Raw genomic sequence first — 57671 nt, 5'->3', positions numbered from 1 at the left:
TGCGGTGAACAGATGCAGGTTGTTTTGCAGGATGGCACGGTCGTACAGTTGAACTCGGATACTCGTTTGCGATATCCCAAACAATTTGGGCTGTTCAATCGTAGTGTTGAGCTGTGGGGAGAAGGTTATTTTGTGGTAGCCAAAGAAAAGAACCGTCCATTTATTGTTGATCTGAAGGGAATCGAGGTGAAGGTGACCGGAACCAAATTTAATGTGAAGGCATATCCTGCAGAGCAGAATGTATGGGTGACACTGGAAGAGGGCGGAGTTCTGCTAAAGGATTCGAAGCATAAGGAGTATCCTCTTGTACCCGGTCAAAGTGCGGAATATAACAGAAAGTCCGGACGTTACCAGATATCCGAACCGGAAGATATGAACCAGATCTCTTCCTGGCGTTCCAATAGTCTGAACTTTTATCTCACTCCGTTGAAAGAGATCATAAAAGTGATGGAACGGCAGTATGATGTTCATTTCATTGTGCGTGATTCTACTTTATTGAATAACAGGTTTACTCTGTCTACCAGCAAAGTGAACGTTGATGATGTATTGCGTGATTTGGAGGCGGTTTCATGGATACGTTTCTCACAAACAGAAGACGGGGTGTTCGAAGTCCTGAAGAAAGAATAGATGGATTGAATCATCATTCCTATATAGATAGATGCAGACCAGACAAAAGGGACTGCATCTATTTTTTTAGATGTACTCTAAAACAGAAGACTCATACTTTCTTTCGGGTGAGGTGTTAGCTTATGTATACTAAAAAGGCCTTTCGGAATATTTATTTTGAGTATGAACCAGATGTCTGTACATAAAGATATCACAATGATTATGTGTTTATATGAAGTATTTGTTTACTTTGTTGATGGCCTGTCTCCCGTTTTCCTTTACTCATGGGATTAAGAGCCATCCATCTTTTCTAAATTCGTCCGGACGATGGGTAGTTTGGTCCGAAAAACCTGCTGCATCCTGGCAGGATGCATTCGTTACCGGTAATGGAAGTCATGGAACAATGGTGATGGGACAGCCGGGAGAAGAAAGGATTATCTGTGTCCACGAAGAATTATTTATAAGGGGATGGGACCGCAATAAAGTGGCAGTTCCTTGCACCGCTTCTTTGCTCCCGCAAGTACGAAGTCTGATGGAATCAGGAAAAAGTGATGCCGCGGATGCGTTGATGACGAGCGAAGCGGACCGTCAGTTGGTTGCCATGGGAGCCCGCCAACGTTGGCCTTTGATTCCTCATCCGGCTTTCGACCTGTGTATCCGGCATACGGGTATACCTTTACAAACCGAAAAACAGTATAGAAGGCAGCTCGACCTGGAGACTGGAGAAGTGCTCACTTCCTGGTACGAAAACGGGAAGGTGACGGAATCTGTGTTCTCGTCCAGGGAGCATAATGTGAATGTGGTCCGCTTGAAAGCCGATGAGGGTAATAAGATGAATCTGGTGCTGAGTCTGAAAGAGACTCCTGGGCGTGAAGGTATGCACTTTGAACATAACTTGGACAGTGCTTTTTCATCGGTGAAAGCAGAAGCCGTGTCGGGTTGGTTATCCTATCGTGCCGGCTATAAATATGATGTCGGTGGCTATGAAGGGTTAGCCCGTGTGACGGTTAAGGGAGGAAGTATGACGGCTGAAGGAGATTCTTTACGGATAACGGACGCTGAAGAGGTGTTGGTGCTCATTAGGATCACTCCTCTGAAGGAGGCCCGTTTATCCGTGCGTTCGTCCGTACAAAAAGAACTGTCGGGTTTGCCGCTTGATTATGGTAAGTTGCTGAAACCTCATAGCCGGATACATGGGGAAATGTTCCGTCGCATGCAGTTAGATCTGGGATGTTCGTCCGACTGGAAGACCGTTCCGACTGAGAAAATGCTTTCGACGATTCACGAATGTGGGGTTACTCCTTTGTTTTTGGAGCAGATTCACGCAATGGGCCGTTATCTCTTGATTTCTTCGTCCGGCAAATATCCGCCTCCCTTACAAGGAATTTGGGGAGGAGGCTGGAAACCCGGATGGATTGGCGGATTTGTCTGGGATTCAAATATTAATTTAGCTATTTCGGCAGCATCTATGGGCAACTTGCACGAATGTGCGGAGTCTTATATTGGATATGTCGAAAATCTATTGCCGGGTTGGAGACTGAATGCGAAAAACTACTTGGGATGCCGGGGCTTTCTTGTAGCCCATTACAATGATCCGGAAAACGGATATCTGACCCATTTCGGAAGATCTTTCCCCTGGATGTTCTGGGCAGGTGGGGCTGGTTGGAATATACGGCCATTCTACGAGTATGCTATGCTGACCGGTAACGAGACCTTCCTAAAAGAACACGTATTCCCCCTTTATCAGGAGATGGCCGGTTTTTATGAAGATTATCTTATTATGGGCTGTGACAGCCTTTATCATATCTGTCCAAGTGTTTCACCGGAAAACGCACCTCCCGGAACTGATACCTGGCTGAGCAAAGATGCTACGATGGATGTTGCCATTGCCAGAGAAGTGTTTGATCTGCTTCTGGAGATGGGGCATAAGTTCCATGTGGATAAGAAAGAACTGGAACGGTGGAGTCACTACCTGCAACACTTGCCGGCTTATCGGATAAATAACGATGGAGCATTGGCCGAATGGATTGATCCCTGTTATCCGGATGTGTATAACCACAGACATCTTTCACACTTATATCCGGTGTTTCCCGGTTCCCGGTTGGGTAAGTCAAAAGGAGATCCCCGTCTTATTAAAGCAGCAGGTATAGCTTTGGACAAACGTTTTGCCTTCGATACCGGTTCGGCTCATGGACTAATCCATGTAGCACTACAGGCTGTACGGCTGGGCGATATAGAGAAAGTGAAGACCAATCTGGATCGCTTTTGCCGCCGCCATTATTTATATGACGGACTGGTTACCTCGCATGATCCCGAACATCAGGTTTACAATCTGGATGCGGTTCTGAGTTTTCCGCGTCTTTTGATGGAAATGCTGGTTTATACGGAAGAGGGGAAAATAGAACTACTGCCGGCTTGGCCCCATGAATATGCCGATGGCTGCATAAAAGGGATACAGGTGTACGGTGGACACACATTGGATATTACGTGGAAATCCGGACAGCTGGTGGAAGCCGTCCTGCATGCACGGCAAAACGAGTCCTATGAAGTAGCTTATGGGGATCGGAGAACACGATTACAGCTACGTGAAGGCAAGGCTTATCATTTCTCTGCACAATTTTTTGCAGAAAAATGAAAATGACACTCATACCTTCTTTGGGATGGTGTGTTAGCCTATATAGAAAGGCCTTTTTATAAATCATAAAAATAACTAATTTAATACTGTATGAAATGAAAACAAGAACCAGAACGAAAATGCTGTTGCTCTTAGGAGTTCTTTTATTTGGCTTCACTGTTTCGGCATGGTCACAAAAAGTTTCTTTAAATTTTAATAATGAGAAGGTAGAGAAGGTACTGTCTTCTATAAAAAGCCAGACAGGGTTAGGGCTGGTGTTCAGCGATCAGTTGATCGACGTAAACCGTAAAGTATCCATTCAGTTGAAAGATGCCACTCTGGAGGATGTGTTGACAAAACTATTGGCAGGAACGAAAGTTACTTTTGAGGTAAGAAATAATAAGATTTATTTTATTGAAAAGAAAACGGACCAACAACCCCGTTCCCGGAAGAAGAAGGTATCCGGAGTGGTGAAGGACGCTATGGGGGAACCTGTCATCGGAGCCAATGTTGTTGAAAAAGGAGCAGGCACCAATGGGGTGATAACAAATCTGGATGGGGAGTTTACGCTGGAAGTTCCGGAGAATGCTTCTTTGACTGTCAGTTACATCGGCTATCTGCAACAAGATGTTTCGACAAAAGGGAAGGATGCGTTTAACATCATTCTGAAGGAGGATACCAAAACCCTGGAAGAGGTGGTAGTTGTGGGATACGGTGTTCAGAAGAAAGTGAATCTGACGGGAGCAGTTGCTGCTGTCGATTCCAAATCATTGCAAAACCGTCCGGTGACTAACGTATCGAATGCCATCCAAGGGTTATTGCCCGGTGTGACTGTCATTTCCGGAACCGGACAGCCGGGAAGTGACAATACAACCATTCGTGTGCGTGGTGTCGGGACTTTAAATAACTCTAATCCGATGTATGTTGTGGATGGTTTACCCGTATCCAGTATCAATGAGGTAGATCCCAGCGATATCGAGAATATCTCAGTACTGAAAGATGCTTCTTCAGCAGCTATTTACGGTTCACGTGCGGCAAATGGAGTTATCCTGATTACTACTAAAAAGGGAGGTGATAAAGCACCTACTCTACGTTATGACGGCTATGTGGGCTGGCAGAAACCTACAGCTCTTCCCGAATATCTTCATTCATGGGAATACGCAAAGCTGTACAATAAAGCCATGGTTAATGAAGGTAAGAAACCTATTTATACGGACCAAGAGATTGAAAAGTTCAGAAACGGTTCAGATCCTGACAACTATCCCGATACGGATTGGCAGGGGCTATTCTACAAAACCGGTTTGCAACACAGCCACCGTGCCGAGATTTCGGGAGGTACGGATAAGATGACTTATATGTTCTCTGCCGGTTATCTGGGACAGGACGGCATTATCGATATTGCTAAATACGATCGCTATTCGGTACGGGGTAATATGAATGCCAAGATGGGAAAGTTTACAGCAGGAATGAACCTTTCCTTCACGTATGGTGAGGCACAGGAACCTGTGAGTGGTTTTACCGGTGAGATGTCTAATATCTTTTCACAAATCAACCAGATCGCCCCTTTTATTCCTTATAAATATTCAAACGGATATTATGGATATGCCAATGACGGTAACCCGTTGGCTTTTATCGAGGAAGGCAATTTGCGTACTACCAAGCAACACATCACCAGAGCCATCGGAAATGTGAGTTATGAACCGGTCAAGGGATTGAAGATTCAGGAAATCGTGGGTTATGAATATAAATCGATCTCCGACGAGAAGTTTATTAAGGATATCCAGTATTATAACTGGAAAACAGGAGAGCCTACAAAATATCAGGGACCTAACAGTCAGACTGATGAACGTAAGAATGGGCTGAAATTGAATTTACAGACACTGGTCAGTTATAACAATACGTTTGGTAAACATACTGTAGGTGCACTGGCGGGATACGAACAGGAATATTATCGTGAGGACTGGACTAAGGGATACCGGAAAAACTTCTTGAACAATGATCTTTGGGAATTGAATGCCGGTTCACCTGATGGACAGACAGCCAATGGCTCAGCCAATGAATACGCATTGCGTTCATTCTTCGGGCGTCTGACCTACGACTATGACAATCGCTATTTGGTAGAGGCAAATATCCGTCGTGACGGAACTTCACGCATCTTTAAAGACTCCCGTTGGGGTGTGTTCCCCTCTTTCTCGGGAGCATGGCGAATCATCAATGAACCGTTTATGGAAGGAACCCGCAATGTACTGTCCGATCTGAAGTTGCGTGGAGGTTGGGGCATTCTGGGCAATCAGGCTATTTCTTACTATTCTTATCAATCTGTACTTGATCAAGCCAACTATTCCTTCGGCGGAACAGTTGTACAGGGAGTGGCTCCGGTAGATGGTGCTAACCGTAACCTTGTTTGGGAGACCACAGAAACATTGAACTTCGGACTTGATATGGGATTCTTGGGCAATCAGTACACTTTGTCTATTGAAGGATACCGTAAACTGACTTATGACATTCTGATGAAATTGCCGGTGAGCACCTTGTACGGTCTGAATGCTCCTTACCAGAATGCAGGTAAAGTAAAAAATACCGGTTTTGAAATGACTGCAGGCTATAAACTGAATACTCATGGCTGGAACTTCCAGGTGTCGGCTAATGCTGCATATAACAAGAATGAAGTACTTGACCTGAAGAATGGCGGAGCACGCATCTGGAGCGGTAAGTATTTTAATCAGGAAGGTTATGCCATCAATTCTATCGGAGGATATATTGCGGAAGGACTTTTCAAAACTGAAGAAGAGGTTGCCAATAGCGCTACGATACCCGGTACCGAAACTGCACCCGGTGACATCAAATACCGTGATATCAATAATGATGGAAAAATTGACGGAGAGGATCGTGTTTATATCGGTAATACAATGCCTAAGTGGACTTTCGGGCTGAATCTGTTTGCCGAATGGAAAGGGTTTGATGCTACTTTCCTGTTCCAGGGAGCTGCTGATGTACAAGGGTATCTTGCAGGCCCCGGTGTAGTGGGCGAAATGATCGGAGCAAAAGGTAAGCCGTCTTATATGTACCGTGACTGTTGGGATGCCGAAACCAATCCGAATGGAAAATTCCCGAGAGCATTCTCATCTTATCGGCAGAACAATAGTATCTATAATCCTTCCTCCTTCTGGATTGTCAATTCTTCTTATTTGCGCCTGAAGAACTTCCAATTGGGATATACACTGCCCAAAGAATGGTGTAATGTGATGGGGATTTCGAGAATCAGGGTCTATTATAGTGGGCAGAATCTGCTGACTTTTACCAAGTTTGATAAAGGCTTCGATCCGGAATCACCTGAAGGAGGAAGTTCCTATCCACAGGTCAAGACAAATACTTTTGGTTTAAACATAACTTTTTGATAGATAATACGTATGAAAAAGATAATATATAGTTTGTTATTTGCCGCTTTGTTCTCGGCATGTAGTACCGATTTTCTGGATCGGAATCCTTTGGACAAACCCTCAAACGAAGCCTTTTGGAGAACTGAAAAAGATGCCATGGCCGCAGCTACAGGGTGTTATAATGGTTGGTTTTCTATGGATGAAGTGATTTATGCCGACTGTGCGTCGGATAATGCTTATAATCCTTTTACTTGGGAAGGCTGGGCGGTACAGGCCGCAGGAACAGCGACCCCTACCGATCCGGGTTATAGCTATATGGGATATGGAAACATGGTTCGCTATAATAATTTCCTGGAGAATATCCACCGCCCCGAAATGAATGAAGATTTACGCAAACGCTTGACAGCCGAAGTACGTTTTCTGCGTGCGTGGGATTATTTTCAGAAAGTGATACATTATGGTGATGTGCCGTTGGTAACTTCCGTACTTGAAATTAAAAATGCCAATTTACCACGTACCGAGAAAGCGAAAGTGGTTGAGTTTATCTTGAATGAACTGAAAGAGATCGCTCCGCAACTTCCCGAATCTTACTCCGGAAGTGATGTCGGACGTATTACTCGTGGCGCAGTTTTGACATTGAAAGCCCGTCTGGAACTGTTCGAACATCAGTATGATGATTGTATGGCTACTTGTAGCGAAGTAATGGGATTGGGCTACGAACTGTTTCCCGATTATAAAGGTTTGTTTAAGATTGCGAATGAAAATAATTCGGAAGTTATTCTGGATGTACAATATGTAGAAAGCCTGTATGGTAACTGGGTTTTAGGAGTATTGCCTCCGGCCAGTGTGGGTGGATGGTGTTCTATCAATCCTACTCAATCACTGGTAGATGCTTTTGAGTGTGAAGATGGAAAAACGATCGAAGAGTCTGAGGTATATGATCCGAAAGAACCTTACTTGCACAGAGACCCTCGTTTGGCTGTTACCGTATTAGCTCCGGGAAATCTATACGAAGGAAAACGTTACGACCCAATCGATGTGAAAGATCCGAATGGAGATTATTATGCTCCCTACGGACGTTCTAAAACAGGATATCTGGTTCGTAAATATGTGGACGATTTATCTGATTATGCGGATATGTGGGATTGTGGCATGAATGCCATTGTCATGCGTTATGCGGAAGTGCTGTTGATGTATGCCGAATGTAAAATAGAGCTGAATCAGATTGATAATTCCGTTTACGATATTTTGGACGACATACGTACACGTGCTAAAATGCCGGTTGTAGACAGAATCCGATATACCGGTCAGGAGAAGTTGCGCGAATTACTCAGAAGAGAAAGACGTGTGGAACTTGCTATGGAAGGACTTCGGTGGTTCGATATTTGCCGTTGGAAAATCGGTGAACAAGTGTTGAACGGTAAGGTATACGGTTGTTTACTTGGAACGGTCGATCCTGTAACCGGTGCCCTTTCATTGACAAATGAACGAATTTTTGTTGAGAACCGGAAATTTGATCCGGAAAAGCATTATCTGTGGCCTATTCCGCAGACAGTGATCGATGCCACTCCGGCAATTGTACAGAATCCCAATTATTGATTTGGATGGGGAACTTTGAATACTTATATACAAAGAGTGTAATATTATTGTTTGCACTCTTTGTTACTACAGATGTTTACTCGAATTGTGTTGAATCATGCCCGTCGGGTAGGGAAATTCATGTGTCTTCTTCGCGTGGTAATGATTCTTATGGAGGAGAGGAAGCCCGGCCTTTAAAGACCATACAGGCTGCTGCCAATATTGCGCGGCCGGGAGATGTCATTACTGTTCATGAGGGGGTCTATCGGGAATGGGTGAATCCTCCCGTCGGAGGGGAAACAGCGGATAAACCTATTATTTATCAGGCTGCCGGAGGAGAGTATGTGGAAATCAAAGGTTCGGAGAGAATTAAAAACTGGAAAAGGCTGAGTAATACTATCTGGAGTGTAGCAATCTCGAATAATATATTCGCTGCGTTCAATCCCTATGCTGATACTTTGAAAGGAGACTGGCTTGAAAAAGGTAAATGGGCACATACCGGAGAAGTTTATTTGAATGATCGGGCGCTTACGGAAGCTCCACGATTGGAAAATGTATTATTAAACAAGACAGATAGTGCCCTGTGGTTTTGTAAAGTTACTAAAGACACAACTTATTTGTGGGCTAATTTCGGTCAGAAAGACCCGAATGAAGAATTGACCGAAATAAATGTTCGGCAAGCTGTGTTCTATCCGGAAAAGCCATTCGTCAATTATATTGTTGTGCGCGGATTTCGCATGAGTCATGCCGCTACTCCATGGGCACCGCCGACTGCTGAACAGATAGGATTGGTGGGTACACATTGGAGTAAGGGGTGGATAATAGAAAATAATACGATAAGCCATTCCAAGTGTGTCGGCATTACACTGGGAAAATATGGAGATAAATGGGATAATAAATCCGAATCTGTTGAAGGCTATATACAAACTACCCAACGGGCACTTGAAAATGGTTGGGATGAAAAGCGGATTGGTAACCATTTGGTGAGGAATAACCATATTTCCTATTGTGGTCAAGCTGGAATAGCCGGAAGTCTTGGAGCTGTTTTTAGTAGAATAGAAACGAATGTCATACATGATATCGGGTTACAGGAAACTTTTTGGGGATACGAATTAGCCGGAATAAAATTGCATGCTGCAGTGGATGTAATGATAAGCGGGAATCATATCTATCGGACAGAAGGAGGAATTTGGCTTGATTGGATGGCACAGGGAACCCGGATAAAAGGTAATCTGTTACATGATAACCAGACACAAGATCTTTCTTTGGAAGTGAATCATGGTCCCATACTGATAGATCATAACTTGTTTTTATCTCCGGAACTGGCGCAGATTAGACTTTCGCAGGGAGTTGCGTTCGTCAATAACTTGATTGCCTGGAAGATTTGGCCTACTGATAGCGTTGATAAGCGTGAGACCCCTTATTTAGAGCCGCATGGTACATCTATTATCGGATTTCATGATTGTCCTTGCGGCAACGTGTCCTATTTCAACAATATTTTCATGCGGACAGATTTGACTCCTTATGATCAGTGTCGTTTGCCAGTGCAAATGAAGGATAACGTGTTTTGGTCAGGGGCTATACCATCCATTCATGAGACTATGTGTGCAGTAGATACCACTCAACATCTGGTTGGGATAAGGAAATGTGAGGATGGCTGGTACTTGCAAATAGATGTTCCCGAAAGTTGGGAGAAAGAAAAAAAACGGGTTATTCCTACTGTTGGACAGTTGAGATATGCAATTATTCCAAATCAATCTTTTGACAAAATGGGCGGACTACCTGTGTCGTTAAAGGAGGACTACTGGGGTAAAAGACGCAAGAGTAAGATAACTTATTGTCCGGGTCCTATTGAGTTTGAAGCGAAAGGATTACAAATGATTAAAGTTTTTTGTGAAGATGAAAAGATTGTATTATAGGATTATTTTTTCTTATTTAGCTATTCTGTTTCCACTTTCTCTGCTTTATGCGGAGGAAGTGGGGGCAAGAATTTCGCTGAACATGAATCTTGGTTGGGCTTTTCACCGCGGGGATATTGTAAATGGTGAATATCCTGATTTGGATGATTCCGGCTGGATAGCCACTACCCTTCCTCACATTATGCAATTAGAAAAGAAACATTGTGGAGGAGACATTATCTATGATGGAATAGGCTGGTACAGACGCACTTTCAAGGTACCGTCACAATACAAAGATAAAAAGATCAGTATCTCATTCGAAGGAGTGATGAACGCCTGTGAGGTATTTCTGAACGGGCAAAAAGTATATACTCACCGAGGCGGATATATTGGTTTTGTGGCAGATCTCACTTCCTATCTTAATTGGAATCAAGATAATTTGTTAGCTGTCAGAGTTTCAGCAGAGTATGATCCACTTACACCTCCCGGTAAACCACAGGGAGGAATGGATTTTTATTATTACAGTGGTATTTATCGGGATGTGGAAATGATTATTGCCGATCCGCTTCACATCACTCATGCATTAGAAGAGGATGAAGTTGCCGGTGGCGGAGTTTTCGTCACATATCCGATAGTTGAAAAAGAGAGAGCTGTTGCTCATGTAAAAACACATATCAGAAATGAAGGTCAATATCTCCGGAAGGCGCAGCTTCGTACCCGGATGATTGATAAAAATGGTAAAGTGGTAGCCTGCCAACAAAATTCTTTTCGTTTGTTGGCCGGTGAGGCTCTTCATATTGAGCAAGATTTAAATATAGATAATCCTTTTCTGTGGCATCCATATACTCCTGATCTGTATCAATTAGAAAGTACGGTTATTGAAAATGATAAAGTGACAGATCATTGCGCTGAGGCAGTTGGTATACGTACGATTGCTTACACCCGTGACAGGGGATTTTTCATAAACGGTGAACCGCTTTATCTGCGTGGGGCAAATCGTCATCAGGCATTTGCCTATATTGGAGATGCCGCTTCCAACTCCATGCAAGAAAGAGATGTGATCGATTTGAAACGCGGGGGCTGTAATGCTGTCAGGGCAGCTCACTATCCACAAGATCCTGCTTTCTTGGCTGCTTGTGATAAATATGGGTTATTGGTTGTGGAATGTATTCCCGGTTGGCAGTATTTTAATAAAGATTCTGTATTTATTTCCCGTCTCTATGAAGTCGGGAAAAAGATGATTCGTCGGGATCGCAATCATCCTTCGGTAATTCTTTGGGAAACAGCTTTGAATGAGAGCCGTTATCCGGCGGAAGTGGCCCGGGAATTACATGCCATTGCACATACCGAATATCCCGGCGACCAAATGTATACTGCCGGTGACTACTTCGGACATACGGACCGGGTTGATTATTTTGATGTATTTTATAAACAGGTATCCCGTTTTCCGAAAGATGGGGATGTGATGAGTAATTATCCGGAAGACCAGATTGCGGTGAAACCACTGTTCTGTCGTGAGTGGGGTGACGGCGTAGGAGAAAAACCTCGTGTGAGCCTAATGGAGAATGAAGAGGAACAATTGAAGCAGTGCCGGGGACGTTTTCAGCAGCTTAACGGACATGGATACTTTGACTGGTGCATGCTTGACGCAAATCCACGGATGGGGGGACATTTTTTGTGGAGTTATAATGATTATGCACGTGGAGCAGAGCAGGAAACTATGTTTTGTGGAATGGTCGATATGAATAGATATCCCAAATTCAGTTATTATATGATGCAGAGTATGCGTGATAAGGATATATCCCAACCCGGATTATATGACGGACCGATGGTATTTATCGCGTCACAGAATACAGCTCCGCGTTATGTCTCATCCGTGAAAGAGATTACCGTATTTTCCAATTGTGATGAAGTCCGGTTGTTTCGTAATCATCAACTGATAGGTAAACAGACGCGCATAGAGCGTACACCGTTTTATCATCCTATTGTGGAGAAAGGGGGAAGTCCCTGTTATGTCTTCGATGCCGGAACCTATGAAGCCGGTGAATTAGTTGCTGAAGGACTGGTAGACGGAAAGGTGGTTGCAACTCACAGTGTGCGTACTCCCGGACAACCCCGGCAGATTGAAATCTGGTTGAAAGAAGATGGAATACAACCCATAGCGGATGGTTCGGATATGATTCCTGTCTATTTTAAGATCTGTGATTCGTATGGAACTCCCGTTAATACTTCAGATGTCAGGATATATATATCCGTATCCGGCGAAGGGAGTCTGATAGGGGATGGTATAGAGCGTATCGGGGTTAATCCTCAGCAAGTAGAGGGTGGAATCGGATACGCACTGATACGGACTACTTGTCGTCCGGGTAAAATTCATGTTTCGGTTTCGGCTGATGGGCTTAAGGGAGATAGCCGGGAGATTACGACCCGAAGATATAACGGAACGTATGTGCCTGAGGGACAATATGCTTCCTATACCGGAAATGAAGAGGAAGGAGTAGTTGTGAAGGCAACTGCTTGGGAAAATATAATTCGTACAAAAATTCCGTTGAAAATAGTGCGGGTTGAAGCCACTTCGGAACAGAAACGTTATACAGCCGCATGCATTACAGATGGAGACGATTTTTCGTGGTGGATTGCTGACAATGAAACTCAGCCTCAAGTAGTAACGCTTGAACTGGATAAATCCGAGAAAGTGTTTGCAAGCCGTATCCGGTTTCAGAAGGATAGTTCCACTTATACGCATAAAGTGGAAACCTCTATCGACGGAAAAAATTGGGAACTTCTGTATGAACGTGAGTGTACGGGATGGGATTTTAAGCCGGTGCAGATTGGTAAGGAACTAAAATATATGCGTATCACCATTGAGAAAAGTTCGGAAGGAGCAGCCGGATTGGCTGAAGTCACAATCTATAAGTAAATTGATAATTGGAATATAAAAAGAGACTACTACCATGAAAATTTTTTGTTTATATACTCTTTTAGGATGGTTTGCTTCGCTACAATGTTTGTGTGCTGAGAAAGAACCGGTAAAGGATGCGGATATACAAAAGGTGTACGTAATATTCAAGACCCATTTAGATGTAGGATTTACTGATTGGGGCTCTAAAGTGATTGACACCTATACCTATAATTTTATTCCGGCAGTTTTAAATCTGTCAGAAGAAATTATGAAAGATTCATTGTCACAGATTGATTATCCCTGGACTTGTGGGTCGTGGCTTATCTGGAATTATTTGGAAAGGGCTTCAAATGAAAATGGACAACGAATGAAGGAAGCTATTGACCGGGGAGACTTTACCTGGCACGCAATGCCTTTCACAATGCAGGTTGAATTGTGTGATAGTGCCATGCTGTCCGCAGCATTGAATATTTCGAAAAAACTGGATCTGCTTTTTGGCCGGAAAACGATTGCTGCAAAAATAACGGATGTACCCGGTGTCACGAGGGGGGCTATTTCTGTCTTAAAGCGGAATGGGATTCAGTTGTTGCATGTAGGGACAAATCCGGGTGCAGCTGTGGCACGATTTCCGGAGATATTTCGCTGGAAGAATGCTAAAGGCGATGCCATTAATGTAATCTATCAATCAGACTATGGCAAACCGGTGCATTTGCCCGGAACAAAAACTGCTGCGGTTTTTTGTTTCACTCATGACAATCATGGGCCACATTCCTTGAAAGAGATTAAGCGAATCTATGCCGGCTTAAAGCAAAAATATCCGTCAGCCCGGATCATACCGTCTTCGTTGAATGAAGTAGCTCTTGAATTGAGTAAAGTTGAGAACAGTCTGCCGGTCGTTACTCAAGAGTGGGGAGATACGTGGATATATGGTATTGGCAGTGATCCTATGAAAGTGGCTCAGTTCCGTCAGTTAATGCGTTTACGTAATCAATGGATACAGGATGGTAAGCTAAAGGTTAATAGTGAAATGGATACACAGTTTTGTATTCCTTTGCTGTTAATGGCTGAGCATACATGGGGAGTGGATGTAAAGTGGTATTTGAGGAATTTTGATAAATATCAGTTCGATCTTTACCCTTCCTTTCTGGACAGTGAAGAAGCCCGGTATTCCGAACGCTCCTGGAGTGAAAAGAGAGAATATATTTATCAGGCTATATCCAAACTCACTCCGGCCTTGCAATACGAAGCGATGCAAGCTCTCATGAAACTGGTTCCGGTGAAAAATCAAGATACCGATTTCCGTTCCTACCGTTCAAAAGCAAAGATAAATACCCCATTTTTTCGGTTTGCTTTCAATCAGGAGAATGGTACACTATGCTATCTGGAAGATAAACAAAAGGGCATTGTTTGGGTAGATGATACGCAGGGCTGGGGGGACTTTGTCTATCAACGTTATTCCGGATCCGATTTTGCACATTTTATTGATAGGTATTGTCCAAAGAATCCAGAAGGATGGATGTTGGCGGATTATGGAAAACCCGGGCTCGATAAACTGTCTGTTACCCATGGGATATGGAGTTATAAGGCATCGGATATCCGGATAAAAAAGGAGGTCGGACAGACCACTGTCCGGATTCGCCAGCAATTGAATGAACCTGTTTATGGTGCACCGGAGTATGTTGAAATAATATATGTATTCCCGTATGACTCACCTGATATCAAGGTGGAGATCAATTGGTTTGATAAACCGAAGAATCGTGTTCCGGAAGCTGTTTGGTTTTCGTTCTTTCCAAAAGCCTGTGATTCGAAAGTTTATGTTGATAAGATGGGAGAGCGTGTCGATGTGGAAGATGTTGTTTATAACGGAGCGAGGCAGATACACGGAGTGACGGGAGACGTTCTCTTTTCCAGTGGAAAGGGAAAATTGAGTCTTGAGTCTTTGGATGCTCCTTTGGTGGCGTTTAATAATCGTGATTTATTGTCATTCGACAATAAGGTTGCAGCCCCCGATGCCGGTATCCATTTCTGTTTATTGAATACTCTATGGGGGACGAATTATCCGCAATGGTTTGGAGATAATATGAAATATCGTTTTAAACTTAAATTTTATTGAAAATCAGATGAAACAACCGTCTAAGAATTGGTTATTATGTGTCCTATTGGGGATGATAGTGTGTTCCTCAGCAACGGCTCAGAAGTTGCCCGAGAAACAGTTTTTCCATCCCGACCGGGTGAGATACGACAAAGATTGCTTTACAATCGAAGGGAAAGATATTTTTATACTCAGTGCTGCATTCCACTATTTTCGTTGTCCGCAGGAGTTGTGGCGTGACCGTTTCAGGAAGATCAAAGAAGCAGGGTTTAATACAGTGGAAACTTATGTGCCCTGGAATTGGCACGAACGGAATATGCCTAAGAATGTAGATGATTATTCACAATTCGACTTTGATGATCTGAAAGCATGGCTGCGTATGGCACACGAGGAGTTCGGATTTTATACCATTGTCCGTCCTGGCCCTTTTATCTGTGCCGAATGGGCGGGAGGGGCATATCCCCGTTGGTTGGCTAAATATTGCCCGGACAGTTATGACACCAGTTTCTGGCTCCGGAGCAACCATCCCGAACATATGAAATGGTCTGAACACTGGTACAATGCTGTTTGCCGGGTATTTTGTGATGAACAGCTTACACATAAGAAACCCGGAGAGAAAGGAATCATTATGGTGCAGCTTGAAAATGAATATATCTATTTTGATATGGAATCTGAGAAGAAAGAAGAATTTCTGCGTGTACTGTCAGATGCTTGTATCCGGAATGGTATCGATGTTCCCCTTTTCACTTGCGTAACTCCCGAAGTTCGCGGCTCGCACGATCCGGTGATCAGTCAGTTATTCGATATGGATAATCAATATGTATGGTGGAATATGCATGAAGCCAAGTCACGTATTGAAAATCTGAAAGCAGAACAGCCCAATGCTCCTGCCTTTGTGTGTGAGTTGCAGGGAGGGTGGTTCTCTACGGTTGGCGGACGCTTGAGCGAAGATAGCTATCTGGACGGACGGCATGCCCGGGGAATGGCGTTGATGGCAATGGCAGGAGGTTCTACCGGGTTGAATTACTATATGTTTTTCGGTGGGACACATTTTGACGGTTGGGGAGCACGACGTATGACTACCACTTACGATTATGGAGCTCCGTTGAAAGAAACCGGAGGCGTTGGAGAGAAATATGCTGCAGTGAAAGGAATCGGTGAGGTGGTTGGTAAATTTGGAAGCCGGCTTGTCAGAAGCAAGTCTGTACCGTTTGAGATGAAAGGAAATGATAATCTGACGATGGGGGTACGCCGGGCTACGGACGGAACTTTATTTATTTTCTTATTGAACCGTGATAAAAAGCAAGAATTCCGTCAGATAGTCAACTTGATTATAGAAGGAAAGCCGATGCGGATAGATTGTCGGCTGGGGGCGCTTGACAGTAAGTTACTGGTACTTTCTCCCGGAAGCACTTCGACCGAATGGTATCCCCGTGAACAGGTATTGCCGGCACGTCCGGTTGCACTTCCTGCCGCCATATCAATAACGAAAGTATGGCGAAAAGATGAAGATTTTCGTGGCGACTGGAAGCCTTTGCGCAAAGGTGTATCGCTTCCCGAATTGGGTGTGAACGATTGCCGTTATTCTATGTATCGCAGCCGGGTGAACCTCACTCAAAAGGAAGTAGATCTTTACGGTTCGTTGGTGTTCGAGCTTTTCACTGGTGACCCGGTTTACGTGCAAGTGAACGGAAAGTTTGCCGAGCGGGTGTCGAGAGACGAATTGGATAACACCTTTATCGTTTCAGGATTGTTGCATAAAGGAATGAACGAAGTGGTTGCTATCTACGAAAACCGGGGACATGCTCATGGTTACCGTCCGATGGAAGAGTTGAGCGGACTCCGGCAAGCCGGTTTCGGTCGTAAACAGACGGGAATTTTGCCGGTAGAGGAATGGGAAGTAAGAACCATTGATAAAGAGGAACCGCTGTCTGCCTTGCTTGCCGAAGAAACGGGCTGGGAAAGAATACGGCTCGATCAACGGACTATTGACGATCTGGCCACTTTGCAGATAGCCGGACTTGAAAAACCGGAATGGCCTGCTGCCTGGATTTTGCAGGAGAAGGCCGGAAGTGCAGTTTATCGTACACACCTTAGGTGGACACCGGAGATGATTCGGGAAGGAATGACTGTTCTGGAATTTGGCTGTATCGATGATGCCGGAACTTTGTGGGTGAATGGTAAGGAAGTGGGTACGCACGAAGAATGGGATAAGCCTTATATAGTGAATGTTGCTCCATTCGTCAAACCTGGTGACAATGAGATAGCTATTGTGGTGAGTAACCTGAGTGGGGCAGGAGGCCTCCTTAAGGCTGTCCGCCTGAAACAGGAATTCGAAGTGATTAAAAAAATAAACTGGGAGGTCTCTGCCGATCTGGGAGGAATCTGTCAGGGCTGGAACAGAGAACCGGATAGTACGGAGGGCTGGTCGGTAGCAGAGCTTCCTGCAGATTATCCTTTAGTCCGTAAAGGAAGGATTGCAGAAACTCTTGAAGCCGGTGCCGGACGGGATGCATTGCTTACCTGGTATCGTCTTGAGTTTGATATGCCCCGGAATGATCCTTCTGTTCGGATACCTTGGAAGTTGATAGTAAATGCTACGGGTACCGGTTATATGTGGCTGAACGGACATAACATCGGACGCCATTGGGAAGAGGGTCCGCAACGGGAGTTCTATCTTCCGGAGTGCTGGCTACGTCCCGGTGAAAAGAATGTGATAGTGTTGGGATTGCGCCAATCTGAAAATAAAGGTGTCCGTTTGTTTGGGGCAGAAGTGGCTCCTTATGTTGAAGATGCTGAATGTATCCAATAAAAAAAGTACAAAAATGAAAAGAGTTTTTTATATTATGATCGCATTGGTGCTGCCTTTTTGCAGTGTCGGTGCACAAACTTCGGTGTGGAACCCGGATAATGGAAACGGGACATTTACAAATCCTATAATGTGGGGAGACTGGCCTGACCCCGATGTCATTCGAGTAGGGGATGATTTTTATTTTGTTTCTACCAGTATGCACTATGTTCCCGGTTGCCCTATTGCTACCTCAAAGGATCTTGTAAACTGGGAGATGGCCGGATATGCGGTAGAGCGTTATGATGAGCATCCCTGCTATGATTTAAAAGGGGGTGACCGTTATCTTCGGGGATCGTGGGCGGCTACCATTCGTCATCACAATGGTAAGTTTTATGTGGGCTTCTGCACTCCTTCATGGGAGGGGGAAGGTCCCGGACACTTCTCAATCTGTATTGCCGATGATGTGAAAGGTCCTTGGGAGCGTACAATCTTTCCTGAATATCTGTACGATCCCGGATTACTGTTTGATGATGACGGAAAAGTTTATGTCGTCCACGGACAAGGTACGCTTTATGTCACGGAGCTGAATGCGGATGCCAAATCTGTGAAAGGAGAAAAAGTGAAAATCTGGGAAAAGAGGTTCAAGAACGCTCACGAGTTTGGAGGAGGATATGGTATGGAAGGTGCACACGTCTATAAGATAAACGGGAAGTATTATATCACTTGCCCGGCAGGCGGAACCGAAGGCTGGCAGATTTGTTTGCGTTCCGACAATATCTATGGTCCTTACGAACATAAATTAATTATGAATGATTGTAGCTCTTATCTTCCCAACGGTTTGCATCAGGGAGGGATGGTACAGCTTAAGAATGGTGATTGGTGGTTTATCATTATGCAGGACAGGGGGCCCATCGGACGTGTTCCCCATCTGGTTCCTGTAGAGTGGGTAGATGGATGGCCCATGTTGGGGCGAAATGGTAAAGATGCCATTACGTATCCAAAACCGGAAGTAGGTAAAGCATATCCGTTTGCTTCTCCTGCTACAACGGACGAATTTAATACTCCCGTACTCGGGCTGCAATGGCAGTGGAATCATAATCCGGACAATACCCGATGGTCCTTGAAGGAACGGAAAGGCTACATGAGGCTGAAAGCTTCATATGCCGACTCATTGAAAACAGCTCGTAATACATTGACACAGCGTGTGCAGGGGCCTTCGTCCGAGGCAACGGTCGAAATCGACGTGTCCGGACTAAAGGATGGAAATGTGGCAGGATTTGGAATTTTCGAGTTTCCTTATGCCTATGTCGGTGTGGAACAGTCGGAGGGTATAAAAAGAATCGTGATGTGTAATGACGGTAAGAATATTGAGGTCATCGACAACTTTACGGGAAATAAATTGTGGGTACGTGCCCGTGTGATGGATGTGAACTTCCGTGCTACTTTCTATTATAGCCTCGATGGAAAAACATTCATTCCGATAGGTAATGATCTTAATATGGGGCTTGGGTTGGTCTGGACAGCCAATCGCTTTGCTTTATTTAATTTTACCAGAGATAAAGCCGGTGAAGACGGATATGCCGACTTTAACTGGTTCCGCTTTACCAATAAATAAGAATCAATTATTGGGTTGAGAATAGAGATATAAAAAGAGGTGTATCGAAACCCGTATTCACCACAGGTTACACAGGATTTACACAAATAAATATCATTAGCTATCGATAGACTAAGCTCGTTCTGTGGAACTCTGTGGTGAATTATGCTTTCCCCGCCTTGTATTCCGATCTACTATCCGAAGCATTTATTATCCACCGGATATAAGAATTACAGGGTTACGGGAATTAAAGCAGGGGGATGCCTGTTTTACCAAAATTTATTCTGTTCGGCATTGTATTCAAATCCGGCCGATTCCAGTTTGCCAATCAGTGTTTCTTTATTGACATTCATATCGTCACATAGTTCATCGAGCGATTTGTAACAATCGCGGAGTTTCATGTTGATGACGCTGAACAACATCATCGGATCTTCTGGAAGTTCCATAATCATTCTTTTTTAAACGGCTGCAAAGATACGGTAACTCTGTTTATTCTGCAAGAAGAGCCCTTGTTTATTAGAACCATGAAAGGCATCGGTCTTTATTTATCAAAATAGTGGCATAATATCGGATTACCTACTGTAGTCAATATGGGTTCTTTAGACACCTCACCTGTCTGTATGTCCAGAGAGTAGATACCTTTCGCTTTAGTCGAAGAGTTACCTATCAGCACAGTTCCTTTGTAGAGGGCAAGCATGACTCCGAAACCATTGGAAAGGTCGAGTCCCTTGATCTTTTTCATGGACCGGTCGTATAGGTTTATTTCTACAGCGAGATCGGCGATGGCGGTATGTCCTTGTTCTCCAGGCTTGTAGTAACCGGGCATATTGATATAAGCATATGCTTTTCCATTGTTTACATACCGGATGGCAGAGATAAATCCCGCAGTTTTTTCTTCTCCGCTGATGTCAGCTCCCGTAATGGTCCAGCGATACGTTGGGTCGAACTCAGTCTCTCCTGCCTTGATACGCAATATGCCGGCATTATGACCTTTGACCATGCCAAAGGCACCGACACACGAAATATAGATATCCTTTTTTTCATCCATGAAGATTGAATAGCGGTCAATCGGACGGGTAGGCATGGAGATACCACTGGTTTTGTCTGTAATCATTTTCAGTAGTTTATCCGTTTGAGTGTCTATAATGGCAATGTCGCTGTATGGACGGTCCTGTGGAGGAACCCATCCGCCCACCATCTGGCTGAGGCCTACGTATAAAAGTCCGTCGCGCAACAACATGGCAGAGGGGTCCGGATTATTGTCGGACACTCCGAGAGAAGACAGATCGATCTCTCCCTTCTGGACCATGGTGATAGGGTTGAAAATAGCGATCCTGCCCAGTCCTGCCATAGATAGGTAGGCTTTTTCAGCAGAAGCGAAAACAATATTGGTGGCCGAAGAGTTGGGAGGCAATTTCATTGTTCCTGTTTTTGATAACCGGCCGTTGACTCTTGTGTATTTCACCAGTTCGTTTTTACTGTCACCCATGTATCCCGGGAATACAAAGATGTCGTTTCCTTCAATAACCGGATATGCTCCTCCGTAGGGAATGGGAATTCCGTTGTTATTGTTGGTGTTCTGCGGAAATTCATCACGGATCAGCTGCAGGTAAGCGGCTCCCGTCATACCATCGGGGTTGGGCAGAATAGTTGCCAGGGCGATGTTAGCATTGTCGGCCGGGACTTTAGGGTCAGGATCCTTTTCGCATGCCGAAAATACAAGTGCAGCACCGGCAAGTGCCAGTGTCAGATTTCTAATCTTCATAGTTCTCTTGGTTTTTAAATAAATAATCTTGTTTCATTTCAATACATATCTCAGCCTTACTCCCCAATTGCGTCCGGGTAGAGGACGGTTGAATTCGGACATCATCCGGGCATTAGTCAGATTGTTTATCCGTGCTGTGATGATGAACCGTCCGTTCATGAAGCTATGCTCTATTCCGACATTGGCAGAGAAGGTGCGTGGTATTCTTCGCTCTTGGAACCGGCTTTGTTCAAAGTCGTAGAAATACTCTTCAACGAAAGAACCGTCCGCAAAGATGCGGGTATTCTGCATTTTGCCTCCGAATAGATTTTCTTTATGAAATTCCAGTCCGGCGTTTGCCAGAAGATAGGGGATGTTAGGCATCCGGCTACCTTTGGTCGGGTTGGGGACATGAGTGTTCGGTTCGAACTTTCGTACATCCCGCAAATCCTGATAGGTCATGTTGCAGTAGCCGTAAAGCCAGTGGGTAAGGTTCGCTTTCACCTCTACTTCTGCTCCCAAAGTGCGCATTTTTCCGAAATTCTGGTATTGCGATTGCAGATAACCTCCGGTAAACCGTATCATATTCTCGAGATACCCATAAAAAGTGTTCAATTCCAGTTGAAGATTACTGGCAGACTTTCCGGTACGGTCGAACAGGAACCCCAGATTGATGCTTGTGTTCCGTTCCGGGAGCAGATTTCCGGAAGGAGCGACTGCATATCCATCGCCCAAAAGTTCACTTTCGGCAGGCAGGCGTACGTCATATCCAACCGAAAACTTACCCATGAAGTCCGGAGTGAATCTGTAACGGAGGGCATTGCTGATACCGAAATCCCGTTTCAGCATGTCTACTTTTTCTGCTTCCGATGACATAATGCTGCTCATGTGAGTATTCATGCCGTATGTATAATACTTCACGTTAAGTGAATTCAGGAAAATATCATTGTTCGTGCGGAAATCGTATCCTATTCCGGCAATCCAACTCATCATCGTACTTTTGAAGTTGGTTTTATAACCGACAACTTTGTCCTTCAGGTCATCCTTAGGATGTCCGGATGCATAACTGAACAGCGAGTTGAAGTTAACAGAATGGTTGTTGTTGATAACGTAGTTCAGGTGTAACTTGTGGGTGATTGTATGTTTCTCGTTTCTGGCGTTTGAAGCCCATTTGCCTATTTCCCCTCCATATTCGGATACGGCGGGGTAAGTGGTACCGTCCCAATTGTACCGATATGCGGCGGTATCCACCATATGAAATACCGTATAAGCATAGGCCAGATTCGATTCCATATCGAGCCCCTCGACAAGAAAGTTTTCTTTCTCCAACTTGTTGGCAAAGAGGAAAGCGTCAGAGTAAGTGTGGGCTTTTTCAATATTATATTCGATTCCTTGGATTTCTTTGAAAGTGTGCATAAAGACAGGTTCAAACTCAATCAGGTCGAACCACCATTTACGTGCTTTCAGACTACCTGCAACAGCTAACTTTTTAAATTTATCGTGGTTGCGTTTAATGACAAGCCCCTCTTCGAAGGGAGATTCCATCTTATAGTTGTTGTCAGAATAGGTATAGAATCCCCCGCCTCCGAATTCCAGTCCTTTAGAAGCAATATTCCGTTTGGTTACCAGTGAAAGCTTGTGGGTATTGAAACTTTCGATGCTGTAGCTGGCATCGAGGTACTTGGGCGGATACTCCCTGATGACAATGTTTACAGCTCCGCCTACGGACGATCCGCCAAACCTTGCGGGTACCACTCCTTTGTAGATTTCAATTCGGTCGATCATCTCCACGGGTATGTCATTAATGTCGATGAAGTCCGAATTATCATTCATCGGGCTTCCGTCAATGAAGAAACCGATTCGTTTCCCCTCCAGACCGCGTACCGATACCCGGGACGCACTGCCTACACCTCCTGTGTTACGGATGGTTACACCTACGGTTTTCGACAGGACATCTTGCACATTACTGACCGTCCCCTGTAGTTGTTGCATGCTGATTACCGACATAGGCATGGCCTGCTCGCGCAGTTGGCGGGCTTCACTTTTGGCTGTGATGACAACTTCACCCAGTGACTGAGCTTCCGGTTCCAGGCGGATAACCAGCTTTTTACCTTTGGTATTCGGAATCGTTATTTCCTCTTTCCGGGTGTGATATCCCATAAATGAAAAAGTGACCGAATAACGTCCCGCAGGAGCTTCGATGAGGAACTCCCCGTTTTTATCCGCCGAGACGCCTTTCTTCAGTGCTTCTATATATATGTTGGCACCCGGGAGTATTTCCTCGTCATTGGTGTCGATGATGACTCCGCTCAGTTTGCCCGGTTGTGTTTGGGCCGGGAGGCCGCTGCACAGTGAGAGCAGAGTGATGATGAAAACACAGATTTTATTTCTCATATCCTGTTCTCCTTATTTAGATGATTGTTGTTGGAACTTCATATGTACTATCCGGGACGATTTCCGTAAAGATGGGAATAGTGGGAGCATTACTTTGAAGAACAGAGGCCATCGTTTTTTTAAGCGGTCCATATACAGGTATTCCTTAATCACGTGTAGTCCCGGATACCAGTCTTCCATCTCATATACGTTGTCTGTTCCCCATCGGAATGGTGCGTTATACTTCTTTACGTCCGGATGCCATTTGTAGTTCCGGGCTGTCCATGTATTAATTACGTCGAATGCCATTTCCGCATGGTGGAAGCGTTGCCCGATCCGGTAAATTAACTCTCTGATATCTTCTTCTTTGAAGTACATCATCACTCCTTCCGATATGATCAGCAGAGGAAGACCTCTGGGAACAGAGTTCATCCATGAATCATCGAACATCGACCGGGCGATCATTTTATAATTATCTGTTTCCTTGAAGAAAAGTTTTCGTAACCCGATGGATTCTTCTACGTCAATGTCTAACCAAAGGCAATTGTGCAATGGAAGTCTTTTGCAGCGTGCATCCAGTCCGCATCCCAGATTTACGACGGTAGCTCCCTTAGAGTGTTTCGACAGGAAGTCGAGGATGATTTCGTCCAATACGAGGGTACGGGCAATTGTGCCCACCTGCGAACCTTCCGAAACTTTGTCTTTCGAAGAACTTGCCAGTTCGATTCGGTGGAGTATATCTATGGCATAAGGGTCTTTGATAGCGCCGTTGGGTTTTACTGTTTCTATAGCCCTTATTCGCAAGGTTATAAACAGAGTTTCGGGAACTCCTGATAAATTTACTTTCATGTTTAGTTTCTGCTTTTATATTTCCGGTTGTTGTTTATTATTCGTGGAGAATTACCTATTAATGGGGATTGTGCCGATAGGTGGCTTATTGTAATTTTGTATCTACTCTCCAATTGGAGACAAAAGTAGAGCCTTACCGGCTCTTACTGCTTACGCGAAAAGGAACTTGACTTTAACTTAAAGGAATAATGATGGCAACTCGGTTAATGAAACATGATTTGCATGAAATGATGCTGGAATGGCCCGTACAGAATCTGGCGGGAGAAAGCCGGACAGAAAGAAATAGTTATCGGATTGACAATGGGTATCTGAAGGCGACATTCGAAGAAATATGTACTCCGTTTTTTTCGATTATGGAACATCATATATCATGTGAGGAGTCCATTGAGATGTATGCACAGGCCGATGAATACCATGCTGTTTGGTTTTGTGCTGCTTTAGCCGGGTACGTCACTTGCTTTTACGACCCTATTACCCGGAGTGAGGAGTGGAACAAAGGAGATGCCAATCTCCTGCAATGTGACGGGATAGACTCATGCGCCTGTTTCCCTAAGCATACGCCGTTTCACATGATGGAGATTATGCTTTCCAACGATTATATCCGTGAACTTGCCGGACAATATCCCGACCTGTTTGGTAATGAAGATATCGAAACCATTTTTTGTGATAGACTCTACAGGGCATATCGGACAAATCGCCCTTTTTGTACCGGTATTTATAAAGCGTTGAGTGATATCAAGCTTTCACAGCTGAATGGGAATATGGCACTTATGTATGTGGATGCCAAGATTAGGGAAATTCTTTCGCTTTTTCTCGCACGGCGGGGAGGAGAGGAGAGTCTTCATTGTTCGTGTTCTGTCGGGATAGAGTGTGATAAGATCCATTATGCCAAGGCCATTATTGAGCAGGAGTATCTCAATCCCCCTTCTCTTCATCAGTTGGCATTGCGGGTAGGTACTAACGAATGTACTTTAAAACGAGGTTTCAAAACGGTATTTGGTACCACCGTGTTCGGTCATATCTTTGATTATCGTATGGAGATAGCCTGTCGTTATCTGCTTGATAGCAGTAAGACGATACAAGAGATCGGGGCATGTGTCGGTTATGAATATCATGCCCATTTCTCTACGGCCTTCAAACGGAAGTTCGGACTGACCCCTCTGGAATACAGGTGCAGCCGTTTGGGCGCCTCCTGAGGTGACGACGGGATTGCCGTCCGACGGAATAAATGGTAAAAGCGTTTGAGAAAAACTTCCTTTATCAGCAGATTTACACGATAATATCATTGGGATAAATCCGTATATGAAGTCTGGTCTGTGAAAGTTTGCGCGGGTTTTGCTCCCTTTGCTTGTTCAGACTTTGACGGCAGAAACAGCCAGCATCATAGGCCGTCTCAATTCCTCTTCCATATCCTTGATCTGTTGCAGCATCTCTTTAGTTGGTTGAGGCTCTATCACATTGGTTATGGTAAATCCGGTCTGCAATAGTCCCTGCAATATGGAAGTTAAAGTATGATGGAATTTCACTACCGTTTCTCCCAAGAAAGAAGTTTCCCGGTATCCTTCAGTGAAATAATGATCTACCGGCCAGTGCTGTGCGGTTCCTGCTGTGTTGTAAAACCAATCTTCGTTTCCGTGTGCCGTAAATATCGGATGTTCCATTGTAAACACGAATGTTCCTCCTTGGGCTAATGTACGGTACACCTTTCGGAATATCTCTTCTAAATTTTCAATGTAGTGTAAAGCCAGTGAACTGACAACTATATCAAAGCGATTCGACGGATAATCATAGTCTTCTATCCCTATCCGGTGATATTCTATTCTGTCGGACTCCTTCTTTTTTCCAGCCTCTTGTAGCATTTTCTCAGACAAATCGATACCCACCACATGGCTTGCTCCTTTAGAGGCTGCATACATGCAGTGCCATCCATAGCCACATCCCAAATCAAGTGTCCGTTTCCCTTCAAAATCAGGTAATATCTTTTCCAGTGTCGGCCATTCTCCCGCACCTTTCAACCCTTCTTTTGAGCGTAGCATCTCGCCATATTTCTCAAAGAAGGATTGTTTATCGTAAACATTCTCCTTCATAAATTGTTAATTGTCTCTGTTTATACATCTTACCCTGCATTTCACCTATGTATTAACCTCTGAAAGGGCAAAAGTACGAAAGATAATCTGTTGATTATCGGAATAGATCGTATTTTGTGCCGATATCCACTTTACTTTTCTTTGATTCTGGGAATTTTCTATAAAGTTATTAACAGGGTAAATTGTTGATATGTAGGTGATAATCTCTTTTTGAATAGGCTTTATGAACAACTTCATAGAGAGTCGTTGTCTGCTTTGAGACATCTCTTTTGGATTCGTTGTTGGTGGAAACTTGTCTATGGCTTTAAATACGCTCATAGTGAAATTAGATACTAAACCCAAAAGCACTTCGACTAAAGTTCTTTTCATCCCTTTGAAAAGTAGCTTTCTTCACCTGGATTTAAGTTACTTTCTTTCTCTGTTTTTCATTTAATGCTTTAGTACTTTGGAAGAGGTAGTATCTTATTTAAGAATTTGCTTCTTAGCTTCCTTTTCACTGTAGAGTATACAGAGAGAATCTCTTTTATCTTTCTTATTCAACAGCTTCTGAACAAAGTTATTAACAAGATAATTGCCTGGTTGTCTGTGGCTTGTTTTGTAGTAAGCAGGTTTTATGAACAGGTCTGAATAAGGAACTTGTTGATAACTGGGAGAGGGGTATTAATAAAACAGCCTCAGAATTGTTTCTGAGGCTGTTTGAGTGATCCGCCTGGGATTCTCCTAAGAGAGTTACCGCGCTGATATTTAAAACTTTATATTTTTTGCTTCAAGCATATCCCATGATTTATCCCACTAATTTGCTACGTGCTTTTGCGGTAGTTTGCTCATGGAGAATACTGAGAACAAAGATAAACCTTTTCTTCTGATTTACAAAATAAAGATTTTTATTTTAATTACCACCAGCAAGAGAACTATTATCTTCTCTCTATTGAGTATCCATAAATAGAAAAAAGCTTTCTCTTTTTATCACCCCTATACATGAACTTGTCATTATTGTGATAAATTTTATTAATACAATTAGAAAAGTGACATCTCTGTTCACCGGACAAACCCCTTCCATTGGTCTTTAATATATAAGAATAATAATTGGGGATCACATCTCCATTCTTCATGATAATTATTTAAAGTTAGGGGCATTTGAAAGAAATATATTCAAATTTGCAAACATTTCATCAATGCTGTCGTAGACTTGCCAGATGGCATTTGCATAGTTATTCGAAATAGCGTTAGGCTGTACTCCCAAATCCGTTAATGCTCTATCAAGTCTTGTTTTTGAATCATTAGCTTTATGAGCATCTAACTGCCTAATACTATTTACAGCTGACAACTCTAATAGAGCATTAAGATTTTTATTTTCTAAAACTCTCTCTACAAGGGTTTCTTTGTTATGTACAGGATGTAAACCACTTTCTTCTGTTATTTTCAGATAAGCTATAATAAGTTCAAGTAATTTTATACTTTTGAATTTTTCGGTTTCTGAAACAGGGAAACCCATCATGTCTACGATTTTTCGTATAGGTTTTTCTTTCAAATTTTCTCCGAACAGAATGTATAGCTTTTTACATCGGGATATAAATTGCTCTCTAGAAAAAGATTTTAAATCGATGTGTTGGGCAATAGCATTAAATTCAGGAAATTCCGACCATCCAGTATATTCAATATGCTCTTCATCTAAACCAATTAAGTCTTTTGATGAATAAGTAAATTCAAATAGTTGATTAGATAAACTTGCTAATATTCTTCCGAATAGAAAATATTTCTTTACTAAACGTTCTGATTTCAAAGCTATATTTTCACCCTCCACAATTTCGGAAGGATGTATGGAAAATTGATTCCAATAATCAATTATTGTATATCTATTGCCTTCATATAGCTTTTTGATTTCAATTTTAATTGCATTTTTGCCTACACGTTCGCAATGAGTTACAGCCCATTGATTTTTATAATTGACACTTCCAGACAAGGGATGGACCTCATAATCTTCATCTGCTTCATATACTGCCAATACTTTGTCGGAAACATATACATATTCAAATGGTATTTCATGTCTTGCTCGCCACTCTGTTACTAATCCATCAATTCCTTTCCAATAATGTCCTACAACTGTTTTCTCTTCATTATTATGATCACTATTTTCTAGTAAAACTTTGAATCCATTTATTTCTAAGCGAGCCATATTCTCTTTGTGGCCCAATCTACTAATTTTTACTTCAAACTGTTTGAAATCCTCTAAAAAGTGTTTCTTATCTTTAAGCAGAATGTAGATTTCTTCATCTATTGGAATATCTCTTTTTATCGTAAATATCTGTATGGCAGTTTTCTTTCTGAAAGCCAAATAAGCTTCTAGATATTCTTTTTTGATCCTCACATAAGTTTTAGAATGAGTAGGATATTTATATTGGGATAAAAGCTTGTTTCTCACTACATCATATTCAGGTTTCTTTAAGTCATCCCATAAAATTTCGTCCTTCAGCAAACGTGGTGATAATTTGAATGCACTTAAAAAGCCTTGGTCAATCATTAATGTGGTATGATTTCCTGAACACCAAGAAACAACTAATGGTTCTGCTTTTTTTAACCCAGAAGATTTTGAAAGGTATAACCAAAAGGAAGGTTTGTATCTGTAATCTTTATCGTAATATGCACTTGAATTATTTACAACTGGATTTATCTGTGATGATTTAATTTTTCTTATCAATGTGTCGGAAATTAAAGCTGTATTTGTGTCTATTGTTTTAGTTAGTCCATCAGCAAGTGTTGTACTAAGTTCAGCAACAGTGATATAATCATCCGAGGATATATCTAGATCTTTAATGAATTTCGCAATTATTTTTTCAGCGTTTTTTGATTCCATTTTACATTAAGAGTATTGTGATATTTGATATTCGCATCCGCTATATTATGCTTAAGCACCTTAAATATTTCTTTATTTAAGTGAATTGCTTTATAGTCTAATAGAGTATGGCAATTGGGACATACACAAACCATATTATCTAAAGTGTCACTACCATTGTGAGGCTTGCCAAGAGGCCAAATATGATGAACTTCTGAATAATATTTATTTTCACCAATCTTTATTTGTGTACCACAAATTTGACATACGTTATTGTATCTTATTTTAAGTTCATCTACTAATTTTTGATTTCGAAGGATTGCCTCTATTTCTCGTCTTATTTGTCTTGCTTCTTCTGGAATTTTTTTTAAACTAACAATTTCTTCAATATACAATCTGTCCAGATTATTAAAGTGGATATATTCAACCAAAGAACTTAATCCATTTTTAATATGCAAGTCTTGCTTTATTTGCAAATTAGAATTGGCATGATATTCTTCTTTATTTGAGAAAATAACATAACCTCCCTTATCAAACAAAACACCCGGAAATTTGGTGAGATTATGATACCACTTCCCGTCTTCCCGATAGAGTGCTTGTTTAGCCTCTATGTCTAATATTTTAATTAAATCTTTTCCAGTCATATAAAATATATTTCTTCAAAGTATTTTCTAATTATATATTTTGCTAGCCCTGAGTATTCTTGATTTGTGTTCTTATATCTCTTGAGAATTTTTATCTCTTTTCTCATAATACCTTCAAACCAAATTTTCTCTTCATCAGATTGCTTTGCATACCTATTATAATTAATAATAGACTCTTCGGTTCGTTTTATTTGAGCTTTTATTTGAATAATTTTTTCTCTGCGAGCTTGAACAAGAGCTAACCTATTTAATGCATATACTTGAATGGATTTTTCTGCTCTAAGTATATTTCTCTGCTCTGTTAAATCACTATTGACAATAATAACACCGCTATCCTTATATTTAAAATAATTTTCTATATTTAGATCTTTACAAGGATTAAGTAACAATCTCTCTGTTTCTTCCAAGTCAAAAGCTTGTTGATAAGCATTCCTGTCAGAAAAATAAATTTGTCCATGAGTGTATTTTAATCGATATTGTTCAGAAACAAGTGGGAATTGATGCAATTTACCTAAGACAGTTTCTTTCAATATTCCATTAGCAACTATCGTATGGGTATTTGTTTGATTGCAAAAAGGGCAAGCAAACAATAAGTTTTCCCATTCTGCTGCCAGCCAATAATATCCAGGTTTTGTCGGAGTTGCCTCTTTTATTTCTCCTTTAGGTCTGAAATGTTCTATATCACCATTATATATACTGGTTATTTTACTTTCACAATATGCACATTTCCCATTAAACATATTAAGTAGAACCTTCCTCACACTATCGTCCGAATATATTTTATATCCGACCGTTGTAGTCCCAGTTTTCCTGTAAGTAGATGTATGATTATTTTGATCACTAAAGAATTTTAAAGCGTCTATCGTTTCAAGTTCACCTTTACTTTTAGGATTTTTACCTTGTTTAAGGATATCTGGACAATCTATTCTATTAATCGTTATCATAATAATCAAGGTTTAAATTCGTCCAGATATCTTTCACTCGATTTATAACTTCTCTCTTCAAATTTTCTCTATCTAAAGGATTTTTATTATATGCAATTTCTTTAGCTAGCAATTTATCAATAACGGAATACATCAACTCTTCCCGCAAAGATATCCCTAATTGCTGTTTATCTCTAAGTTTATCTCTTAAGCGAGTAATTTCTTCTTGATCTTCCACAGAGGCTTTTTCATCTTTAGCCAATAATTCGTAGTATCTATTAAAATAAGCTTCTGTCTCAGGATCAACCAAGCTGCTTAAGCCAAAAAACTCAGAAGCTAAAATTTGATCCACGCGTAAAGTCGATGGATCAGGTAATTGTCTTATTCCTATAACTTCACCTTCAATATTCTTAAGAAGAAGGATTTCATCCCTTTTAGCACCTCTCAAGCAAAGAGGATGATGAGTTGATATAATAAAATTAATATTGGGAAATACTGTACGTAATTGCTTGACTATGGACATTTGCCATCTAGGATGTAGTTGGTTTCCGAGTTCATCTATTAAAATAATACCTGTCATTTTATCCATATCAGACTGTGCATCAGATAATTTCATCATTATATCAACTGCAAGGATAATCGTGCTTTTAAAACCATCACTTAGTTCAGAAAACAGTTCTTCTGATTTTTTAAACATTATGTCATTATCTTTTATAGTCAATTCATTGCATGAAAAATCATGTGGTAGTAGTTGCTTTATTGAATATGCTACTCTTTCAAAAAACACTGGATCTTTCCGATAGATTGATTTTAACCATTTAGTAATATCATTAAGCGGTTTTATAGGCTGAAATAGATTTTCATAACTAACATTATTTGTATCTTGTATTTTTATAGATTCAGAATCGACCTCTTCAACAGAAAGCCTTAGTGAACCATATCCCATTAAATAAGAATTAAAAGAACCTTCTTGCTTAATTGTATTATCTTTTCTTGTAAGTATAGTGCGAATTATATTACTGCTATTTCTCTCTTTTATCTCAATCTCTGCTTTTTGTTTTCGTTTCTTTATAAGACTTTTAATAAGCGTGGAAGTTATGATTTTTGCATTTGCATTTAAGCCAACAGCTATTGCTTGTAATATAGAACTTTTTCCTACTCCATTTTCACCAAGCAGAATTAACCATGATTTATTATTTAATTCATCTTCCTTAAACTCAATTTTCAAATTTTCAATAGACTTGAAATTTTTGATATGAATGTATTCGATGGGGAAATAGTCATTCGCCAAATATCTCTTGTCTTCATTCTTTATTACTTTTTTATTATTTTGATCTCTATCGTTAAGCCATTCCCTATCATGATTTTTGATATTAAACTCTAAATCTAAAAGAAGATTATCTCCTAATTCATTCAATAGTACCCATTTTTTATATCCGAAAAAAGCAGTAGAATCATTGTCATACTCAAGTATCCGTTGTAGATAACTTATCTCATTTTTATCAATAGACCGTACTCCATTTTTATTTATTTTTTCTAAAATAGTTATTATCTCTTTTCTCGCTTTCTTTCTTCCTTCTATTAAGTCGGTTCTATCATTAAGTCTTAATAGATTTACGGTTTGTTCCCCTTCACGTGTTTTTATTTGGATATGGCCATCATGATTATAATAGAAATGCTCTTGAGGATCATCCACACACGGGTTTAAGAGAAGTCTCTTTTCTTGATCCAAATTATCTTTTACTTTTAATGCTCGGACACCCTGAATAGGGAAATAATTTGCTTTATATTGATTACACTCCTTGCAACTATAAATTAAATTGTCCCATTCAAAAGTAAGCCACCAATACAGATCTTGATTGTATCCATCTTTATCTCTTACTCCATTATGTGGTCTATATCTATCAATTACACCTTTTTCTGGAGATTCAATTATTGTTTCACAGTAACCGCATTTTCCATAAAATATTTTGTGTAAATCTTCTTTTAATTTTATATCTATTTCCTTATTAAAAGGAAATAGATATCTTTTTTGTTCCCGATTTGAGGCATAGAATGTTCTCATTCTTTCACGGGCAATTTCAACTTTCTCTGAGGATAAAAACTCCGGTGCTTTCCCTTTTTCTATTTTTATCATTCTGAAATATTCTGTTTGGTAAAGTGACGAATAATATTAGAGCCTGGATAATTTGAGAGTGATACTAGTTTATTAACAAGTGCTATAGGGATTATTGCATCTTGATAAATATCACATTTCAGCAAGTCAATATTTAATAATATCTCTTCTATATTTTTCAAATCGCCTAATTGTGGTCGCGAATAGTAATGATGAGTCTCTACTGGTAAAGTCAATACATAAAGCTTCTCTTCTTTTGATTTATATATAAACTTACCTCCATAATACGATGTTCTTGCATACTCCATATTTCCATCGGCTGGCATGATATATTTGTAAATGTGATCATTGTCCATCAGGAATATCTGTCCCGGTTTCATCTTATCTGCAATTTCCTTTGCATGATCCACAAAAGCACCACTTTTTTCAATTCCAATAATATTTACATTGTTGTTCTTTCGCAAAAAATTCAATAAATGTCTCATAGGTTTATACATGTTTGCTGTTTGTCCCACAAAACTTAGTGGTCCATCTTTTACTAAGAGAAATTCATTTAAAAAGCCATGCTTTATTTGAGTTAATATTCTTATCATATGAACCAATAAAAGGTTCTCTGTAGCTGATAAAATATATCCCAGAATTCCTTCTGCACCTAGCTCATTGTCAACAGTTTCAAACAATCTAAAAATATCAGTTAAGAATATATTTTCTCCACAATGAGGACATTTCCATACATAAGAGTTCTTGTCTAAAGCAGCTTCATCAAGGAGGATTTCTAGTTCTTCACAATTTGGACATCGAGAAAGTTGATATGCTTTATTATTACATGAAGTGCATTTGTATAGATAGTCTTCTGTGCCTACTTTATGAAAGGAACAGGCGCAATCATTGGGATTATTCACAAGCTCTGAAAATTCATATTTTCTAAAAAGGAACCAATATAAAGTATTCATCAAAGATTCATCATCTCGATCTTTATTCATAAAGAAATCATAAATGACCTTTCTTACAGCATATTTAAGACTTGTCTGTCCTTTTAAGAGCAGATTTTTGGTTGGTAATGCAAGCTTGTCAGGCATTAGCTTTTTTAGTTCAGCCATATCTTTCGGTGATATAAAGGGGGTTGCGTGCAAACCCTCTAAATACTTCCTTTCGATTAATAAGGTCCCAAACTGAAAATAAGAGATTAAAGATGATGGAAATTTCTTTTTTATAGCAATAGTAGTGTAACCTCCGTCTATGGCAATTATATTTTGAATTCTATTTTTAGTTGGATAAATAATATCATGGAGTAGACTCGGATTTAATTCCATATCCTTTCCTTCAAAGGGAATTACGCATTCATGTATATATTGCTGAATATCGTTATCTGCAATTATATGTCGATGCGAGATTTTACTCGCATATTCAAAAGGTTTTCCTGATGATTTACTATATGACATAAATAATCAATTTTATTCGAACAGATCTATCTGAACAGGTACAACAAATGGGTTTGAATAGGTTTTCATACGCACAAATCCCTTATCATTTTTTGCACTGAAACGAATAAGGGAGTCTGCAAAATCACTAAAATCATAGAACTTACGGAGCTCTCTGATTTCATCTTCATTATTTAAATGAGCAATAAACCAATTTTGGGTGTTTTTTAATATATTAGAGCTTATGGAACTAACTTCCTGAGTTGCATAAATAAGGCCTAAATTAAGTTTTGCTCCTTCTTTAGCAATACGATTATATATTTGGCTTAAGTCTTTATCTTCTTTTTTGGGGAACAAATTATGTGCCTCTTCAAAATAAAATTGTATAAAATTATTAGGCTCCGCCTTGGTGAAATGATTCATAGATCTCTTAAATATATAATCACAAATATCGTTAGAGAATATTCTTTGAATTTTGGGATTACCTTGAGACAAATCAACAATTACGATTCCTCCTGTTCTTAGATGTTCCCAAATATCATCCTGAAATGAAGATTTAAGAGAGCCATCGTGTAATTCCAAAGCTGATTTAAACTTAGAATAGCCACTTACAATTTGACCAGATTCTTTCTTCTGAAATAACATAATTAATAATGATCTAATTTCTTCTGTCAACCAATCTTTGCCACTATTATTTTTTTTGTTTTTTTTAAACTCCTCTCCATCTTTATTCTTCCACATCAATGACCAGAAATAATATGCTTCTTGGATATTCAATTTTTCAAGATTTGTTGCATTGCTAGTTTTGACCACTTTGCTTAATATTTCTTCAGCTTCTTCTTTTTTTAATATATCTTCAATTTCTTCATTTATAGATATTTTTAGTTCTATTTTTTGATTCGTTTTAAACCCTGCTTTATCTAAACAACAAAAATATATTGATTTGTGCTTATTATATTTTCGCCAACCACTATAGTCATCTTTTTCTGGACGTTCAAAACTGACAACTTTGAATCCAGTAAGATAATCTCCTTTTTCATCATCAAGATATTGTAATAAATACTCGAATCCTGTTGTTATATCTTGATAAAAATTCACTTTCATGGTTTTAAAGTCTGCTTCTTCTTTTCGCAGTATGCTATATCTTAGTGTTTTATCTTTGTATTTTTCAAAAATAGCAGTTCCATCTTGAAGATTCTTATTTGCATATTCACCATTTATATCAAATATAATTTGTCCAACAGGATATTTAGGTAAATCATCTTTTGTGAGAGGTTTTAGTTTTTCTTCAAAACTATCATTTGTTGATTTTAATTTTAGTGGAGCTTTTTGAGATAATTTTTCTGTCGCTTCTATGATTTTTTTTACTGTATTTGATTTTCCCGTACGAGTCATACCAAAGAGTGCGGTTCTTTTACCTAAAATATCATTTGTATGAACGTATACTTTTGCGTCACCATTAAATGCCATAGCCGATTGAAAACTTTTACTCGAACTATATCTCACTTTGCCAATAGGAAATGTTGCATCTGAATTTAGTGGTGTTGCATCATCGGGCTTATTTACAACAAATTCCAGATGTTCATCTGTTATTTTATAAACTTTATAATAATGAGAAGAAAAAAAGTTCTCCACATCTGCCCCAAATTCAATTTTACCACTTTCATTTTTGTAGAAAGTTCCTAAAACGGAACATTCTATGCCAGAAAAGCTAAATTCGAAGCGTGTAAAATCATCTAATGCATTCCCTTTTGATTTCGTAGTAGTGATATCAACATCTTCCTTGTAAAATTCAATTTTAGAAGTTATTAAGTCATTATCACTGGGGATTACACATGGATTTGTAGCTCTTAATAATATAGCTTCTTCACTTTGAACAGTGTTAAAGGGATTGTTGTAAAACGCAAGCATTAGACATCCTTGAGGAATACCTCCTGATTTATACTTCCAATCATCACAAGTAAGTAGATGGGCTTTTCTATAGTCTAGATAAAATGGATAGCCTACAAAATTGTCTGCTAAAGTTGCTACTTGAAAAATATCTATTTTCGCTATCTTCTCAAGTCTATTTTTTATGTTTTCTTCCATTGCTAACTTCTTTTAATGATGAGTTTAATTCTTGTTCACTAAACCTGAGAATGGCTTGTTCAATATAATCTTCTTTTATTTCAAAAGATATCCATTTTCTTTTCAGTTTCTCAGCGCAATATCCTGTTGTATTGCTTCCTGAAAACGGATCCAATACGAGATCATCCTCATCAGTGAGAAAATTAATGAAAAAATTAATTAACCCACCATTCATTCGAGCTGGATGAGGTGTTATACTTTTTTCTCTGCAAGTTTTCAAAAAGTAATCATTTGAGTTCGTATTTGAGAAACTCAGAACGCTATGAGGGAGTCTGACTTTTCTTTTTTCATCAATAGATTCCATTTCAAAAAAATTATGAGAAATGCTTCCTCCATGATCTTTCAAAAAACCTGATTCGCTAATATTATGTTCAGAAGGGCGCTTTCCTGCATTGTATTTCCCTTTCTTTAAAAGTTGTTCCATACTTTTGCTATATGGTCGTAATACTTTAGTATTATCCGCTTTGGGATAATCATTTTTCGCCAACCACCACACATGAGTATAGCTATCTACTGTTCTTATACGATTTACAGTTACCCATTGAGCTGGCGATGGTAGTTTAGATGGATTATAGCATATAAATTCTTGTATTAACCTTAAGTTTGCAGTGGGATGCTTTACTAATCCAAATAAACATTCTAAATGTAACAGAGACTGGACAGGTCTTTCAGGTTCCCACGCATTCCCTATTTCTATAACAAGAGAACCGTCATCAGCCAGCAAATCTGAAAAAATTGGAGCAAGGTCAGTAAACCACTTCAAGTATTCATCTCCCTTTTCATTGCCATATTGCTTCTTATTGTTAAGGGGGAAAGGGGGAGATGTGACAATTAAATTCACTTTTCCTTTTAGCTTGTTTAAATATTTCTTGCTCTTAAGTAATTCTATGGAATTACCTTGAATTAGGGAACCTAATTTTGATTCAAAAATTTTTATTATTTTCTTTTGTTCTTCCATCTTGTCACTATTTACTTTCAGAAAAATGAATTTATATAGATTAGCTGTATCTTTTCAACTAAATTCACTTTTATATTATCCCACGCTCTCTTATTATCATATTCAACGTCTTGTTTCAAAATAATAAAAATATTATCTAAAAACTCTTTGTCTATCATCTTTTCCTCCATATTAGAAAGAAACCTATTTTTGTATTTCCTACAACAAAATCTCGAATAGGCTGTTGCACAATAATTTGATATTCCATATGTTGGTATTTAGCAGCATATAAAGCAACTGTGGAATATAAGCCTATATAGTAGTCTTTTTTCAAATACCTCATCAGTTCATCGATATATAGATAGACAGGAAAGGTACCATTTTCTGCGTATTCAGGAGGAAGTACTATATAAAAGTTTTTTCGGATAGTCACTATTTTGCTATCTGCTTTTAAGCGAGATTTTTTTTTGCGAATAGCCTGTTCTGATGAGTCAAAAGCGTTTTTTAACTCATCAAAAGTAAATGAAAACCTGCCTTTAGATCGGATACTAAGCAGACAATCATCAATATACTCGTTTTTTTTTCTCTTTTCCAATTCATAAATAATTAGCACAAATGTACGAAATGTGTTCGTAATCGCAAATTATTTATTATGAAAGATATAGAATTTATCAAGAATACGTCCAAGTAAACGACTGAAAGACATAGGAAGATGAAGATCCCAATATCAACGCATATATTTTCATTTTTATTCTTGTTGAACACTTCTCCTATGGAAAGATTGCATAATGCAATGTTTTTAGAAAATTTACTCTTTTTGTAAGCGAAAAAGAAGAAATCTTCTAAAACCCAAAGGGCTTGGCATTTCCGTTTCAGACTTGGAATATACCTTGTTTCACAAGTATAAAAGGGATTATTACCACTTAAAGCCTTGTTTGGACTTCTTCTTTTTTCTTTTCACGGGTATTTGTTGTTCATCATTACTGTTAGGCTCAGGAGCAAGCAAACCTAATGCAGAAGATAATCCCAAATCTGGAAGATTGAAGCTTTGCTTATTTTCAGTATTGTTTAAAATGTTATTACCTTGTTTATATGCAACCTTGTTTTCAACTTGTTCGTTCTGCTTATCTGCATGCAAGCCTGTTTGTTTATTTTCTTTTTCACTGGCAATCTGTCGTTCCTGCATATTGAGTTGGTCGGAGATACTGCCATTCTTCATCGTGTTATAATATTCAAAAGATTCGGTTAGTTGTTTATCATAGTTGAATAACCTGCCGAATCCCAGTTCTGCCTGTTGAAATAAGCTCTTTCTATCAAAGCCGCCTTTAATAGGTCCTTTCTTAGTATTCTTATGGTTGGTAAGTGGGGATAGTTTTTTCTTATTAGATTGATCTTTTCGACTTACTATCAAATGGCAGTGCATATTCAGTTCGTTATCGGAGTGGCTACGGTTAAAATGTATCTTTCCGTAAAATTTTATATCTGCTTCGGATAGTCCTTTGTTGAAGTTCTTAGCATATTCAGGAATAAACACTTCCCGGATATACCGCTTCATGGATTCGGCTTGTTCATGTTCTGTATTACCCATTGCTTGAAGTTCCTTTTCCGATGGGCTGACATGAATAGCATAAAACTTAGCATCTGTTTTTAAGAGTTGTCCGATATTACTATCTATATCCTTTATTACTTTTGATTTGTAGATATTATTCTCTGTCAGATTGAAAAAGCTATCAGTATAAAGACCTTTCTCCATTCGTTCTAAATCTTCATGCTCTAAATAATTAGCTAGCTGTCGGCTACTTCCTGCATTGTTATATGTTCCGTTTGATGGTAGAGCAAAATCTATGTGCATAATCCTATGTATTTATTAGATTACAGATTTCAGTCTTCAAGTTCTCCTTCCTTTTGCTATCCATCACACCACAAGCGGACAACTCCGAATAGAGTTGTATAAGTTGAAGCAGCTTCTTATAATCCCGTTGATGTATCTGGTAGAGTGCATTTATCTGTTTGGATTGGTTGTTAATCACATCGGCATGATTGCAGAACTGTTCACTTAACTTTTTGAGTACGGCTGTGTGTTTCTCCTGACTGGCTTCCAGTTGAGAGAGAATAAGAGTTTCTAAAGTCTTACCGATAGCATCAAAACGTAAAGCGATAGAATTTGTTGCCCGTATCATGGGATTCAGTTGTTCTTCCTCATAGTGACGGATGAAGCGGATAATATCATCCTGTCTCTTATTTATTTTCGCCAGTTCCGATTTTACGGATTCAGGGGCTTCGGATGGGTTGATATGTGCCTTATCTATATACCCGAACGCCAATTTTACAACTTCACTCTTTTTCAGTGAATAACGTTTGCATATCTTCTCTACCAAAGCTGCCGTTTCCTTATCTATGGAAATGGTAGTGAATATCGTTTTTCGACTGCTGTTTGGCATGGTAATTACTTTTTTATAGAAATATGAATAGATAAATACCTGATAATAAGCATTACAAAGAAAATACTTATTACAGGTGTCATTACAGCGTGTTCTTGTAACACGCTAAAGCCGAAGGCTTTGCCCCGCAGGGCAAGAGGGAAGAACAGGACTTGTCCAGTTCCCTCTTGCTCGATTTAGCGAAACGGGCTGAATCGCTAGGTGAAGCAGTTTCTGTTAAATCGAGGTGACAACACAAAGAAATAGCCCGCACACAGGCTTCTTCCCTCTACTGCGTTTTGCTATCAGGGCTGATTTGTCAACTGATTGTCTTTTTCAAACCGTTTGTAGGTTTGAGAATCGGCACGTTCACGAACAAAAGCTCGAATATCTACAGCCCGATAATAGGTTTTCCTTCCGATAGTGAAATAAGGAAGTTGATTATTTACTCTGTAGCGTTGAAGAGTTCGGAAAGATACTTTCAGGAGAAACGCTAAATCCTGATTATCAAGAATCTTCTCATTATCATCTAGTACTGTATCAGTATTGATAAGAGATTTCAAATCTTGTCCGATTACGGTGAGTTTTTTGGATAGCTTTTCCATCCACTTCTCGAAGTTTTCATTGTCTATATACATTTTGCTTCATTTTTTAGTTCAACATTATTATTTTCAATCGATTGATGAAGCAAAGTACGGTAAATGGATGCAAATAAGTTAGGGGTGTAGTATATCTACTCCCCTAACAATTGTTGGTAAGTTCCTGATTTATAGATAGCCTTTCTTTTTACTTTCTTCGGCAATAGCTTTGCGAAGTGTATCTAAAAATTCAGTTGCTTTAGATGGCTTGCGCTTTATGACGCTTTCGTGTTTCTTGTGAACATCTCCTAATTTGATATTAAAGAGGTGTTCAAATGCTCTCCCAATTTCTGTTAATGGTGATTTTGTTCCGGCATGGGTTACTACTCTTTGTGATAGGAATAGTCCACTAATCAACTCCATGATTTCAACTAGGTTGGTATTGTCGGTCAAATAGAGTGGTGAAGGTGGAAGGCTGCTTATTCTATTTTGAAATTGGCTGGGGTACTGAATTTTTAGATTCAGCAGTTCCATTTCTGCGGTAATAGTAGCCTGTACCTTTTGTATGAACAGCTTTTTAAGCGCATTTTTCCCCCTGCCCGTAAAGAGGTATTGTTTCAAGTAAAGCTATCTCGATACGGGTAGCTGCAAGAATTCGATAAGTAGTTGAATAATCATTTCCATTACTTATAGTTCTAATCTGTTCAACAAATTCGCCATAGGCTTCTTGCATTTCATTATTAGTTACTTCTTGTGAGGTTTCAGAGAATAGTCCGAACATCCTCATGTTTAACAATACATTCATAAGCATAATTTTAATGGTAAGTATTATATAGAAAGACTTAACGTCTGATTTCATGCTTTTATATTACCAATAAATATCCATTATGCCAGAAAATACTAAAATCAATCTACGAATATGAATCTAAACTAAATGAGCTTCTTTCTTTAGAAAAGAATGAAGTGATTTGATAGAACTAAACACATATCCTTGATTTTCCTTTTCTAATTTCTTCATTTTTGAGAGCGAGGCTATCCATGCAGCAGATAAGCATTGTATTCCAACTTTACTACAAGCGGTAATATCGGAAAATTCATCTCCAACATATACCATTTCTGCTGGTTGGATATTATATTTTGACATTAGTTCCGTCATTGATTCCGCTTTTGTGTTTCTATCTGGCGATCCGATTGAAATACTATCAAAAAGAGCTTCCATTTCAAAATGGCGAAGCGTAATATCACAACTCCTTTGACCTTTACCTGTTATTAAAGATACAATAATTGAGTTCTCCTTCAACTCTGTTATCAATTCTCTTATCCCCACAAATGGTTGAATGTAGACTGTGTGCATTTCTTTGTATATCACATAAAAATCAATCAGAGCTTTTTCCCAATCTTCTGAAACGACCTCTTTAATCATTCCCTCTTCATTAAGTCTGAATGTTTTCACAATATCATCTTCTGACAATATTTTTGATGCATAGGGAGATACTGCCTGCTTAAAGGCTTCGATACACATTGGGATTGTATCGGCAATTGTACCATCCAAATCAAAAGCGACCAATTTTATCATAGTTTCTTAGTTTGATTGATTTGACGTATCACTTTACATGGATTTCCAACGGCTAAACTATTTGCCGGAATATCTTTTGTAACAACACTACCTGCTCCAATTACACTACCGTACCCAATTGTTATTCCGGGAAGGATTATTACACCTCCACCAATCCAGCATCCATCCTCAATTGTAATAGGCAAAGCGTAAGTGCGGCGAACTCGTTTTATTCCATCTTCTGTTTCAACAGGCGCTAGCCGTTCATCTAAATCAATAGGGTGAGTTGCTGTATAAAGCTGAACATTAGGGGCAATAAGAACATTACTTCCGATAGTGATTTTATTACAATCCACAAAGGTACAACCAGTATTTACAGTAACATTATCCCCTATATGTATATTGCAGCCATAATCACAAATAAATGGACTGGCAACCGAAACTTTCATTCCGATACTACCTAGTATCTTTTTTAGCAAGCTGTGTTTTTCTTCTTTATCCTCATAAGGTAATGAATTATATTTTATTAATAACTTATGTGTTCGGGTCTTTAAATCCAAGAAAACTTGGTTATGACAATCATACCATTCACCAGCCAGACATTTTTCCATTTCTGTTTTCATAATTGTTACATTTTTATAAGATTGAAACTATTTCGGTTATATCTTTTCTTTTAGATGATTTTTCAGGTGGTTGTTTTACATAACCTAATGAAATAATTGCCACAGGGTACATATTGGGAGATAAATGAAGATTATCCTTTAGCATATCAGGATCGAAATTACATACCCAGCAGCTACCTAATCCTTGTTCTGCTGCGGCTAAACAAATATGTTCAGTCGCTATTGCTGCATCAATATCTGCATGGTTCTTATTGTCTGATTTTCTCACCCAAGATATTGAATTGTCAGCACAAACTACAATATAGAGTGGAGCTTCGGTAAACCATTCACGTGGATAAGATTGTTGAATCAGTAGTTTGGGTTTATTACTTTTTACGACAAAAAAGTGCCAAGGTTGATAGTTTACAGCAGAAGGAGCAAAACGGGCACATTCTAAGATGTAGTCGAGTTTTTCTTGCTCAATCATATCAGAAGAATAGTTTCTTGCTGAATAACGTTGTTTTGATAGTTCTAAAAAGTTCATAAGTAATCTAATTTTGATTTATGGCAAAGTTATACCTATTTTATTCTAAATATAGGTATATATTTTCGCTATATTGGTATAATTCCGCTTTATGTGTTATATTTGAGGTATGAAAAAAGAAAATCTTCATCAACCATTTGAGATCAGCTTTAACGAGCATAGTGAATCGTTATTAACTGAGCATGAGCATACTTTTTTTGAACTAGTCTACATCTTAACAGGAACAGGTATTCAATGGATTAACAATAGTATGTTCCCATATCATGATGGACACTTGTTCTTGATAACTCCAAATGATTCTCATTCCTTTGAGATTCACACAACTACAAAATTCATTAACATCAAGTTTAATGACATCTATATACATTCAGCCATATTTGGTTCAGAGAACATCCAGAGATTAGAATTTATTTTACAACATGCAAATCATCAACCGGGTTGCATCCTTAGAAATAAGGTGGATAAGTTATTAGTGAAACCAATGATTGAAGCAATTATTCGGGAGTATGTAAATCGGAATCTGTATAGTAAAGAGATTATCACGCAGTTGATAAATACTATAATTATTGTTGTGGCAAGAAATATAGCTATGTTTTTACCTCAACAAGTCGATGAATGTTCAGATGATAAGTCTCTCGATATTCTTCAATATATCCAAGCAAATATCTATCAAACAGGTAAAATTAGAGCAAAAGAAATCAGTCAGCATTTTGGTATATCTGAAAGTTACTTGGGACGTTATATAAAAAAGCACACCAACGAAACAATGCAGCAATACATATTAAGCTATAAACTAAAATTGGTCGAAAGCAGATTGTTACATAGTCAAATGAGAATAAATGAGATTGCCGAAGAACTAGGATTTACCGATGAAAGCCATTTGAGTAAATTCTTTAGAAAAAACAAAGGCTGTAGTCCTTCAAGTTTCAGAAAAAATAATAAGGCAATATGATGCGTATCTATTCTTAATCTAATATATTTCAGCGATAACATATATACTATTTATCTGTTTTCTTATTTCAATAAGAAGCCAGCAATAGTCAAATCTCACCACTTCCAGACAGTTTTTAAAACGTCTCTTGATTCTTCTTTCATTTGCCGATGAAAATAGAATCAACACGTTTTATAAACCATTAAAAATTAAAAGTATGGAAGTAGTAACCATTGAAAAAAGAACTTTTTCGTATATCTGCGAACGGTTCACCGAGTTTGCCAAACGAATAGAAAGTTTGTGCAGTACTCATACCCAGAAAGTAGAAAACTGGCTGGATAGTCAAGAAGTGTGCCTGTTGTTAGGTTTTAGTAAACGAACACTGCAATATTACCGAAGTAGTGGACGGCTGGCTTATTCTCAAATCGGCAGCAAGATTTATTATAAGTCTTCCGATATTGAAAGAATTATTGCGGACAGTGAAATACAGAATCAATCACCCAAACAAACCACGTCTTATGAAAAGAATTAAAAAAGATTATCCGTCTTTTAACCTGTTTTCCATTGTCGGCACATGGGAAAGCGTTAATCTGAATCCTACGATAATCATTTATCGGAGCGATAAAGAGTACCTTCTTTCTATTATATATGTATCGGAAACCACTAAACAAGCTTCACCCGCTACTTATGAGATACAACAAGATGGTAGCCAGTATTTTATTGCCACAGCATCCAAACTGCTCTATATAGATTATGATCCGGTAAAAGATGTACTTAGCATTTCATCACTTGGTGACTATCTGCGTAACTAACCAGCCATATAGCAATCTTGAAATCAATATTTCAATAAAACAATCTTTCAATCATGGAACTAATAAATAAAGATACTCCGCAAGTCAAAGAATTTATTTCTTCGCTTGATTCGATGCTGAACGGTATTAAATCCATTGTAAAGCATTACAAGCCCCATCTGAATGGGGAGCGCTTTCTTTCCAACCATGAAGTTTCCAAGAAACTGAATGTCAGTTTGCGAACCCTGCAAGAATGGCGAGATACAGGTCTAATCCCCTTTATCCAGATAAAAGGTAAAATCATCTACCGTCAGAGTGATATTGATAAACTGCTCCAAAAGCACTACTTTGAAAGTTGGAAAGAGTAACCTGTCAAGCCAAAAACATTGTTTTTCGGAATTTAATTTGAATCATTGACTTTTCCAGTGAAGTATTTAGTCTGTGCAAGTCTTTGGATAAAAATACGCTCGGAATGAAATGGAGAGGAAGGTTTTTATTCAAACCGAAGGCTCGGACTTGAACAGGCTAAATGCGGAACTTACCTTTGTCAATGCTTCATATTGAAGTTTTGGAAAACTTACCTTAAAAGAAAAAGGTTGAGAAAATGAAATTCATTCTTCCCAATCCTTTTTCTATATTGCCTATTACCTTTATTATATAGTTAATTCTGATAAACAGCTATTTACTTTTTGCATATCCTTGAAAATATTCTGATCCAATACCCTTGCATAGTGTTTTGTTATGCTAGTATCTGCATGACCTAACATCTTAGCAACATTCTCCATACTCACGCCATTTGCAAGGCAAATGCTTGTGGCATAGCTATGACGGGCGGTATGAGTGCTAAGATTTTTATGAATTCCGCACACATCGGCAATTTCTTTCAAATAACTGTTCATGCGCTGATTGCTCAATACAGGCAATAGTTTTCCAGTGCATTCTGCCACATTTTTATACTTTTCAAGTATTGAAACTGCCACAGGTAGCACAGGAATGTTACACATGATTTTAGTCTTTTGGCGGTTCTTCCTTATCCAAAGTTCCCCTTTATTGTCTTTTACCAAGTGTTCAGGTGATAAGTCTTTCACATCGCTGAACGCCAAACCAGTAAAAACGCAAAAAATGAAAACGTCCCGTACCTGTTCTACTCGCTTAATGGTGAACTCTTTGGCGAGAATAATTTTAATCTCGTCCATTGTCAGAAATTCAGGATCAGTTTCTTCTAGTTTGAAACGATAGTAAGCGAATGGATCTTTCTTTATCCAATCGTTTTCCAAAGCAATGCGGATAATCTTCTTCAAGTTCTTTAGTCGGGTGATAGCCGAGTTCTGCGCACAACCTTTTTCGATTTTCAAGAAAGCATCAAACTTAGAAATAAAGTTAGCTTCCAAGTTGTTCAGAGCAATATCCGATAGCTGATATTCTTTCTTAATAAATTCCTCCAAATATCGGGTAGTGGTTTCATACCGTTGAACGGTCTTACTAACGAAGTCTTTGCCGATCAGCTTACGGCTTTGTTCGTTATGCTCTCTGAATACCTGCAAAAGAGTTTTGCTTTCCTCGTCCACACCATAATATAACTTTCTCACAAGATCAACAGTGATAACCTTACCGGAAGTTTCCAGTTCTCTATAAATTTGGTGTACGTGGGAACGTGTGATTTCTAAGTAGTGGTTCAGTTCCACCGACATACGGTCTTTACCTTTTGAATTCTCTTTTGCCTGATTCCATAAGTTTACAGGACAGCTTCTTTTGATAGAAATATCTGCCATACAGCCGTTTACAGTGATTCTCATGCACACAGGTGCTTCTCCGTTCTTTAATAACTTGGCTTTCTTGATAAAGAACAAAACAGAAAATGATTTTCTAGCCATTTTACATCGTTTTTAGAGTTACAAATCTATGTATTCTCTTCCAAAGTACGACCATGCAAAAAGCTATGAATCAGTGAGAAAGATGCAAATTCGTGGGACTTTCTTTGATTAGATTTTAGTCCCACGATTTATCCACCGAGAATATGCTTTAAAGTACCCCTTTTTGCTATTTGGGAGAAAAAAGAAATCCCTGATAATGTCTGATTATCAGGGATTTGCTTGATTTTTCTTTTGTTTTCAGTGATCCGCCTGGGGCTCGAACCCAGGACCCCAACATTAAAAGTGTTGTGCTCTACCTGCTGAGCTAGCGAATCAATCCTTATTTGCGTATCAGTTATTTCCTGATTGCGGGTGCAAAGGTAGTGACTTTTTTTATATCTGCAAGCTTTTGGGTGAAAAAAGTTTCATTTATTTTTCGTCATCTCTTTCTATCTTCTGATTATCAGATATTTCATGTGTGTCGTATTTTATTCTCTCTTTGTTGATGATGAAACGTTGATAATAGGAGAGCATTAGGGTGGTGAGCGGGAGTGCTATGATCATACCTAACATCCCGAGCAAGGATCCCCAGATGGAAAGAGATAAAAGAATGATGGCAGGGTTGAGCCCTGTGATCTTTCCCATGATTCTTGGGACAAGGAAACCATCTTGGATGGCTTGAACAACAATAAAAACAACGAGGGCACCTGCCAGGATTACCCAGAAATTCTCACCGGTATCAGCAGCTTTTAGGATTGCTAATATGACGGTGGGCAAGAAACCGATAATCTGCAGATATGGAACCATATTGAGGGCACCAATGAAAAGTCCCAAGGCAATAGCCATCGGAAAGTCGATGATCAGAAACCCAATGCTGAACAAGATGCCGACACAGAAGGCGACAAGTGCCTGACCGCGGAAATAGCGATTCATTCCATCCTGTATGTCATTGACCAGATTGGATGCAAAGGTACGGTATTTGCCTGGTAACAGGTGAAGCCATCCTTCTGCGATGGATTCATAGTCGAGCAAGATGAATACCACATATAATAAAATGATGAATGAAGCGAATACGCTAAACAGGATATTAATAGATTCCGCAACGAGTGCCCAAAGTTTAGGAACAGTCTCTTTAATGGTATTCATTATATTTTCTTCACTTAAGATTCGGTTCAGTGCCTGAAGGTCGATATGCCTGTGGATAAATTCCGAAAGAGTAGGAGGTACTGTTCCGGAACGATAAGCACCATTAGTCAGATAAGTAACCAACAGATCGTTCATTCGTCCTATTTCGGCAAGCATTGGGGGCACTAAAAGGTAAAAAATGGCAATTCCTACTATGGTAATGCTGAACAATGCGCAGAAAATAGAAATGATCCTGCTTTTAAAGCGTAATTTATACTGGAAAAATTTGACGAGCGGATAAATCATATAAGCGATAAGCCATGCCACAAAAAAAGGTAGCAGTACGCCGCTGAGCCTTTTAAAAAGTATCAGTAATCCCACAATGAGCGCACAGCAGATGGAACCACGTATGAAACTATCAAATGTAATTTTTTTCCTTTCCATAATAATCTGACGTTTGATGTGCGACCTCACCGGAAATGTCCGGGCTTTGCTACCGTGAGGTCATTATGATTTTTCTTTGTCCTCTTGCAGGGCTTTCTGGTAACATTCCCGACATAAAGGTTCGTATTCGGCTGTTTCACCCAATAGCACCTGTTTGTCGTTTTTCACCGTACGGTGTGAAAATGAGGCTAATTGTCCACATTTTACACAAATGGCATGTACCTTGGATACTTCGTCGGCAATGGCACACAAAGCCGGCATCGGACCAAACGGTATGCCTTTGAAGTCCATGTCCAATCCGGCTATGATGACACGTACCCCGTTGTTTGCCAACTGATTGCATACATCTATTAATCCACTGTCGAAGAACTGTGCCTCGTCAATGCCTACCACATCAATTTCGGATGTGAAAAGCAGTATGCTGGCTGAAGAGTCGATGGGAGTGGAGGAAATGGTATTACTGTCATGTGAAACAACGTCTCCCTCAGAATAGCGTGTGTCAATGGCAGGTTTGAATATCTCTACGCGTTGGCGAGCAAACTTGGCCCGCTTCATGCGACGGATCAGTTCTTCGGTTTTTCCTGAAAACATGGAACCGCAAATTACTTCAATTCTTCCTCTTCTTCTCGTCTCTTGTATATGATCTTCTGAAAATAATACCATGCTGATGTATGTTATAATTGGTTGCAAAAGTAATAGTTTTATTGGCTTCTCGGTGTTTTTTCATTATTTATTTCTACATTTGCGAAGTCATTCAAGAAGAAATTCAGATGTAGATATGCAAGCATTGTTGAACGATATAGAATTGGATATTCAGGAACTTAAATGCCTGATGGAGGCCGTTTCGCGTAAACCGGACTCTGCTTTGCGTGAAGTGGCAAAGAGAAATATTGTGCAAATGCGTGGCCGGTTGGACATCTTACTGGAACAGTTAGACCGGGGAGCACTACCGGAAAACGAACTTCCTGACCGGATTATAAATCCAATGCCGGAACCTGTGTCTGCAGCAGCAGCAGAAGAAGAAGAAGAAGAAGAAATAGTTGTGGGTAACCCGGAGAAAGATGAAGAGCCGGTAATAGTTCCGGAGGCTCCGGAGATGCCGGAACCTGAACAACTGGAATTGCCTGAAGTGACCGTAGAACCGGCACAATCGGCTGAAGTATCTATGAAGATTGAAACCAGTACGGCTTCTACACCTATTTTGGCCGAGCGGATTAAAACAGCCGGAGATTTACGCCGTTCAATCAGTCTGAATGATTCGTTTCGCTTTTCCCGTGAACTGTTTGGGGGAAACATGGAGCAAATGAATCATGTGTTGCAACAGATTGGTGAGATGCATTCACTGGATGCGGCTCTTGTTTTCTTATCTTCTAAAATAAAGGTAGAAGAGGAAAATGAAGCTAAAGCTGATTTAGTGGAACTTCTCAAAAAGTACTTTATATAAAAACGCGATTATTAGGATATGGGAAAACTATATGTGGTACCGACGCCGGTCGGGAATTTGGAGGACATGACATTCAGGGCTATTAAAGTCCTGAAGGAGGTTGACTTGATTCTGGCGGAGGATACCCGTACTTCCGGAATCTTGCTGAAACATTTTGAGATTAAAAACGCGATGCAATCCCACCATAAGTTTAATGAACATAAAACGGTGGAGAGTGTTGTTAATAGAATAAAGGCAGGAGAAACCATTGCTTTGATTTCGGATGCCGGAACACCGGGAATTTCTGATCCGGGTTTTCTGGTAGTTCGTGAATGTGTGCGCAATGGTATCGAAGTACAATGCCTGCCCGGAGCGACAGCTTTTGTTCCGGCGTTGGTAGCATCGGGATTGCCTAACGAAAAGTTTTGTTTCGAAGGTTTTCTCCCTCAGAAAAAGGGGCGTATGACAAAATTGAAATCGTTGGTGGATGAACACAGAACAATGGTGTTTTATGAATCTCCACATCGTTTGCTGAAAACATTGACACAGTTTGCCGAATATTTCGGTCCCGGACGTCAGGTATCTGTGTCCCGTGAAATTTCAAAGATTCATGAGGAAACGGTTCGCGGGACTTTGAGTGAATTGATAGAACACTTTACCGCTACCGAACCCCGGGGCGAGATTGTGATTGTAATTGCAGGAATAGACGATTGATAATAACTTCATTTAAAAACGTAAAACGTAATCGTATGAAAAAGTTAGTAGTTTTATTAGTATGCGCAGCTATGTTGGCTTCGTGTAACGGCTTGGGTGGTGGAAGTAAAGACCTGAAGGCAGAAAATGATTCTCTTTTGATGGAGTTGACCCAGCGCAATGCCGAATTGGACGAAATGATGGGTACTTTTAACGAAGTTCAGGAAGGATTTCGTAGAATAAACGCAGCTGAAAGCCGTGTTGACTTGACCCGTGGCACTATCTCAGAGAATTCTGCAACCGCAAAACAACAAATAGCATCTGATATTGAATTCATCACGAAACAGATGGAAGAAAACAAGGCACAGATCGCTAAGTTGCAGGCTATGCTGAAGAATAGTAAGAATAATTCGGCACAATTGAAAAAAGCCGTTGAATCTTTGACCCAGGAGTTGGTTGCTAAAACCCAGCGTATCGAAGAGCTTCAGGCTGAATTAGCTTCTAAGAATATCCGTATTCAGGAGTTGGATGCTGCGGTAACCGGACTGACTGCCGATAAAGAGTCATTGGCTGCTGAAAATGAAGCCAAGGCAAAGACCGTAGCAGAACAGGATAAGGCCATCAACAGTGCATGGTTTGTATTTGGTACTAAATCGGAGCTTAAATCTCAGAAGATTCTTGAAAAAGGGGATGTACTGAAGAGTGCGGATTTCAATAAGGATTATTTTACTCAGATAGATATCCGTACTACTAAAGAGATTAAATTATATTCTAAACGTGCTGATTTGCTTACTACTCATCCGGCTAAATCTTATGAGTTGGTTAAAGATGATAAAGGTCAGCTGACTTTGAAGATTACGAATCCGAAAGAATTCTGGAGTGTATCTAAATATCTGGTAATCCAGGTCAAATAAGTAGTATAAAACAGACGTAACTGATAAGGGCACGGACTACACAGTATGTAATCCGTGCTCTCTTTTTTGAAATGTATCTGATATATGAATATGAAATATAGAAACCTGTTTTTTGATTTAGATGATACTCTTTGGGCTTTTTCCCAGAATGCGTATGATACGTTTGAGGAAGTTTACGATAAATATGAATTGGGAAGGTATTTCGATTCGTTTCCCCATTTTTATTCTCTTTATCAAAAGAGGAATGCAGAATTGTGGGTAGAATATGGAAACGGTGAGGTGACTAAAGAAGAGTTGAATCGACAGCGTTTTTTATATCCTTTGAAAGCTGTTGGCGTTGACGATGAAATGCTTGCAAAACGTTATTCTGACGATTTCTTTTTGATAGTTCCTACTAAAAGGCGGCTAATGCCGTATGCGGAAGAGGTGCTTTCGTATTTGGCACCTAAATATAATTTGTATATTCTTTCAAATGGTTTCAGGGAATTGCAATCCTGTAAAATGCGTTCGGCAGGCATTGATACATATTTTGATAAAATAATTCTTTCGGAAGATCTGGGAGTGATGAAGCCTTGGCCGGAAATATTTCATTTTGCTTTGTCGGCTACACAATCCGAACTACGTGAATCATTAATGATTGGGGATAGTTGGGAAGCTGATATTGTTGGTGCCCATGGAGTGGGAATGCATCAGGCTTATTATAATGTATCCGGACGCACTGATTTTCCTTTCCGTCCTACTTATTCAATGACTGATTTGAAAGAGTTGGTGGAACTGTTGTAACATTTATAGATATATTGTATTTTTGCGTTCAATATAGAACGCATAAAAATACAACTATGGACACTCTCTTGCCTTTTGCTTTACTCTGTTTCACTTCTTTCTTTACATTAACTAATCCGTTGGGTACAATGCCCGTTTTTCTGACCATGACTCATGGTATGACTGATAAAGAGCGGCAAGCGGTTGTTCGCCGTGCTACTTTTGTCTCGTTTATCACTTTAATGGTATTTGTTTTTGCAGGGCAATTCCTTTTTAAATTCTTTGGTATTTCGACCAACGGATTTCGTATTGCAGGTGGAGTGATTATTTTCAAGATAGGCTTTGATATGTTGCAGGCACGGTACACTCCGATGAAATTGAAAGATGAAGAGATTAAAACCTATGCTGACGATATTTCGATCACTCCACTTGCCATACCTATGCTTTGTGGTCCGGGGGCGATAGCTAATGCCATTGTTTTGATGGAGGATGCCCATACCATTGAAATGAAAGGAACGTTAATTGGCATTATTGCTTTGATCTATTTTATTACCTTCTTGATTCTGCGTGCGTCTACCCGATTAGTAAAAGTGTTGGGGGAGACCGGAAATAACGTGATGATGCGTTTGATGGGACTTATTTTGATGGTGATTGCTGTTGAATGTTTTGTCAGTGGATTGCATCCGATATTGGTAGGTATCTTGAAAGAAGGGTTGCTATAAATCAGATACTGATTCGTTCAGAAAAAGAAGAATGCCCGGATACGTTTTATATGTAAATCCGGGCATTCTCTTTATTGTTTGATAAATACTTTAGAAAGCATTATGCTGATTAGCGGCTACCGCCGGCCCACCAAACCGGATCGGTATATACATACTGGCCGTTTCCGAATGCAGATTCTACGTTCGGGTTTGCACTTACATCATCTGCTCCGTAAGGTGCGCGAAGTGGGAACTTGTAAGGGTTGTCCAGTTTGATATATTCCTCACCCATTGCTTTGAGGCGGCGTACATCATTATAGCATTCTGTTGTCTCACCGAAGGCTCCAAGGAATGCAATATATTTCTGTACCATTACCTCTTTTACAGGATTGGCATCGAATAATGGTTTTACGTTGTTGGTGAAATACTCTTCTGCTTCAGCAGTTGTGATAGCTTTGGTAGTCTCTTTAACGCCTCCGTAACTTTTTACTGTAGGAGCGTTAAGTGCAGCTGTTACACCTGTTTCTGCATTTGCAATGGCTGCAACAATAGCATCTTTCAGAGCATCTGCCGCATCATTGGTCTTATTCAAGCGAGCCAATGCTTCAGCTTTCAGGAAAAGTAATTCATGATAGCTCATTAATAAGGTTGGACATGTTTGCGAATATACGAATATAGGAGTATTATATTCATATTTAACAGACTCTGCCGTACCGTTATCGGCCATAAGGAATCTTGGGTCATCTGCACCGGTTACTTGGATGGACACAGCTTTTTCTTCTCCAGTTACCTTACCTTGTCCAATGCAAAAGATACGGCGTAATCTCGGATCCTTACGTTCTATTAGTTTATCAGCGTAGCTTTTACTTGCAGCCAATCCGTCACGGCTCCACTGGAAGTCAAATAACGGGTTTAAGTTTGTTGCACTATAAATAGAGAAAGCAGCTTGATCCTGAATAGATGTATATGATTTCTCTATGTACTCTAAAATTTTTTGTAAATCAGCTTCTTTTGAAGAAGAACGAGCTAACAGACGCATTGTATAACGAGCTTTCAAGCCGTATGTTAGTTTTAACCATGCTTCTCCGTCACCTTTATATATGAAGTCATACTCACCAATTTCATCGCTTTTGTCACCTTTGGGAAGATCAGTGATTGCTGCATCCAAATATTCCATAATGGTAGTATAAATAGCTTCTTGCTTATCTAATTCCGGAGTCATAAACTGGGGTTGTCCATTGACTAATTCCGGAAGGGCAGCCTGGCTGAAAGGAGTGTCACCGAATGAGTCTGCGATCAGTCCTGCATTGATTGCGGCCAATACTTCGGCAATACCTTTGGTTGTATAATTGGCTGAAACCTCATTTGAGCTTATGTTAATTGCGATACGTGCATTCTTCAGTGTAGAGTATAAATTACCCCATACATTGTTAAAAGTAGAAGATGCCGAAGGCTCTCCGTTACGCTTTTCCGCATTTGCCAATTGATTGTCTACTCCAACCATATGCTCTACGTAGGTAGAATAATATGTATTAAAGTCGCCTCCGATATTGCTAAATGCAGTTGCAGTGATTACGTCAGCCAAGATGAATTTGGCAGGTACACTGGTTGTGTGGTCTTTGTCTTCATTAATACGATCCATTGTATCTTCCGAACAGGAAGCAAATGCAACGGAAATCAATGCCACAGACAATATGCCTTTTGATAAATTAAATATTGATTTCATTTTTGTCCTTTTTAGAATTTAACTGTAATACCAAAACCATAGCTTGATGTTCCCGGGAGCGAGAAGCGTTCGAAAGCACCAGCCATGTTGTTATTTCCCTGTGATGATTCAGGGTCAATACCATTATCCATTTCTGACCAAAGCAATAAGTTACGTGCAAAGACGTTTACTGTTACGCCTAAGTATGACTTATCCAGTACCGGATAACTTAAAGCGATTTCGCGTAGTTTCAAGAATGAAGAACCGTATACTCCGGCTTCAGAGATCGTACTCAATCTGTCGAAGTAATTATAAGCGTTCTCACCGCTGATCTTGATGTCATTAGGTGCGTAAGAACCATCTGCCAACTGTTTTACAGCCGGTTTATTGAAGTAGAAGTAATCAGCTTTACGATAGTCTGCTGATTTCTGGGTTACACCATAATAGTCGAGTGTTGACACAGTACCGGCATACATACATCCACCTTGCTTCCAGTCAAGTACTGCAGAGAGGCGGAACTTATAAAATTCAAAAGTAGTATTGAAGCCCAGTCTGAAGTCAGGAGATACACTTCCCAACACTCTGTTTTCACCTAATGTCGGCATACCGTTTTCATCTACAACAATCTGGCCTTCCTCGTTTCTTTGATAGCTTGTACCATAGATAACCGGGAATTTATCACCGGCACTCAGACGTACTTGCGGATCAACAAAACCTCCTAACATGATGCTTGATACACCCGGAGCTAATTTATCGACATAGTTGTCGATTTTAGAGAAATTGAATGCAAAATCCCAGTTGAAGTTCTTAGTTTGGATCGGATTTACACTCAAAGTGATTTCATGTGAGTTTGTATGTACCGATCCACCATTTGTGATCAATTCGCTATATCCGGTAGAAGTAGCCAAAGGCACCTCGAATATCTGATCCTTTACATTCTGGCGTGAGTATGTATAGTTCAATGAAACTAAACCGTTCCAGAAACTGAAGTCTGCACCGATTTCGTATGATTTGGTGTTCTGAGGTTTCAGGTTAGGATCATAAATTTTGTAATATGGAATATATGAGCTGATTGATCCAATAGGATACTGGATAGGAGTTCCTGAAGAGAATCCGCCACCATAGACCGGAGTTTTATAGTAAGAAGGATAGTAAGTACCTGCCTGCCCTACTTCTGCATAAGAAGCGCGAATTTTACCATAAGTCAGAACATCATTCTTCAGTGCTTCCAATTCGGTAAAGATGAAACCAAGAGAAACGGAAGGGTAAGTGAATGAACGGTTGTTGCGTGGCATGGATGAAACAATATCATTACGAACAGTAGCATTCAAATACAGCATGCTACGATATGCTAATGAAATGTTACCGAAGTTACCAACGGTACGCTCGCGATGGTAGGTTCCTGTAGACGAATAGATTGATGCGTTAGCTATATGGTTCCATCCTGGGAAATTGAAGTTATTTCCGAGGTTGTATTTGTATTTTGAAGAATTATCGACTAATTCATTACCATATAATACATTTAAGTCAAGTTCCGGAGTGATTTTCCAGTCATAAGTAACAGTTAACAATGAATTTATTTCATTGTTTGTAACGCTCTGCTCTTCAATGCTACCTGTTCCGTTGGAGTGTCCATATCCCCATGTATCGGTATAGTTAGTGGTATAAGCATCGGTACCTAACTGGTATTTTACATCCAGTTTATGATTTTCTGTACCGAAATCAGTAGAATATTTAGCAAATGCATTTCCAAAAAAACGTTGAGTACGTTCTTTAAAAGAGTTATTTTCAACGGCCCAATAAGCACCATCGAAACCGCCTGTCGAACGATACGTGTTTTGTGTATAAGGATCTCCATCAATGTGTGATGGGATACCGGCTAAATCGTAGCTGGACGGTGCACCATATACAGTTGCCAGGATACCATTGTTGGCACCGGTTTGCTTTTTGATTTTAGAATAAACGAAGTTTCCATTGAAACCGGTAGACCAATTCTTGTTCAATTGAGCTTGTGCAGTTAGTTTTGCATTATAACGATCCATACCTGTAGAAGGTACAATACCGTTTGCAGTAGTACTTCCTAAAGACAAAGAGTAACTTCCTTTATCGAGGCTTTGTGCCACGTTTGCACTGCTGTTCCACGTTACACCTGTATTAAAGAAATCTTTAGCATTGTCATATGCACGAGGAGTAGCCCATGGGTCCAGTCCTGCTTTGGCACGCTGGTCTACATAGTATTGCCCCTGATGTTTACCGTATTTCTGGGTATAGGTATTATCCGTATTGCCACCATATTTGGGATCGTTAGCCAGCTCTGAGATCAAAGGGCCCCAAGAACGAGAATCTGATGGGCTAAAAGCACCATTAAATCCTTGTGCGAATTCTTTTTGGAAATCCGGCATAGTAGAAACCTTATCGAATGATAAACCAGTGTTGATGGTAACTTCCGGTTTACCTTTACGTGCACCTTTACCGCTCTTGGTAGTGATTACTACCACACCATTTGATGCGCGCATACCATACAGAGCAGAAGCAGCTTGACCTTTCAGGATGTTGATGCTTTCAATGTCATTCGGGTCGATATCTACCGCACGGTTTGCATAGTCAGAGCCTGTAACAGAGTTGAAAGTATCCAAGTCTGTAGATGATGAGATAGGCATACCATCCACAACATACAGGGGAGTGTTATCTCCTGTAAACGAGCGTGATCCGCGAATAGTCATTTTGGAAGAGGCACCCGGCATACCTGATGACGGTGAGATCTCTACTCCTGAAACTTTACCTTGTAAAGCGCTGGAAAGGTTACTACTTGATGCTTGAGTCAGCTTATCTCCTTTCACATCCTGTACGGCATACCCTAACGCTTTTTTCTCTTTTGAGATACCCATTGCTGTTACTACGACTTCGTCAAGTGCCTTAGCATCAGTCTTTAATATCACTTTGATTATCGGTGCAATTGCTACCTCAGCAGTCTGCATACCGATATACGAAATCTGCAAAGTCTTTGCAGAACTTGGTATACCAGATAACGTAAATTTACCATTTAGATCAGTAATAACACCTACAGTGGTGCCCTTAGCTAATACAGAGGCTCCAACAACTGGTTGCCCATCTTCTTCAG

At 39.8% G+C, this 57671-nt stretch carries 46 protein-coding genes and 1 tRNA gene (1 of these 47 running past the window's edge); 19 read left to right on the top strand and 28 right to left on the bottom strand.

Going from position 1 to position 57671, the window contains the following annotated elements; genetic code table 11:
- The 9 genes from FDF36_RS15085 to FDF36_RS15045 all read left to right on the top strand — a co-directional run.
- On the top strand, positions 1-627 hold the 3' portion of the coding sequence (locus FDF36_RS15085) for a FecR family protein (protein ID WP_220391894.1). 372 nt of this gene lie to the left of the window's left edge; the window shows 627 of its 999 coding nt (coding positions 373-999); the start codon falls outside the window, past its left edge; its stop codon occupies positions 625-627.
- 211 nt (positions 628-838) lie between these two features.
- Positions 839-3241: a glycosyl hydrolase family 95 catalytic domain-containing protein gene (locus tag FDF36_RS15080; RefSeq protein WP_220391893.1), complete on the top strand. Its 2403-nt coding sequence runs from the start codon at positions 839-841 to the stop codon at positions 3239-3241.
- A gap of 95 nt (positions 3242-3336) precedes the next feature.
- Complete coding sequence (locus FDF36_RS15075; RefSeq protein WP_220391892.1) at positions 3337-6618, top strand: TonB-dependent receptor; 3282 nt, start codon at positions 3337-3339, stop codon at positions 6616-6618.
- A gap of 12 nt (positions 6619-6630) precedes the next feature.
- Entirely contained in the window at positions 6631-8199 is a 1569-nt protein-coding gene (locus FDF36_RS15070) for a RagB/SusD family nutrient uptake outer membrane protein (RefSeq protein ID WP_005778603.1), read from the top strand.
- A gap of 5 nt (positions 8200-8204) precedes the next feature.
- A complete protein-coding gene (locus FDF36_RS15065) occupies positions 8205-10097 on the top strand; it encodes a right-handed parallel beta-helix repeat-containing protein (protein WP_220391891.1) in 1893 nt (630 codons plus the stop codon).
- Positions 10078-12996, top strand: a complete 2919-nt coding sequence (locus FDF36_RS15060) for a glycoside hydrolase family 2 TIM barrel-domain containing protein (protein ID WP_220391890.1) — start codon at positions 10078-10080, stop codon at positions 12994-12996. The genes FDF36_RS15065 and FDF36_RS15060 overlap by 20 nt, the downstream gene beginning before the upstream one ends.
- Positions 12997-13030: 34 nt before the next feature.
- On the top strand, positions 13031-15091 hold the full coding sequence (locus tag FDF36_RS15055) for a DUF5054 domain-containing protein (RefSeq protein ID WP_220391889.1): 2061 nt from the start codon (positions 13031-13033) through the stop codon (positions 15089-15091).
- Between the two features lie 7 nt (positions 15092-15098).
- On the top strand, positions 15099-17882 hold the full coding sequence (locus FDF36_RS15050) for a beta-galactosidase (protein ID WP_220391888.1): 2784 nt from the start codon (positions 15099-15101) through the stop codon (positions 17880-17882).
- 13 nt (positions 17883-17895) lie between these two features.
- Positions 17896-19476, top strand: a complete 1581-nt coding sequence (locus FDF36_RS15045; protein ID WP_220391887.1) for a glycoside hydrolase family 43 protein — start codon at positions 17896-17898, stop codon at positions 19474-19476.
- Positions 19477-19724: 248 nt separating this feature from the next.
- On the opposite strand, the gene FDF36_RS15040 is transcribed toward FDF36_RS15045, so the two are convergent.
- The 4 genes from FDF36_RS15040 to FDF36_RS15025 all read right to left on the bottom strand — a co-directional run bounded on the left by FDF36_RS15040 (position 19725) and on the right by FDF36_RS15025 (position 24421).
- Entirely contained in the window at positions 19725-19901 is a 177-nt protein-coding gene (locus tag FDF36_RS15040) for a DUF4250 domain-containing protein (RefSeq protein WP_005810613.1), read from the bottom strand.
- A gap of 95 nt (positions 19902-19996) precedes the next feature.
- Positions 19997-21220: a hypothetical protein gene (locus tag FDF36_RS15035; RefSeq protein WP_220391886.1), complete on the bottom strand. Its 1224-nt coding sequence runs from the start codon at positions 21218-21220 to the stop codon at positions 19997-19999.
- Between the two features lie 33 nt (positions 21221-21253).
- Positions 21254-23593 carry a TonB-dependent receptor gene (locus tag FDF36_RS15030; RefSeq protein ID WP_220391885.1) on the bottom strand — a complete coding sequence of 780 codons (2340 nt, stop codon included), beginning with the start codon at positions 23591-23593 and terminating at the stop codon, positions 21254-21256.
- A 12-nt stretch (positions 23594-23605) separates the two neighbouring features.
- Entirely contained in the window at positions 23606-24421 is an 816-nt protein-coding gene (locus FDF36_RS15025; RefSeq protein WP_005810609.1) for a class I SAM-dependent methyltransferase, read from the bottom strand.
- 188 nt (positions 24422-24609) lie between these two features.
- Between FDF36_RS15025 and FDF36_RS15020 the strand changes: the two genes are divergently transcribed.
- Positions 24610-25617 carry a helix-turn-helix transcriptional regulator gene (locus FDF36_RS15020; protein ID WP_220391884.1) on the top strand — a complete coding sequence of 336 codons (1008 nt, stop codon included), beginning with the start codon at positions 24610-24612 and terminating at the stop codon, positions 25615-25617.
- Positions 25618-25773: 156 nt separating this feature from the next.
- Here the strand turns inward: FDF36_RS15020 and FDF36_RS15015 are convergent, their stop codons facing one another.
- From FDF36_RS15015 to FDF36_RS14930, 18 genes are all read right to left on the bottom strand, one after another.
- A complete protein-coding gene (locus FDF36_RS15015; RefSeq protein ID WP_220391883.1) occupies positions 25774-26508 on the bottom strand; it encodes a class I SAM-dependent methyltransferase in 735 nt (244 codons plus the stop codon).
- A gap of 45 nt (positions 26509-26553) precedes the next feature.
- Positions 26554-26877 carry a hypothetical protein gene (locus FDF36_RS15010; protein ID WP_220391882.1) on the bottom strand — a complete coding sequence of 108 codons (324 nt, stop codon included), beginning with the start codon at positions 26875-26877 and terminating at the stop codon, positions 26554-26556.
- 748 nt (positions 26878-27625) lie between these two features.
- A complete protein-coding gene (locus FDF36_RS15005) occupies positions 27626-29362 on the bottom strand; it encodes a hypothetical protein (RefSeq protein WP_220391881.1) in 1737 nt (578 codons plus the stop codon).
- Positions 29335-29985, bottom strand: coding sequence for an HNH endonuclease (locus tag FDF36_RS15000; RefSeq protein ID WP_011202083.1), 651 nt, complete (start codon positions 29983-29985; stop codon positions 29335-29337). Before FDF36_RS15000 ends, FDF36_RS15005 begins: the two co-directional genes overlap by 28 nt.
- Positions 29982-30929 carry an HNH endonuclease family protein gene (locus FDF36_RS14995; protein ID WP_196069364.1) on the bottom strand — a complete coding sequence of 316 codons (948 nt, stop codon included), beginning with the start codon at positions 30927-30929 and terminating at the stop codon, positions 29982-29984. The genes FDF36_RS15000 and FDF36_RS14995 overlap by 4 nt, the downstream gene beginning before the upstream one ends.
- Positions 30916-33045 (bottom strand): AAA family ATPase, encoded by a 2130-nt coding sequence (locus FDF36_RS14990; RefSeq protein WP_007478814.1) that lies wholly within the window; start codon positions 33043-33045, stop codon positions 30916-30918. The genes FDF36_RS14995 and FDF36_RS14990 overlap by 14 nt, the downstream gene beginning before the upstream one ends.
- Positions 33042-34466: a DNA double-strand break repair nuclease NurA gene (locus FDF36_RS14985; RefSeq protein ID WP_220391880.1), complete on the bottom strand. Its 1425-nt coding sequence runs from the start codon at positions 34464-34466 to the stop codon at positions 33042-33044. Before FDF36_RS14985 ends, FDF36_RS14990 begins: the two co-directional genes overlap by 4 nt.
- Positions 34467-34478: 12 nt before the next feature.
- Positions 34479-36533, bottom strand: coding sequence for an ATP-binding protein (locus FDF36_RS14980; RefSeq protein ID WP_007478812.1), 2055 nt, complete (start codon positions 36531-36533; stop codon positions 34479-34481).
- Positions 36511-37530 carry a DNA-methyltransferase gene (locus tag FDF36_RS14975; RefSeq protein ID WP_011202085.1) on the bottom strand — a complete coding sequence of 340 codons (1020 nt, stop codon included), beginning with the start codon at positions 37528-37530 and terminating at the stop codon, positions 36511-36513. The genes FDF36_RS14980 and FDF36_RS14975 overlap by 23 nt, the downstream gene beginning before the upstream one ends.
- Before the next feature lie 154 nt (positions 37531-37684).
- The gene (locus FDF36_RS14970) at positions 37685-38104 is read right to left on the bottom strand and encodes a type IV toxin-antitoxin system AbiEi family antitoxin (protein WP_007478809.1); all 420 of its coding nucleotides are present in this window, start codon (positions 38102-38104) and stop codon (positions 37685-37687) included.
- 321 nt (positions 38105-38425) lie between these two features.
- Complete coding sequence (locus FDF36_RS14965) at positions 38426-39361, bottom strand: DUF5712 family protein (RefSeq protein WP_007478808.1); 936 nt, start codon at positions 39359-39361, stop codon at positions 38426-38428.
- 4 nt (positions 39362-39365) lie between these two features.
- Positions 39366-39950 (bottom strand): BfmA/BtgA family mobilization protein, encoded by a 585-nt coding sequence (locus FDF36_RS14960; protein WP_011202090.1) that lies wholly within the window; start codon positions 39948-39950, stop codon positions 39366-39368.
- A gap of 284 nt (positions 39951-40234) precedes the next feature.
- Positions 40235-40567 carry a helix-turn-helix domain-containing protein gene (locus FDF36_RS14955; protein WP_007478806.1) on the bottom strand — a complete coding sequence of 111 codons (333 nt, stop codon included), beginning with the start codon at positions 40565-40567 and terminating at the stop codon, positions 40235-40237.
- 129 nt (positions 40568-40696) lie between these two features.
- The gene (locus tag FDF36_RS14950) at positions 40697-41041 is read right to left on the bottom strand and encodes an RteC domain-containing protein (protein ID WP_044093563.1); all 345 of its coding nucleotides are present in this window, start codon (positions 41039-41041) and stop codon (positions 40697-40699) included.
- Positions 41042-41084: 43 nt separating this feature from the next.
- Complete coding sequence (locus FDF36_RS14945) at positions 41085-41366, bottom strand: hypothetical protein (protein WP_032540261.1); 282 nt, start codon at positions 41364-41366, stop codon at positions 41085-41087.
- Positions 41367-41432: 66 nt separating this feature from the next.
- Entirely contained in the window at positions 41433-42083 is a 651-nt protein-coding gene (locus FDF36_RS14940) for an HAD family hydrolase (protein WP_220391879.1), read from the bottom strand.
- Positions 42080-42685 (bottom strand): sugar O-acetyltransferase, encoded by a 606-nt coding sequence (locus FDF36_RS14935; RefSeq protein WP_220391878.1) that lies wholly within the window; start codon positions 42683-42685, stop codon positions 42080-42082. Before FDF36_RS14935 ends, FDF36_RS14940 begins: the two co-directional genes overlap by 4 nt.
- 13 nt (positions 42686-42698) lie before the next feature.
- Positions 42699-43208, bottom strand: a complete 510-nt coding sequence (locus tag FDF36_RS14930; RefSeq protein ID WP_007478802.1) for a nitroreductase family protein — start codon at positions 43206-43208, stop codon at positions 42699-42701.
- 109 nt (positions 43209-43317) lie between these two features.
- On the opposite strand from FDF36_RS14930, the gene FDF36_RS14925 reads away from it, so the two are divergent.
- The 4 genes from FDF36_RS14925 to FDF36_RS14910 all read left to right on the top strand — a co-directional run bounded on the left by FDF36_RS14925 (position 43318) and on the right by FDF36_RS14910 (position 45298).
- Positions 43318-44160: a helix-turn-helix domain-containing protein gene (locus FDF36_RS14925; protein ID WP_220391877.1), complete on the top strand. Its 843-nt coding sequence runs from the start codon at positions 43318-43320 to the stop codon at positions 44158-44160.
- Between the two features lie 196 nt (positions 44161-44356).
- On the top strand, positions 44357-44671 hold the full coding sequence (locus tag FDF36_RS14920; protein ID WP_220391876.1) for a helix-turn-helix domain-containing protein: 315 nt from the start codon (positions 44357-44359) through the stop codon (positions 44669-44671).
- Entirely contained in the window at positions 44658-44951 is a 294-nt protein-coding gene (locus tag FDF36_RS14915) for a DUF3876 domain-containing protein (RefSeq protein ID WP_007478799.1), read from the top strand. The genes FDF36_RS14920 and FDF36_RS14915 overlap by 14 nt, the downstream gene beginning before the upstream one ends.
- Positions 44952-45004: 53 nt before the next feature.
- A complete protein-coding gene (locus tag FDF36_RS14910) occupies positions 45005-45298 on the top strand; it encodes a helix-turn-helix domain-containing protein (RefSeq protein ID WP_011202095.1) in 294 nt (97 codons plus the stop codon).
- Between the two features lie 285 nt (positions 45299-45583).
- On the opposite strand, the gene FDF36_RS14905 is transcribed toward FDF36_RS14910, so the two are convergent.
- The 4 genes from FDF36_RS14905 to FDF36_RS14890 all read right to left on the bottom strand — a co-directional run bounded on the left by FDF36_RS14905 (position 45584) and on the right by FDF36_RS14890 (position 49015).
- Entirely contained in the window at positions 45584-46804 is a 1221-nt protein-coding gene (locus FDF36_RS14905) for a site-specific integrase (RefSeq protein WP_220391875.1), read from the bottom strand.
- A gap of 241 nt (positions 46805-47045) precedes the next feature.
- A tRNA-Lys gene (locus FDF36_RS14900) sits at positions 47046-47118 on the bottom strand.
- 94 nt (positions 47119-47212) lie between these two features.
- Entirely contained in the window at positions 47213-48352 is a 1140-nt protein-coding gene (locus FDF36_RS14895; RefSeq protein ID WP_220391874.1) for an AI-2E family transporter, read from the bottom strand.
- 63 nt (positions 48353-48415) lie between these two features.
- The gene (locus tag FDF36_RS14890; protein WP_005778531.1) at positions 48416-49015 is read right to left on the bottom strand and encodes a thymidine kinase; all 600 of its coding nucleotides are present in this window, start codon (positions 49013-49015) and stop codon (positions 48416-48418) included.
- 4 nt (positions 49016-49019) lie between these two features.
- Here FDF36_RS14890 and FDF36_RS14885 point away from each other — a divergent pair, with 4 nt between their 5' ends.
- The 5 genes from FDF36_RS14885 (at position 49020) to FDF36_RS14865 (ending at position 52866) form a co-directional block, all read left to right on the top strand.
- Complete coding sequence (locus tag FDF36_RS14885; protein ID WP_220391873.1) at positions 49020-49796, top strand: hypothetical protein; 777 nt, start codon at positions 49020-49022, stop codon at positions 49794-49796.
- An 18-nt stretch (positions 49797-49814) separates the two neighbouring features.
- Positions 49815-50489 carry a 16S rRNA (cytidine(1402)-2'-O)-methyltransferase gene (gene rsmI, locus FDF36_RS14880; protein ID WP_122130918.1) on the top strand — a complete coding sequence of 225 codons (675 nt, stop codon included), beginning with the start codon at positions 49815-49817 and terminating at the stop codon, positions 50487-50489.
- A gap of 35 nt (positions 50490-50524) precedes the next feature.
- On the top strand, positions 50525-51382 hold the full coding sequence (locus tag FDF36_RS14875; RefSeq protein WP_005810598.1) for a Cbp1 family collagen-binding glycoprotein adhesin: 858 nt from the start codon (positions 50525-50527) through the stop codon (positions 51380-51382).
- Positions 51383-51472: 90 nt separating this feature from the next.
- On the top strand, positions 51473-52165 hold the full coding sequence (locus tag FDF36_RS14870) for a YjjG family noncanonical pyrimidine nucleotidase (RefSeq protein ID WP_122130928.1): 693 nt from the start codon (positions 51473-51475) through the stop codon (positions 52163-52165).
- A gap of 56 nt (positions 52166-52221) precedes the next feature.
- Positions 52222-52866, top strand: a complete 645-nt coding sequence (locus FDF36_RS14865; protein ID WP_005778522.1) for a MarC family protein — start codon at positions 52222-52224, stop codon at positions 52864-52866.
- Positions 52867-52975: 109 nt separating this feature from the next.
- Here FDF36_RS14865 and FDF36_RS14860 read toward each other — a convergent pair whose 3' ends face one another.
- Both FDF36_RS14860 and FDF36_RS14855 read right to left on the bottom strand, forming a co-directional pair.
- The gene (locus FDF36_RS14860; RefSeq protein ID WP_005823267.1) at positions 52976-54571 is read right to left on the bottom strand and encodes a SusD/RagB family nutrient-binding outer membrane lipoprotein; all 1596 of its coding nucleotides are present in this window, start codon (positions 54569-54571) and stop codon (positions 52976-52978) included.
- A gap of 11 nt (positions 54572-54582) precedes the next feature.
- On the bottom strand, positions 54583-57671 hold a 3089-nt coding region (locus tag FDF36_RS14855), incomplete at its 5' end, for a SusC/RagA family TonB-linked outer membrane protein (RefSeq protein ID WP_220391872.1).

It is taken from the genome of Bacteroides fragilis (assembly GCF_019583405.1).
Taxonomy (GTDB): domain Bacteria; phylum Bacteroidota; class Bacteroidia; order Bacteroidales; family Bacteroidaceae; genus Bacteroides; species Bacteroides fragilis_B.
This window is presented reverse-complemented; position numbering and strand designations above follow the sequence as displayed.

Coding starts and splice junctions, on each gene's coding strand:
- FDF36_RS14985 (WP_220391880.1), bottom strand. CDS start 34,466: ATGTCATATAGTAAATCATCAGGAAAACCTTTTGAATATGCGAGTAAA.
- FDF36_RS14965 (WP_007478808.1), bottom strand. CDS start 39,361: ATGCACATAGATTTTGCTCTACCATCAAACGGAACATATAACAATGCA.
- FDF36_RS14910 (WP_011202095.1), top strand. CDS start 45,005: ATGGAACTAATAAATAAAGATACTCCGCAAGTCAAAGAATTTATTTCT.
- FDF36_RS15060 (WP_220391890.1), top strand. CDS start 10,078: ATGAAAAGATTGTATTATAGGATTATTTTTTCTTATTTAGCTATTCTG.
- FDF36_RS15005 (WP_220391881.1), bottom strand. CDS start 29,362: ATGGAATCAAAAAACGCTGAAAAAATAATTGCGAAATTCATTAAAGAT.
- FDF36_RS15000 (WP_011202083.1), bottom strand. CDS start 29,985: ATGACTGGAAAAGATTTAATTAAAATATTAGACATAGAGGCTAAACAA.
- FDF36_RS14870 (WP_122130928.1), top strand. CDS start 51,473: ATGAAATATAGAAACCTGTTTTTTGATTTAGATGATACTCTTTGGGCT.
- FDF36_RS15050 (WP_220391888.1), top strand. CDS start 15,099: ATGAAACAACCGTCTAAGAATTGGTTATTATGTGTCCTATTGGGGATG.
- FDF36_RS14890 (WP_005778531.1), bottom strand. CDS start 49,015: ATGGTATTATTTTCAGAAGATCATATACAAGAGACGAGAAGAAGAGGA.
- FDF36_RS15015 (WP_220391883.1), bottom strand. CDS start 26,508: ATGAAGGAGAATGTTTACGATAAACAATCCTTCTTTGAGAAATATGGC.
- FDF36_RS14920 (WP_220391876.1), top strand. CDS start 44,357: ATGGAAGTAGTAACCATTGAAAAAAGAACTTTTTCGTATATCTGCGAA.
- FDF36_RS14875 (WP_005810598.1), top strand. CDS start 50,525: ATGAAAAAGTTAGTAGTTTTATTAGTATGCGCAGCTATGTTGGCTTCG.
- FDF36_RS15065 (WP_220391891.1), top strand. CDS start 8,205: ATGGGGAACTTTGAATACTTATATACAAAGAGTGTAATATTATTGTTT.
- FDF36_RS15040 (WP_005810613.1), bottom strand. CDS start 19,901: ATGGAACTTCCAGAAGATCCGATGATGTTGTTCAGCGTCATCAACATG.
- FDF36_RS14945 (WP_032540261.1), bottom strand. CDS start 41,366: ATGAAATCAGACGTTAAGTCTTTCTATATAATACTTACCATTAAAATT.
- rsmI (WP_122130918.1), top strand. CDS start 49,815: ATGGGAAAACTATATGTGGTACCGACGCCGGTCGGGAATTTGGAGGAC.
- FDF36_RS15025 (WP_005810609.1), bottom strand. CDS start 24,421: ATGAAAGTAAATTTATCAGGAGTTCCCGAAACTCTGTTTATAACCTTG.
- FDF36_RS14935 (WP_220391878.1), bottom strand. CDS start 42,685: ATGAAAACAGAAATGGAAAAATGTCTGGCTGGTGAATGGTATGATTGT.
- FDF36_RS14925 (WP_220391877.1), top strand. CDS start 43,318: ATGAAAAAAGAAAATCTTCATCAACCATTTGAGATCAGCTTTAACGAG.
- FDF36_RS15055 (WP_220391889.1), top strand. CDS start 13,031: ATGAAAATTTTTTGTTTATATACTCTTTTAGGATGGTTTGCTTCGCTA.
- FDF36_RS15045 (WP_220391887.1), top strand. CDS start 17,896: ATGAAAAGAGTTTTTTATATTATGATCGCATTGGTGCTGCCTTTTTGC.
- FDF36_RS14955 (WP_007478806.1), bottom strand. CDS start 40,567: ATGTATATAGACAATGAAAACTTCGAGAAGTGGATGGAAAAGCTATCC.
- FDF36_RS14975 (WP_011202085.1), bottom strand. CDS start 37,530: ATGGAAGAACAAAAGAAAATAATAAAAATTTTTGAATCAAAATTAGGT.
- FDF36_RS14865 (WP_005778522.1), top strand. CDS start 52,222: ATGGACACTCTCTTGCCTTTTGCTTTACTCTGTTTCACTTCTTTCTTT.
- FDF36_RS14940 (WP_220391879.1), bottom strand. CDS start 42,083: ATGATAAAATTGGTCGCTTTTGATTTGGATGGTACAATTGCCGATACA.
- FDF36_RS15080 (WP_220391893.1), top strand. CDS start 839: ATGAAGTATTTGTTTACTTTGTTGATGGCCTGTCTCCCGTTTTCCTTT.
- FDF36_RS14895 (WP_220391874.1), bottom strand. CDS start 48,352: ATGGAAAGGAAAAAAATTACATTTGATAGTTTCATACGTGGTTCCATC.
- FDF36_RS15035 (WP_220391886.1), bottom strand. CDS start 21,220: ATGAAGATTAGAAATCTGACACTGGCACTTGCCGGTGCTGCACTTGTA.
- FDF36_RS15070 (WP_005778603.1), top strand. CDS start 6,631: ATGAAAAAGATAATATATAGTTTGTTATTTGCCGCTTTGTTCTCGGCA.
- FDF36_RS14860 (WP_005823267.1), bottom strand. CDS start 54,571: ATGAAATCAATATTTAATTTATCAAAAGGCATATTGTCTGTGGCATTG.
- FDF36_RS15010 (WP_220391882.1), bottom strand. CDS start 26,877: ATGAAAAGAACTTTAGTCGAAGTGCTTTTGGGTTTAGTATCTAATTTC.
- FDF36_RS14915 (WP_007478799.1), top strand. CDS start 44,658: ATGAAAAGAATTAAAAAAGATTATCCGTCTTTTAACCTGTTTTCCATT.
- FDF36_RS15020 (WP_220391884.1), top strand. CDS start 24,610: ATGATGGCAACTCGGTTAATGAAACATGATTTGCATGAAATGATGCTG.
- FDF36_RS14930 (WP_007478802.1), bottom strand. CDS start 43,208: ATGAACTTTTTAGAACTATCAAAACAACGTTATTCAGCAAGAAACTAT.
- FDF36_RS15030 (WP_220391885.1), bottom strand. CDS start 23,593: ATGAGAAATAAAATCTGTGTTTTCATCATCACTCTGCTCTCACTGTGC.
- FDF36_RS14950 (WP_044093563.1), bottom strand. CDS start 41,041: ATGGAACTGCTGAATCTAAAAATTCAGTACCCCAGCCAATTTCAAAAT.
- FDF36_RS15075 (WP_220391892.1), top strand. CDS start 3,337: ATGAAAACAAGAACCAGAACGAAAATGCTGTTGCTCTTAGGAGTTCTT.
- FDF36_RS14980 (WP_007478812.1), bottom strand. CDS start 36,533: ATGGAAGAAAACATAAAAAATAGACTTGAGAAGATAGCGAAAATAGAT.
- FDF36_RS14885 (WP_220391873.1), top strand. CDS start 49,020: ATGTATGTTATAATTGGTTGCAAAAGTAATAGTTTTATTGGCTTCTCG.
- FDF36_RS14990 (WP_007478814.1), bottom strand. CDS start 33,045: ATGATAAAAATAGAAAAAGGGAAAGCACCGGAGTTTTTATCCTCAGAG.
- FDF36_RS14960 (WP_011202090.1), bottom strand. CDS start 39,950: ATGCCAAACAGCAGTCGAAAAACGATATTCACTACCATTTCCATAGAT.
- FDF36_RS14995 (WP_196069364.1), bottom strand. CDS start 30,929: ATGATAACGATTAATAGAATAGATTGTCCAGATATCCTTAAACAAGGT.
- FDF36_RS14905 (WP_220391875.1), bottom strand. CDS start 46,804: ATGGCTAGAAAATCATTTTCTGTTTTGTTCTTTATCAAGAAAGCCAAG.